Origin of the sequence: Arachidicoccus ginsenosidivorans (assembly GCF_007971385.1) — a bacterium.
GTDB lineage: Bacteria > Bacteroidota > Bacteroidia > Chitinophagales > Chitinophagaceae > Arachidicoccus > Arachidicoccus ginsenosidivorans.
Genome location: NZ_CP042434.1, coordinates 5017416 through 5075086, shown reverse-complemented (window position 1 = coordinate 5075086; position 57671 = coordinate 5017416). Strand labels below are relative to the sequence as shown.

The following is a 57671-nucleotide window of genomic DNA, read 5'->3' as shown; positions in this document are numbered from 1 at the left end:
TGCAACAGCTACCGCACTTTATGGTTCAAGGGCGGCGAATGGCGTCCTGTTAATCGCGACAAAACAAGGGAAAGCGGGAACAGTACGGATTAATTTTAGAGCAGAGAATTCAGTTTCCGCGCCCACCAGTAATGTCGAGTTTGCGGATCCTATTACATATATGAATTTGGCCAATGAGGCTGCTTTGACTAGAGATCCTTTAGCGCCGCCGCCTTATACTGAAGAAAAAATTGACAATACGATTTCGGGCGTTAATCCATATGTTTATCCAACAAATGACTGGCGAAAATTAATGTTCAAAGACCAAACCACCACGCAGCGTTTTAATTTGAGTCTGAGTGGTGGAGGCGGCGTTGCGCAGTATTATGTCTCTGGCTCATATAATAAGGATAATGGCTTGATGAAAGTGGACAAACGTAATAACTTTAATAGTAATATCAGTTTAAATAGCTATTCACTTAGATCTAATATTGATGTAAATGTCACCAAAACCACAAAACTTACCTTACGACTTAGCGGCTCTTTTGATGATTACAATGGTCCGGTAGGTGGCTCAGAAGGGGTAAGTGTAGGAACGGCTTTGTATAATGAGGTAGTGCATACCAATCCCGTATTATTTCCTGCCTATTATCCGGTGGATTCTGCGCATAGCTATGTAAAACATATCCTTTTCGGTAACTATGGCAATGGTGGTTATTTAAATCCATATGCAGATATTGTCAAGGGGTATCAACAATATTCCAGGACCCAGTTGCAATCACAACTTGAGTTTAATCAGGATTTTGATTTTTTGGTGAAAGGGCTGTCTTTTAATGCGATGCTGAATATTGGTCGTTATTCCTATTTTGATGTCAGTAGGCAGTATAACCCATTCTATTATACATTACAGGGTTATAATGTACTGGACAACTCCTATCTGTTAACGGAACTTAATCCGACTACAGGAACTGAGTACCTGAACTATTCGGAGGGTAACCGAAGCCTTTCTACTTCTTTATACCTTCAGACCAGAGTCAACTATACGCATTCTTTCAATGGAAAGCACAATATAAACGGGATGTTGGTTTATATGGTTGAAAATCGCCTGAATGCGAATGCTGGAAGCCTACAGCTTTCGTTACCTTATAGAAACCTGGGTTTATCTGGTCGGTTCACCTATGACTACGACAAGCGTTATTACCTGGAATTTAATTTTGGCTACAACGGCTCTGAAAGATTTGACCAGAACCACCGGTTCGGCTTCTTTCCCTCCGCCGGTGCCGCCTGGACCGTCTCTAATGAAGCCTTCTTTGAACCTTTAAAGGATGTTGTCACTAATTTAAAACTTAGAGCTACTTACGGGCTAATCGGAAATGATGCAATTGGGTCAGGCGATGACAGGTTCTTCTATCTCTCAAATGTAAATATGAATGACGACCAAAAAGGGGCCACATTCGGTACAGACTTAGCTCACTCCTTAAATGGTATTTCTATATCCAGATATGCGGATCCCAATATAACCTGGGAAACCTCTACCCAGAAAAACTTCGCCATGGATTTATCGCTTTTTGGCAGCGTAGATATCACTGCCGAATATTATACCCAAAAAGGAAAAATATCCTGATGAATAGAACGGTTCCCGTTGAATCTGGCTTTTCAGCACCTATCAGAGCCAATGTAGGTGAAGCAGAAGGCAGCGGCGTGGATCTCTCCCTGAACTATAAACAGAGCTTTAATAATTCCCTATGGGCATCTGTTATGGCCAATTTCACTTATGCAACCAGTAAATACACAAAATATGAAGAACCCAAATATGCGGAAGCTTACAGATCCGTCATAGGCAGGTATATCAATCAATATACCGGATATATAGCAGAAAGATTATTTGTCGACGACCAAGAAGCAGCCAATTCACCTTACCAGAATTTTGGTGTCTATGGCGGTGGGGATATAAAATACCTGGACGTCAATAGAGATGGTAAGATTACAGCAGCAGATCAGGTACCAATTGGTTATCCGACCACGCCAGAAATAATTTATGGATTTGGCTTTTCTGTGGGATATAAGGGCTTAGATATATCCGCTTTCTTCCAAGGATTGGCCCATGAATCCTTTATGATTAATGGCGGTGATACCTGGCCATTTGCAGGCAATACTTCAAATAATCAGTTATTAAAGGTCTATGCCGACAGTCACTGGTCAGAGGCAAATCAAGATGTATACGCCCTTTTCCCAAGACTCAGCACGACAGCAAATATAAATGATATTCAATCCAGCACCTGGTGGCTTAGAAATGGCGCATTTTTAAGACTTAAAAATGTGGAACTTGGATATTCCTTGCCAGATAAGCTTCAAAAAGAATACACACTTCAGGATTCAGGCTCTATGTAAACGCCAGTAATCTGTTTACATTTAGCAGTTTCGATCTGTGGGATCCGGAAATGGGGGTAATGGATTAGGGTATCCGGTTCAACGAGTCTTTAATATTGGTTTAAATATCAATTTAAATTAATCTGATTCAAATCCCAGCTTATTTATATTATATAAAAACATTATAATGAAAAATATATATTATCAGGTATTGGCGCTTATCTTTTTACTTACCATCTCATTTTCATGTAAAAAATTTTTGGATATTGTCCCCGATAATGTGGCCACCTTGGATAATGCTTTTGCCAACAGAACAGAGGCAGAGAAATTCTTATTTACCTGCTATTCTTATATGCCCCATAATGGTCAACAAGATGATGATCCAAGTATGTTTGGAACCGACGAATTGTGGCAGGAGGCAAATGCCGCTGGTTATCTCAATATTCCTATGGGATTCCAAAAAATAGTGGATCCATATGGCGATAGGTGGGGGAAGTTTTTTAATGCGATCAGGGACTGTAATATTTTTCTTGAAAATATTGAGAAAGTACCAGATATGAGTGAATCAGAGAGAAGGCAGTGGACAGCCGAGGTAAATGTGCTTAAAGCGTATTATAACTTCTACTTGGTTCGGATGTACGGCCCTATTCCGCTTATGAAAGAAAATGTGCCTATTAATGCGAATGCCTCCAACATAAAAAAGTACAGAGCCCCTGTGGATTCCTGCTTTGGTTATATTGTTCAGTTGTTGGATAATTCAATGGATAACCTGCCGCTTTCGATCAAAAACCCTCAAAATGATTTAGGGCGTATCACCCTGCCCATTGCGATGGCCTTAAAGGCAGAAGTAAGGGTTTATGCCGCCAGTCCACTATTTAATGGCAATACGCAGCAAAATACCTTAAAAGGACCAGATGGTGAATTCCTTTTTAATCAGACATTTTCTCTGGACAAGTGGGATTCTGCTGTCGTGGCCTGCAAAAGAGCCATTGACATTTGTGGCAAGGCCGGCTTCTCCATGTATCGTTTTCAACCTTCATTAACGGAGAGCAGCCTAACGGATACGATTAAAACGCAACTAACCATCAGAAACAGTGTTACACAGCGGTGGAATTCTGGAGTCATCTGGGCAAACTCGCAAGTGAATTCTGGCGCTTTGCAGGCATATGTCAGCACCTGGTGGGATCCTGAATTTCTAAATGGCAATACAGTGACAGGTCATTTGAGCCCTCCGCTTAAAATTGCCGAAATGTTTTATTCTGAACATGGTGTACCTATAACTGAAGACAAAACCTGGAATTATAATGACCGTTATCACCTGCAGGTTGCAGGTGATTCAGATCAGCTATATATCAGAAAAGGACATGTGGGTGCACACATGAATTTTGACCGGGAGCCTAGATTTTATGCAGATCTTGGCTTTGATGGCGGTGTATGGTATGGTCAGGGGGAGTATAATGACCAAGATCCACAAAGCTTATTCTACCTAGAAGGATTAGCTAAACAAAGAAATGGTTACGGGAAAATTGGTATGGGCACAGTTACCGGCTATTTCGTAAAAAAACTAGTTCACTACCAAAATGTTATTGGTGACGGCAGTAATTATTCAATAACAGGTTACCCTTTTCCATTGATTCGTGTTACTGATCTATATCTTATGTATGCCGAATCCTTAAATGAATTCAAAGGGCCAGATACTGAAGCCTTCCAGTATTTAGACTCCGTAAGGGTCAGAGCCGGTATACCTACAGTAAAACAAGCCTGGGATCAATATTCTACCAATTCCTCCGAATACACCAGTCAGGTAGGGCTTCGAAAAATTATTCACCAGGAACGTTTAATTGAGCTTGCCTTTGAAGGAAAGCGCTTTTGGGATCTGCGCAGGTGGAAAGAAGCAACAACTGAAATCAATAAGCCAATTACCTCATGGGATTTACAACAAACGGTACCAGCTGCCTATTATAGGCCTGTTACTGTCTATAATACAAAGTTTAGTTCCCGGGATTATTTCTGGCCCATTGCCGAATCCACCCTGGATCTTAATACAAATCTTCAACAAAATTTAGGCTGGTAATAAATACTGTGTATATATAAAAAATAATTGAATTAAGCTTAAAAAATATCAATGAAAAATTATAGGATATTACTTGTTTTAATCATAGCCGGCTTCGTTTATGTAGGCTGCAAAAAGGAAGGTCGATTAGATTATATTGATCCCAACTTGCCGGCACCGGCAATGGTTTCAGATATAAAAATCATTTCATCCCCGGGAGGACTGGTGTTGACCTATAAAGTACCTAATGATCCCAATTTTCATTATGCGAAAGCTGTCTGTGAGGTCAGACCGGGCGTATTTTTAGAGGCAAAATCCTCTTTTTACAACGACACGCTTGCTTTACAAGGATTTGGTGACACCATGAGCTACGACATAAAGGTCTATAGCGTAGGTAAAAATGAGAAAAGCTCTGAACCGGTCACGGTGAAAGCCAGGCCTTTAAATCCGCCGGTCAGAACTGTATATAAAACCCTGAAACTGGTGCCGACTTTTGGAGGTGTTCAGGTGGCTTTTAAAAATCCATCCATGGCCAATATTGCCATTGTGGTTATGCGTGATACGACCGGACTTAAAACCTGGAGTACCCTCGAGACCTTTTATACTGGCGCAAATAGTGGTCAGTTTTCTATTCGCGGCATGGAGTCAGTAAACCAACATTTTGCCATTTTTTTAAGGGACCGGTGGAATAACAAGTCCGATACCTTGCAAAAGGAGCTTAAACCCATTTTTGAGACCAAAATACCCAAAAACACCTGGTCGGTATTAGAATTGCCCAATGATCAGAAAGCATTAGCAACTCCTGCCTATAATTTAAACAATTTGTGGAACGGTACCTTTAGCTGGGAGGGGGCGGATTTACCTTATGCATCAGATAATAATTCAAAATTGCCGCAATCCTTTTCCATTGATTTAGGTATGAAAGTCTCCTTTAGCCGGATTGTTGAACATCAGGTACCGCACGATCACCTGTATGCAGGATCCGCTGTGAAGAAATTTGAATTATGGGCAAGCAATAATCCTGCTGCTGACGGGAGCTGGAGTAGTTGGGATTCGCTGGGTACTTTTACTTCATTTAAACCTTCTGGGCTTCCAGCAGGGCAGTTTAACGATGATGATAAGAATTATGCCTCTTTTATCGGAGAAGATTTGAATTTAATTCCGTATTACCCGCCTATCGGTATATCAGATGGAAAACGCTGGAGACATATGGTAGCAGCGGCCAGGTGGTCATCGCCGAACTGGATGTTTATGGGCAAATTGTTCCCTAGAATAAATGACCGTCTTCTATTAAAATGTTTTACCATATTATTATAAATCATTGAAATATCCTATATAAATATGAAAATCTTAAAAGGCCGCTTTTTCCTATTATTTTTTCTGCTGCTTTGCGGTATTTGCCTTAATTACAGCTGTAAAAAGATGGATGACTCTTATAAGAAATATGTTGTGGTTGGTGGGCTGACTTATCCCGGTATGGCTACCGCACCTGAAGTTTATGGCGGAAAAGGCAGGGTAAAGTTGTCCTGGCTGCGCGGTACCGATCCTTCCGTTGTCAAGGCCCGCGTATTTTGGAATAATTATCTGGATTCTGTCGAGGTTAATATTCCAAAAACAGGCGACACGATTAGTGTAATAATCAATAATCTGCAAGAACAACAATATACCTTTGATATTGTGACCTATGATAATAAAGGCAATAAATCGGTTGCTGCAGAAGTGTTGGGAGCTGCTTATGGGGATATTTATCAGGCCAGTTTACTTAGTCGGCCGATCACGAAGGTGGCCATGCATGATCAAGGCGTTGCCAATATCACCTGGGGTGCCGCTAATATTACTGGAGGCGCCTATGCAACAGAGGTCACCTATACGACGCTGTCCGGCGATCAATCCTCCAAACGATTTCTGGTAAATGAGCAAACCAGTGATATCTTTGATATAAAACCGAATATACCTTTTAAATATAGAACGATTTATCTGCCTGATTCCCTGGCCATTGACACCTTTTATACCAATTTTGTAAATGTTAATAGCCTTTTGTTTGATAAATCCAGTTGGCAAGTCATTGATTTCTCTACAGAGCACGATAATAGTGTAGACAATAGAGTTTCCAATATAATTGATGGGGATCCGGGCACTAGATGGCATACAAATGTTAACACCTCTTATTATCCTCACTTCGTTACAGTAGATATGCAAACCAGTAAAAGTATTACTGCCTTTGAAATTTACAGAATGACAGGTGATAACAGAGCCTGTGATAGATTTGAATTGGCCATAAGTCAGGATAATATAAGTTGGCAGGTCCTGGGGATTATGATTTTGACCGAAATTCAGATGCCGGGCAGATGTATCCGATCCAAGGAGAGCCCAAGGCCAGGTATTTTAAATTTACAGGGTTGTCCGGACCGCTCAGTTATATGGTAACAGGTGAAATTAATGTCTACGGTCACCAGTAATAAAAGTGTAATCGTATCACTGATATTAACCTATAGTAATTTTTCTGGACGCTAAGTTTGTTATTGGTAAACGCACAATGCGCGTAGGATGATGCCCAATATTGAATTTAGGTATTATATGCACAGCCTTAATAGCCGAATGGCTAAAAGGCTGTGCATATAATATAAATACCACCAGCAATCAGGTAGTGTCAGGTTTGTGCATTTGGAATCGTTTGTAAGGCATACAAATGTTGAGATAAGGGTAGGAGGTGTAATTGGCCTGACAGTATGGGATTTATCTGCTAATTTTACCTTCTAAATTCGCTAAAGAGCATTGCTAGGGTTTTATCTGAACTTGGTGTGAAGGTTGATTTATAAAGTTTATTATTGAATTACTAAATACGTATCATGAATTTATTTTTTTTAACTAACCTAAGAATTGCAAAACCAAAAAGTTGCAGGATCATGCTTTCCTGGGTTTTGTTAATTGTTGGTTTTTCTTTAAATGCGCAGCAGGTAAAAAGAGGTACCATTAATCGTAAGGCCTTAGTCACCCGTCACAATTTGAATTTAACGAATACCCATTTTGCTGGTCCCACGCAGGTTGGAAACGGTGATTTCGCCTACGGTTTTGATATTACAGGAATGCAAACCTTTAATGACCAGTTTACAACGATGTCTGAGTGGAGTTGGCATAGCAGCCCGCCTCCTGGTGGAAAGGATCCTAATTCCTTTAAAAAACCCTAGTCAAAACGCATGACAGGATGATAGCATATGATCTGCCAAATCCCAAACAACCGGCATTATCACAGTGGCTTGCCAGTAACCCACACCGATTTAATTTAGGTAGAATTGGCCTCATTTTAAAAAAACGAGACGGAAGTATAGCAAAAATAAGTGATCTTGGCAGCCCTTCACAGCAATTAAATTTATGGGAAGGAATCTCCGAGAGTCATTTTACCATTGATGATGAAACTGTAAAGGTGACCACTATATGTGACGGTCAAAAGGATATTCTTGGTTTTAAAATTCAGTCTGCATTGATCCCCTTAAACAGATTAAGCCTTTTTATAGAATTTCCATATGCCAGCCTGGGATATTTTAGTAATGGGTCTGACTATACTACGCCAAAATCGCATCAGACGCTCATGTCTGCCATTACTAAAAATTCGGTAATATTTGACCGCAGACTGGATAGTACGACTTATCAGGTTGGATGCGCATGGACCGGTAATGGAACCATCGAAAAAAAAGCTGCGCATCGCTATATTATGCATCCAGCAGTAAGCAATGGGATGACCAATACGGTAGAATATATCTTTGATTTTTCACCTTCAAAAATAAATGAACCGCTACCTTCCTTTGCCGCTGTAAAGACTAGTAGCATAAAGCACTGGGCTGACTTTTGGCAAAGTGGGGTGCCATAGATTTATCCGGCAGCAAAGATCCCAGGTGGTTTGAATTGGAAAGAAGGATCGTACTTTCTCAGTACCTGATGGCCATCAATGCCTCGGGAAATTATCCACCTCAGGAGACGGGGCTGGTAAATAATAGCTGGTATGGTAGGTTTCACTATGAGATGTATTGGTGGCATGCAGCTCATTACAGTTTGTGGGACCGGTGGCCGCTTTTAGAAAGTAGTTTGCATGTGTACCAGGACAATCTGGCTTCCTCCATAAAAAGAGCCAAATTACAGGGATATCAAGGGGCGCGGTGGCCAAAGTGTACCGGGACGGACGGCAGAGAGTGGCCAGATGTGACCCACGCTTTTTTAATCTGGCAGCAGCCACACCCAATCTTTTTTGCGGAATTGGATTACAGGGCTCACCCGAACCCTCAGACACTCAAAAAGTGGGCTAAAATAGTAGAACAGACGGCAGACTTTATGGCGTCCTATGCATTTTATGATCAGGGTAGAAAACAATATGTTTTAGGCCCACCTATTAAACAGTCCCTGAAAACAATGCGCCGCTGACAACTCAAAACCCTGCTTTTGAACTGTCCTATTGGCGATTTGGATTGCGAACCGCCCTGCAATGGCGAAAGCGACTGCATTTGCCACCAAAAAAAGAGTGGGCAACGGTATTAAACAAACTTGCACCTATCCCGGTTGAAGATAGCTTATATGTACAATGGGAAAATATAGACAGTATGTGGACAAAATACAATTTTGAGCATCCAGCCATGACAGGCATCTATGGAATGCTGCCAGGAGACGGGGTTAATAAAGTCATCATGCAAAAGACCTTCCAAAAAGTATTGGACGATTGGAAATTTGATACGGGTTGGGGCTGGGATTTCCCCATGCTGGCCATGTGTGCGGCTAGGCTGGATCGGCCGCTGGATGCAGTAAATATGCTGCTTAGTCCATCTAGAAAATTCAATTTTGATGTGCACGGCTTAGTGGGTGGAGGCAATCCGTATCCATATTTTCCGGCAAATGGAGGGCTTTTATATGCAGTTGCTATGATGACTGCTGGTTGGCAGGGCGACAATGGGGTTCATGAGCCGGGTTGGCCCAAAGACGGTTCATGGGTCGTTAAATGGGAAGATATTAAACAAGCATTATAAACTCCCCGGCTTAGATTGCCTGATTTACAACTTACCTCCTAAAATACCAGCTAAGCTCCGTAGAAATGCACTCGAAGCTTAGCCGGTATTTTTCAATATATATAACATTTGATGTGGTTCTGACTCATTTTAAAGAATTTAAAAGGGATAATTTTAAAAATGCGCTTAAGTCCAATAAAATATCATAAAGTATAAAAATTGATATTTTTCTGTAGGCTCAATGATGCATATTTGAAATACTTTTGTTCTCAACTATTAATATGGTCAGACTTATGGCGATACCTGTGCTTTGACATACTACTTGAAGAATTTAAATCATTTTTCAACTTTTCAAGCAATAAATCACGCATCCCACTCGGTGCATTAAAATTGAAAATATGAATACCACCTTAAGTGATTCCCAGATTGGTCAATACAGAAAGAATGGTTTTTTGGTAATTGATGATTTTTTGAGTTCTGCAGAGCTTAAATTTTGGAGAGAAGCCGTTGCAGAAGCAATCACCGATCGCCGTGGCAGAAAAATGCCCGGCAAAGAGACCAAAATAGGGGAGGATGATGGTATCAATCAGGAAAGCGATTATTTTGGGAAGGTCTTTGACCAAATGATTAATCTCTGGCAGACCAATGAAAAGATAAGACAAATCATGATAAATGCTCACCTAGGCGAAATGGTCGCACGTCTTGCGGGCTGGGAGGGAACCAGGATTTGGCATGACCAGGCGCTCATCAAGCGCCCCTGGGCTAATCCCACTTCCTGGCATCTGGATACGCCATTTTGGTCATTCAGCGACCGTCGTGCACTGTCTATTTGGGTGGCACTTGATGATGCGACTTATGAAAATGGCTGCCTCTATTTTATGCCTGGTTCCTGCCATGAAACAAGTTTTGAAAACCCAGGTATCGGGAAAAATATGGATGCTATCTTTGAAGTGTATCCCAAATTAAGCACATTTTGCTCAGTGGCCGCACCGATGAAGGCCGGGAGTTGTTCTTTTCATAACGGATTGACCATCCATGGAGCAGGTGCAAATATGACCAATGGCTTCAGAAGGGCAATGACATGTGCCTATATGCCGGATGGTGCCGTATACAATGGAATCCAAAATATCTTAAGTGATGACCAGATCAGTCATTTAAAGCCCGGCGATCTTTTAAATGATGACTATCAAAATCCACTTATTTACCCATGGAATCAATGAGCCCCTTAAAATTATATTTATTATGTCCACAGTGGGGGTTTGAAAGAATGGACATTGAATTATTCCTTCATAAGGTAAAAGAGGATGGATATGACGGCGTAGACATGGTGGTACCATTTGAAAAAAAACAGCGCAATCGACTCAGGCAGTTACTGGAAGCTTATGATTTAAAAATTGTAAGCCATCAGCATCAGGCAACTGGCCAAAACATCATTGATTTCTGTCATTCTTATAATTATTTCCTTAATCTCTCAGCCGAGGTCGCTCCGCTACTCATTAACTCCCATTCGGGGAGAGATTATTTTTCGCTGTATGAACACTTAAAAGTACTTGATACTGCGGCTGAATTTGAAAATAATACCGGTTACGAAGTAGTACATGAGACGCATCGTGGCAGAATGCTCCATTCCCCAGGTACCGCGAAAGAGTTGTTTGATCTACGTTCAGATTTTCAGATTACTGCTGATCTGTCACATTGGGTCTGTGTTACAGAGAGTTATTTAGAGAACGAGCGGTTTACGCCCATATTAAATGAGGCCATACGGCGCACCAGGCATATTCACGCCCGGGTAGGTTTTCCTGAGGGACCTCAGGTGCCAGATCCCAGGCACCCGTATTATCTGGAAGCAACGCAATATTTTATTAACTTTTGGTCAGCAATACTTGAGTATCAAAATAAATTAGGTACGGCAATACTGAGCGTTACTCCGGAATTCGGGCCGCCACCCTATATGTGGACCCGGTTGGAAGATAATGCGCCGGTTGCTTCTCAATGGGAGATTAACCTGTATATCCAGCAACTTTTTAAAAAGTTGCTTCAAGTCATCTGAGGTTCCGGTCCATGGCTAGGCAATTCGACCATTTTTAATGGTTACGGCATTGGATGAGATACAGAATTTAGAGGATGTCAATATCTACAATCAGGTACCTGCATACAACAAAAAGTTCTTTCTGTAGCTATTGGGCGATTGACCGACCTTCTTTTTAAATAGGGTGCAAAAGTATTGGATACAGTCAAACCCCGTTTGTTCAGAAATCTCCTCAATGGTCAGTAATGACGTTTCTAAGAGTTCCCGCGCCCTATCAATGCGTAATTTTAGTAGGTACTGATGCGGAGATTGACCAGTAATGGCTTTAAAGTTTTTTCGGAATGCGGAATAACCCATCGGCAACTGCCGGGCGATTGCGGGAAGATCTACCTGCAATTCCAACGATTCCTGCATTAGAAACTTAGCCTTTGTAATCGCTCTTTCCACAGGCGATTGGTTCACCTGAAGCAACTGTGCATTAGTATAAACAGCACCAAGGATTTGTAAGGTGATACCTGCAATATGTTGAGGATAACCAACAAAGGAAGCCTTTACAGCATCAGCCATTTTTTGAAAAAGTACCAGCAAATCTCTATTCATGCCAATTTCGATGCAGGGTCTGTGTACATCAAATATTTTAGATTGCATAAATTGCCGGATATATTGGCCATTAAAACCCACCCAATATTCTTGCCATCCAGAATGTATATCAGGACGATACTTATGCCAAATACCAGGAAAAAGAAAAAAACAGGTACCTTCCTCTACTGTCGTGGGCTCTGAGTGAGAAGAACAAAACATCCCCTTTCCTTTAGAGATAAAAACCATATAATAATCGCTGAGGATCCGTCCTTTAGCCCAATTTAATTGGTGACTTGCTGGATGACCACCTTTTGGATATTGATCATTAGGCGTTACACTTGAATAACCTACAGTCGTGACATATATACCACTTTCTTTTTCTGATTTGCCCACATTCAGATATTTAAAAAAATTGTGCCTCATCATTAAAAACTTTAATAGTCATTAAAATCTTAAGTTTAATTCCGTTCGGCCGCAAAGGCGGCTGAACGGAATTAAGTTAATCATAGTGATATCAGTCTAATTAGTAGCCAGCGTTCTGCTTTAAAGTCCCCAGACTCTTATCCACTTCCGCACGTGGGAAAGGAATAAGGTAATGTTTGTCTAAAAACTTGCTTACTTGTAATTGCTTGATGGTATATGTCTTGGTACCATCTGTCCCCTTAATGATATCCATTCTAAGCAACGGCTGATTTAAAACCACCTTGGCAATTTTCCACCTGCGTACATCAAAAAAACGGTGTCCTTCAAAGGAAAGTTCAACACGACGTTCATTTTGTATGCGGCTCCTTAGCGCCGGGCCAACATCCGTTACATCTGGCAAATGCACGCTGGGGCGAGATCTTACCATATTCAGATACTTCCGAGCGGTTGCTTCGTTTCCTAATTCAAATTCAGCCTCCGCATAATTCAATAAGATTTCTGCATACCTGAAAAATATCCATGGATTCGTAGGTTTCACCGTTGATCCAGACGGAGGAATCTCTTCGTTTAGAAATTTTTTGTAACCGTAAGAAGTAAGAGAAGCGTTGTAACCAGAGGCGCTTTCTGGCGAATCCATGCCACCATGATAAGTTTCGGTTACTCTTCCGGCCCACAAGGAGCCATCATGAATAATTGATGCATCAAAACGTGGATCCCTGCCAGCATATGGATGCTGAGGGTCATAGCCCGAACCGGGATTTAGTGTTAAAGATCCGTCTGTATTTACAACATAAGGCTGTTTGCCAGTTGCGGCCATTTCATAGGCATTAACGATATTTTGGGTCGGATTTTGAGACATCCAGCCATTAGAACCGTTACGACCTTGCCAAAGATTAAAATCTGTACTATTGGCTTGGGTAAAATAACGGGCAAAAATAATTTCCTTATTGTCTTGCAGGAACGTCTGTTGATAGTCTGGATTTAGTTCATATCCAACATTTAGCAACGCTGCTGCCGCATCTGCTGCAGCCTGCCATTTTGCATCATCATGATCTGGATTATTTAGTTCGCTGGCCGCATATAACAATACCCTGGATTTTAATGCCAAACAGGCATTGGCGGAAGCCCGGCCCTTTTCTCCCTCAGGCTGATCCGGGGGCAGTAGTTTTGCGGCATCATCTAACTCTTGTACAATAAACTTGACGCAGTCATTATAGGAAGACTTAGTAATCTTAAATCATCATGCAAGCCAAATACTTTTGTAATAAGAGGTACATCGCCATATCGCCAGATCAGATTCGCATATAACCAGGCTCGGATGAATTTCATCTCCCCTGTCGTACTGTTTTTAAATTTTTGATCACCTGGTGCTGCATCTATCTTGCTAAAAAAATATTGATGGTTCGTATATAGCCGTAAGCATAATCAAAGTAATCTATTTTGTTTGAGACATCCGTTACGTTATCAGCTGTTAACTCACCCTTCTGAATCAGTGCGAAGTTTCCAGGATCGTGGATGTTAAACGCGTCGTCTGAAGCGGCCGACAATAGATCCTGCTGAAATCCGTGCATCAAAGAATTATAGCATGCATTAACATAGAGCTGGATAAGTGCAGGATCATTCCAGGTATCTGTGTCTGATATTTTATCCAGTGGTGTCAAATCCAGTTTGTTGCAGGATGAAAATGCAACAACAATTATAAATAAATATTTTATAAGTTTCATTTTCTTTAAATTTAAAAGGTTAAGTCAACTCCGAAATTTATGACGCGCTGCGGTGGATAATACCAGTAGTCTGAGGTCTCAGGATCAAAACCAAGATCCTTCATATGATCATAGATTATAAACAGATTACTGCCACTGACAGATACCCTTAAATTCTGAATACCGATTCGCTTTACTGTATTTTGAGGTAAGTTATAACCAAGTTCAACATTTTTAAACCGTAGAAACCCTGCATCGAGGAGCCACTGTGTTGATTTAGAAGTGTTATTGTTGAAAAGTTCATAGCTGGCACGTGGCATAGTGGCCGCAGTATGATCCGGCGTCCACCGATCAGTAGCTCGCCACTGAAGAAAATTACCCAGTGAGTAGCTCATGACTGGAAAATAGCCTCCAAAATACTGCTTTGCATTGGCCTGTCCTTGAAGTAAAAAGGATAAGTCAAAATTATTGTAGGTAAAGTTTGCCGTAAATCCAAATGTAATCTCGGGCACATTGGTTTGGTTAATACGAATTTGATCCAGAGCGTCAATATTGCCATCCTTGTTGACGTCTTCATAGATAATATCGCCCGGTCGCGCATTCAGGTAATGCGGACTGGCATCAATTTGTGCCTTATCTTTAAAGATCCCTATGGCCTTGTAAAATAAATCAGAACCAATTGGTCGTCCTGTAGCTAACTGATAAGGCTCTGCAGCGGGTTGTTCATCGCTAAAAATAACTTTACTTCTGGCAAAGGCAACGTTCCCTGAAAAATGATACTTTAATTTGCGACGATTGTTATCATGTGTTAATATCAATTCGAAACCGCTATTGTCAACAATACCGACATTCTCGTCAGGGAGTGTGAGGCCTGTATAGCCAGGAATGACGGCTTTTCTGGTAGTGAGGATATCTGATCTTCTGGTTTTAAAATAATCAAAAGTAATACCTAGCGCCCCATCCCAAAGTTTTGCATCGAGTCCTAAATTTCCTGTTTTGGCTCTTTCCCAAGTTATGTCAGGATTAGGAACACCCGTTTGAACCAACCCCGTGACATCTTTGCCACCAATAACATAGTTACTGCCAAAACCGTAGGTGGTTACGTATTGGAAATCGGCGACTTTGTCATTGCCCATAATACCGTAAGAACCCCGGATCTTCAAATCGTTGATAAAATTGAATTTTTTCATAAACTTTTCCTCTGAGATCCTCCAGCCAGCAGAAGCACTCGGAAAGTTGCCCCATCTTCTTGTCGCTGCAAACTTTGGAGAACCATCGCGCCGCATGGTAAATTCAGCTAGGTATTTGCCCTCAAAATCATAATTAATCCTTCCGAAATAGTTTTTCCGCGCCCCTTGAGAGGCTGATCCGTCATTACTTTGTTTACTTTTATCACTGCTACCGGCAGATATCTCAGGTAATACAGTTGAAACAAAGTCACTTCGATAGGCATAATCCCAATTGCTATTGATTGTCTGTTGCTCATACCCAAGTAGCACTTTTATGTTATGCTTACCAAATTTTCTATTATAACTTAGCTTTCCTACCAGATAAAATAAAGAGCCAAGGTCATTTTGGTCACTCAAACTGGCCAGGTCTGCTCCCGTACCAGAACGTCCTTTGGTATACACACCAGTGGCCGGATCCTTGTAATATACATATGTAGGTGTCTGAAAGGTCTTGGTGAATACACTGTGCGGATCATAACTACCACTACCATCAAAGGACAATCCTTTTATCCAAGGCAATTTCCAATTAAAAAACAGCGTAGTCTGAAAAGTATTGGTGCTAACTTTCTGGTATCCGTTATTGTCATTTACCCAATTTAAAATACTTTCATTTCCCCTGTTGGGTTGTGGGAAATTGGTGCCAGGCCAGTAAGGTTGCCAGTTAGGTTGATACAAAAAGATATGGCTGTTTAGATTGTTCGCCCCTGGAAGGGAAAATGATTGTCGTCAAAACGACCCGATAGATTCATTCCTATAGAAAATTATTCGTAATCTGTACATCGATATTTGAGCGAATATTATATTGTTTTATCTTTTCAGTTCCACCTTTATATTGGCCATTTTGCAACACTTCTCCCAAAGACAGGTAATAGGTCGTCCCATTTTTGCCACCACTGACAGACAGGTTAGTTCTATGCTGAGTAGTCCAATCCTTAACGATAAAGCCATACCAATCTGTATTCGGATAATTGGGATCCGATCCGTCTTTGTATTTTTGAAGTTCGGCGTCCGTGTATCTTGGATCTCTGCCTTCGCCGACTTCTATTTCATTATAGACTTTGCCAAAGGTATAAGAATCTGCCATAATTGGATTGCGGGTCGGTTGAGTGATACCTTGGTTAAAACTCAGGTTAACGCGTGGTGCCGCGCCGGCAATACCTCGCTTGGTTGTCACCAGGATCACGCCGTTGGCTGCCCGGGCACCGTAGATGGCAGCTGAGGCGTCTTTTAATACGGAGATACTTTCAATGTCGTTGGGATTGAGCTGTCCCAGGCCGCTTCTTTCGACGCCATCTATAATAACCAGTGCTGAACCGTCACCTGTGGTGCTTCTGCCTCGAATGCTAATAGATGGATTATCGCGACCAGGTTCCCCTGATCGGCTATTGATAATAACACCCGACAAGCGACCTGCAAGCGAAGTTGCGATATTTACAGCCGGGCTTTTTACAATTTCTGAACCCTTAACTGCTACAACAGATCCCGTGAGTGTTTCCTTTTTCTGCACACCATATCCAACCACCACAAAATCGGCCAGATCATAAGAGGTTGCCCGCAACTGTACATTTATTTGCGTCCTGTCATTTAAAGCAATTCGCTGGGTTTTATAGCCGACATATGAAACAAGTAAAAACGCATCATCAGGCACATTTGTGAAAGATATATTGCCATCTTCATTGGTTTTACCGCCTAATTTGGTTCCTTCTATCTGTACACTGGCATTCTCCATGGCAGTACCTGCGGAATCCGTTACGTGCACAAGGATTTGTTTGTTGGGTATTCTCGGAGAAATAGAGACCCTGCTTAGACTGCCAGGATTTATTAATTCGGGCTTTTTCTTTATAAGGACGACTTTGCCAATAATCGAATATGTCAACCGGGGTTGATCTTTAAATAGTTGCTGCAAGACCCTGTCCAGGCTGGCATTTTTTACACTAATCGTTACTGGAGAAACGGCCAGCTTAAGGGATGACTGATCATAAAAGAAATTACAGCCGCTTGCCTTTTCTATCTTGGATACAACTTCCTCAAAGGAGTTGTTTTTTCCGAAATCGTAATTTTCTGACCCACGCTACTGGCGGAGACCTGCAGGCATACGATCGTCAAAAAAAAGGCTGTTAATTTCATTTTTAGCCAGTTTTTGTTAATTGTGACAAGCCTCGAGCCTGATTTAGGCTCGAATTTTTTGCCAAAAAGTGTGAAAAGCATACTTTTGTTGTGTTTGGGTGAAACAATGAATCTTCCTAAAAATTTATTTATTGAATAATCCAGACATGCCGAAGGTGCTTGAGCTCACTTTCGGCTTTTTATTGGATAAATTCCCTTTTTTCTACGTGGCTAAGGTGACACCACAATTTTACCAGCCAAACCTGACCCTACCTTTTCGCCCTCCACCTCGAAATGAACTCCCAACTGCTTTAATATCATTAAAACATCAGATAGGGGCGTATTGCGAGGGATTTTACCCGAAAATTCCCGAATACTTGGCTGTCCGTTATAAACCACGCTTACATTATACCATCTGCTAATCTGTTCCATGATGGTTTGTAGATTTGCACGATCAAATTGAAACAATCCATTTTTCCAGGCGGTAATTGCTTCTGTATTTACCCCATATTTTAAATGAATAAACTCGCCTACCTGGGCCTGTTGACCTGGTTTTAGTAATGCAGATCTATCTGCAAGATTAACGCGCAATGATCCACTTAATAGCGTAGTAGTGACGTCCGCTTTATAGGCATTTATATTAAAGGTCGTTCCTAAATCTTCTACAACCTGATTTTTAACCCGAACCTTGAATGGATGCTTTTTATTATGAACCACTTCAAAATAAGCTTCCCCGGTAATTTCAACAATTCTTTCTTTTCCATTGAAAGATAAGGGATAACGAATAGAACTCTCTGCATTAAGCCACACTTTGGTACCATCTGCCAAGGTGAGCGCCCATTGGCGTCCTCGATTGGTCGTAATGGTGTTATATATCAACTTATCAGAATTGCCAATGTATTCAAGCGCGCCATTTTTCTTAATCACTTTTATGTTTCCCTGTGTAGTTAAGGCGCCGTTTTGAAGACTGTCCAGTAGGATTTTATGACCGTTGGAAAGGTGCAACACGGCTCCTGTATGTCCGGGCATAATTACAGAGTGCACAATATTTTCAGCATTGCTACTTGAATATGAATGATTGGGAATAAATTTGTAAAGTGCCGCAAAAGCTAAAATCAGCGCAGCTGCCGCAGCTGGCCACCACCGTTTAAACCTGTACGTTTTTTTGTCGTAACATCTTGCTGATGAATCTGTCGCAAGATTGATTCCAGCCTGTTTTTGTCAAAATCTGTGGCAGAAATTGATTGCTGTTGCTGTAGCTGATTATATAACCACTCATTAGCGAGCTGTTCTTCCAATGGATTATTTAATCTGGAACTTAGCTCTTCTAACTCATCCTGCGTGGCCTTTTCTTCGCTGTAGCGTTGTAAAAGATACTCTATTCGCTCTTTATTACTCATGTTATCTGCCTGTTTCAACAAGTAGACAACTCAAATAAAAGGTTGAACTAGTCCGCTAGTGATTATTTTGATGGAAATAATAAAGTAGCAGTAAAATGTGCGGAATCTGACCTTGTTTTTCTATAAAGATTCGGATGGTATGCAATGCCTTCACTAAATGATTGCGAACTGTATTAGGAGAGATATTTATTCGCTGTGATATTTCCTCATAATTCAGTCCTTCTTCCCGGCTAAGGCTATAAATACGTTTTTGTTGGGGGGAAGTTGCTCAACTATAGTAGCAACCAAAGATTCACAGTCATGTAATAGTAAGAGATTATCTGCATTACTTGCTTTATTATGGCGCCATTGCATTTGGAGTTCATCCCGTATCTGGCGTTCTCTTAAACGCTTTTTAAGTTGGTTTAAAGTGAGGTTAGTAGCGATGGTAAAAATATAGGCTTCCATATTACGCACCTCTTGCAATAGATTACGTTTGGTCCAGATTCTTATAAATACCTCCTGTGTTACATCACTGGCGATACTTTGATCTTTGACCATTTTTAAGATAAATGCGTAGATCCGACTGTCATACCGAGCAAAGATCTCAGCAAAAGCACCTTCGTCGCTGCATTTAAGCAACTCAAAAAGCTGATCATTTGAATAGGACGGATATACTTGCATCGGATAATTATTACCTAATTGGTAAAGTGAAGTTAATGGAAAAATACTTACTAATTCTAAAAATATTATGCATTTGATTGCGGATAATTATCATCGATTACTCAAATAGCCCTGATTAACAGATAAGTTAGCGGATAGTATATTCGTGCGTAAAGAAAAATTATAAAAAGATTGGATTCAATTTTATTTTGAAGTGTTGTAATTTCAATCAAGGGAATAAATTCCGCAAAAGATAATTTTCTATAATAATCAAAGTTATAACAGTTAGCATTTAGTTTTGCAAGTGTGATAGCGACAACGCTTATGCACCTTGTCGACTGAATGTCTGTGACTTAAGCGTTATCAATGAAAATTTCTTTTATTATTGCCTGGTGTCAAGTTTTGGAAGTTTCTCCTGTAGCCATTCCTTTCTTAATTAATAACCACAATGTAATTCCAGCTATAATCATCCAGATAATATTCACCACAAAACTGGGATAGTCCTTCATATCTGCCGCATTGATTATCAAGCCGAGTGCCCCCAATATATTGAGTAGGTGGTAGCATTTACTGCCGGCAGTTAATTTTCCAAGGCAAAGTAACAAATAAGCCAAAATATATAAAACGGTTCCTATCCAGCCTGCCACCATACTTATTTTACTTATATTTATTGAATACTGTTCCGATTGGAGGCCAGAGGCCATAACAAACTGTGCGCAGATGGAAAGAACGAACAGTAATAAAAGTCGGCGAGCCAGGAATTTAATTTTCATAGAATGGATTTTACTTGAGCGAGTGATACTATCGTTGGAGCGTACACCTATTTAAATTTAGGTTCAAAATTTTTAATTGCTGATTGGAAAGTAAAATTACCACATTGTTTCATGATGGAATACTTCGTTTTTGTTGAATTTTGACGCTCGAAGTTAAAACTTGGGAAATGCGCTATTCTCGCTGTATTTACTAAAAAGTATTTGTAGGTATAATAGGAAATTACCATTTCAAATACCTTTTTTGGAGCCTTGACATTGTAAAATATCCCCTGAAGTGAGCATTTTTAATTATAATGATCACTTTCAGGGGATATTTTCGGGACTTATTAGGCGTGCCATCTAAACTGGCCAGATAAAGATAAACATTTACCCTTATGATCCTTCAATAATGCCACCCATAAACGGATCTGTCATGGAAGGTTTGCCGGTTTCAACATGCCCCGCATATCTTCTAAGATAAAGTTCTTCATTTTTAATGAACACCGAAAAGTCATACCAACCGTATTGCTTTTTCAGGGAGATACCGACTTTCTTCTCTGACCCAGCCGCAAGTGTCAGTTCGTAATCTTTTGTTTTATAGGCATTGTCCTTTAAGCGGATTTCTAGCGCTTTATTACTAGCGTTGCGCAGAACCAGTTCTATATCTCCTGTAAATCCTTTTGATTTTTTCTCGTACAGACACTGAACTTCCAAATGAGGGTCATTTGCACCCCCTGCTAGGCCTCTGTAAAATCCATTGGGACCGTCGATATGCAGGTCATACTGCTGATCTTCAAATCTATTGATGTCAATTTCATCTTCCACAGTCATGTCTGCTCCAGTAGCGTAATGCCAGGTTTTCCCTTTTTCTTTATTGAAGACGCCAGTAGTATACATTTTAAAGGCGCCACCTTTAGTATGTTCATTTGGGGTTCCTGGTAAGCTTTCAACCCCTAACTTGAGCTGAATAACCTTGTCATTGGGCTTAAAATTCCCTTCCACTATGTATTGATGGGGCAAAGCGCAGGCTGGCCGAATGCCTTTTTCCTGTGTGGGCATAAATGCTGCACATTTGGGATCAAAGCTGGGTAGACGATTAATCAGTTCAATCTCCTTATCTGTAAGCGGATCAGGTATCAACTGCTTGGGTTTATTGCGGGCATTTTGTATCCGGATTATGGAAGCGTCTTTATCCAGAAAATCTGGCAGCGGTATTTTCTCTCCCCGGTAAGGACGGAAAGCTGAACTCAGATCACTGCATACTGCTCTTCGCCATGTACTGACATGTGGACTCTTTATTTGTTTTCCTGTTTTTCTATGTAAAAAGTTCTCCAAAAACATCAAAATGGACGTATGATCTGAAATTTGAGAATTGACAAATCCGCCCTTACTCCAGGGGGAGGCGATGATCATAGGAACACGGTAGCCTAATCCTATGGGCAGGTCGTCTTTTTTATGATAATCCGCCCAAGTATCGATACCTGGACTGACTTTGCCAGCTAATGGATCACCTGGTCTGGGTACGACAAAGGGTGGAAGATGGTCATAATAACCATCATTTTCATCATAATTCAGAATAAAGATGGTTTTCTTCCAGACTTCTGGATTCTGCGTCAGAATATCCAGTACCTGCGACACATACCAAGTGCCATAGAGGGGTGTACTGGTATGATCAGAAAAGCTTTGCGGTGCTACCAGCCAGGAAACGGTAGGTAGCTCGCCGGTTTGAACATCCTGCCTGAATTGTTTAAATATATCGTTTTTCGGGATTTCTATGGTCCATTTCTTTCCTTTATCATCCGTATAGGTAAAATCGGTTAGTTTGAGGTAATCGCCTTTCTCGTCAATATTGGTGGTAAAAGCTTTATTTACCAGATTTTTACCCTTGGCAGACAATTTATTAAATTTGGACACTACTTCAGCGGCACTCAGGGCTGGTTTTACCGTATGGTCTCCATTCTTTCTAAAATAAGCGGATAGCTTGACATTATGACGTTTAACGTATTCAATGGCATTATCTCCATAATTGCCCAACCAGTAATCCCGTTTATCAGGTTGTAGATTAACCGTCCAGAGCTCATTTTGATAGATTTTCCAGCTGACCTGACTGTCTTCCAATAATTCAGGAAATGTACTCCAATCGACGTAGGCATTGTCCCTGGATTCGGCAAAATAATTCTCCACCGCTGGTACTGAACTATCAGAAAGATCAGGGCGTATATTACCTGTCCAAAAAAACAAGCGGTTGGGCGTTGTTCCTGTTAGCGACGAACAAAAATTATGATCGCAAAGTGTAAAGGCATCCGCCATGGCATAATAAAAAGGTACATCCTCTCTTTGGTAATGCCCCATTGTCATGGCTGATTTCTGGGGGATCCACTGGTCATATTTTCCATCATTTCTAGCCAAGGACTGGTCCTTCCAGCTATGTGCCAGGCCTCCTTGCCAGGTAACTTTGGTTTTCTGAATATCGATATGGAAAGGTGGGAATGCCCTCCCGTCCTTATCCCGCTGAATCCAGACTTTGTCACCAGATGGCAGACGTTTAGCTCTGGGGTCATTAAATCCCCGTACGCCTTTCATGGAGCCGAATATATGATCAAAAGACCTATTTTCCTGCATGAGTAAAACAATATGCTCTGCGTCATAAAATGTCGTGTTTTTATCCGCATTGATGGCCATGGCTTTTTGTATTGAAAAAGGCAACACACTTGTTAGACCAGCTGCTCCAGAGAGGATGGCTGCATTTTTTAAAAATTCTCTTCTGGTTGTGGTGGTTGCCGTATGTGAGCATTGATCGAAGGGTTTATTTTCAATATCTTCGGCCTGGTAATTACTTCTGTTATTACTATTACTATTACTTTTATTGTTAGGGTTTTTGTCTTTATTATTGCCAGCGGCATTGTTGTTACGCATCTTAATATGATTTACTTAGTTAATTGGTTTTGCTGGACCTTTATCAGAAACATTCAGCATAATTCTTTAATTTACTGAATCCTCAAGGGTGCAATATTTCTGCTATAATATCACTTATTTTTTGAATCCGGTGCCCTGCATTGTATCAGATTTGTCCGGTCAAAAAAAGTACGGTTGTAGCCCAAAGTTTAAATATAATTTTTTTTAGGGTTATTAGGGTAATATTGGCCGCTATTTATGGTTATTTTTTTATTTTATTAACCACATTTGCCCATTGATATTATCTCCTTCAGGATATTGCCTTTTGATGGCAGCCTCCAGGTTGTCAGCATTATTCGTATATTCATCTGACGGATAATTCCAGCGCAACGCAACGGCAGGCTGACCATTAATCCTATTCGTGACACCGCCTCCGCTGACATCAAACACAGGATAGCCTGTGCGTCGTTGTTCATAAAATGAAAGCCAGCCGCATTGCATAAACAAACTGATATACTTTTGTGTAAGAATCTGGGCGATTTCCTGACCAGGCTTTAGCACAATCGCAGGTGAATTAAGGTAATTCTGGATGTCTGCTTCACTATATGTGGCCCCACTGATATTGGCATGCGTGTAATGGGAAAATTCTAATGCTGCCTGAATCCCTTGTTTATAATAGGTGTTTGGATCCGCCTGGATCCATTTTCTGGCGGCGGCTTCTGCCAGGATAAATTCAAGCTCAGGATAACCCATTAACAGGCTTGGCTCATTAATGCTATCATAAGCATAACGATTATTGATCTGCGAGGCAGTTCCTTTGCCACGTTTGCTGGTATTATAATCCAGGGTGGCACTACCTCTTAAGCCTCCATAAGCCGTAAAATCGGTCGGATCCAGATCAGCTGCCACGGCATTGGGTGTCGGCTTAGCGTAAACAAAGAGTCTGGGGTCTTTTAACTGCTGCAACATATGCACAAAGGTACTGTCCAGATAATAATCCGTTTTCATGCTGTTATCGTTAAAATACGGATAGCGATTACCAGCAAGGGCATAATACTGCAATTGCCCGTTATCGTCATTAGAGGTAAATACAGGATATTTATCCGGATTGTCTACAATGGATTTAAATTGACCTTTGATATTTAGCGTGGCATCATCCTGGTGATGTGACAGGCTGATTAATAGCCGGAGTCTATAGGAATTGATCAGCTTTTTCCATTGGTTGATATTGCCACTATAGATGATATCGCCATTAATGCTGCCCAAATCTTCAGAAAGTGAATCTGCGGCTATTTTGAGATCAGCCAATATGCCAGCATAAATATCCTTTTGGGCATCATATGCCGGTTTTGTGGCCGCAGGATCAAAATTATTATTTTCAATGGATTGCATCATCTCTGAATAGGGGACGTCTCCAAAGGCTAGTGTCATATTGATAATATAATAGGCACGAAAGAATTTCCCCAGATATCTGTAATTTGTTTTACCGGTTCTGCTGGCTTCCTGTTCCATTTTGACCACCTGGGTGATACCTCCATAACTAAATCCACTTCTGGTCCAACTATAATATTGGGAAGAGGCTTTGGACTGTGTGTATACCAAATATCTGCTTGCCAAGTCGGCGTCAGCAGAAATATTGGCAAAAACAGCAACTTCGATATTGGGTAATAAGGAAGAAGGGTCGGCTACCGTAGGTAGGTTCGGGTTTTGCTGAAAATCACTAAACTTTTTGCAAGAGCTGATCGCAAGGCTCAGGCAAAGTAAGCTAATTATAAGTATATTTTTCATTATCTTGATTTTAAAAGCGTTAATTCGATTACCTGGAATTAGAATTAGAATTTGATATTGAGATTCACGCCCATAGATCGAATGGATGGGCTTTGTAGATTATCTGATTCCGCATCTGGATCCACATTCGGGATTTTAGACAGCAAAAAGAGATTATTACCAATAAGGGAGACGGATGCTTGTTTGCAGATCCCTTTGATCCATTTTTCAGGGAAAGTATAGGTCAGGGATACTTCCCTGAGTTTCAGATAAGTTCCACTGTAATAAAAATAATTATTAGACATCCCACCCGAAGTGGATTGCATAAAACTGATATAGTTGACTGGGGTTGTATTGGGCGCATATGTACGCGTATCTTTTAATATATTTCCGTGATCGTCATAAGTAACACTGCCTTCTGTAATCACGACGCCTGGTCCGACATACGTATTCTTGCCCTCAATGGCGTCGTCACGGTACTTAGTTACAGTTCCAAGAGCTGTACCGCCCCACCACATTTTCTGGTTAGTAGAGGAGTAAATCAGCCCCCCCAGGCGTCCATCCAGGGAGAAACTGAGTTGAAAATTGTGGTAGGTAAAATTATTCTGAAATCCATAGATCCAATCTGGATCTGCATAGCCTAATTTATATCCATAAATTCCCGCATCCAGTGTACCGCTGGTACTGGCAGGATAACCATCGCTACCATAAATGGCCTGCCCATCCGGCGTCAGATAATCTCCCGTAATAATTTGATCGGTTCGGCCCCCTTCTTTTAAATAGGTGCCGATATAACCATTACCAGATAGTGTAGCCTTTTTAAGCCACTCATGGTTATTGCTGAAATTCAGTGTCGTCTCCCATTTAAAATCAGCTGTTTTTACGGGTATGCCACTAAGGACAAACTCCCAGCCTTTTTTAAGGTAAATATCCGCATTTTGAAGGACGCTGGTATAGCCACTGGCTTGGCTCTGTGGTACCTGAACATAGTTATTGGAATTGACATTTCTAAAGTAGGTGGCGTCTATATTAATACGGTTATCCAACAGGCCCAGGGTCAGGCCATATTCGCCTGACTTGGTTGTTTGTGGAATAAGGATTGGATTGATCACGGAGGTGGGCCAATAAAGACTAGGGACGCTATTCCATTTACTCCCATTTTCATAGGTCAGAATATGAGAATATGGATCGCTGCTATTTATGATACCTGTATTCACCTTTGCCCAGGAAGCCCGTAGCTTTAAAAAAGAGATAATTTTAGGTAACTTTAATGCATCGGACAAAACGGCTGACAAGCCAGCAGAAGGGTAGAAGTAGGCGTTGTTTTCAACCGGCAAAGTAGAGGTCTGATCTCTTCTACCTGTAAAGGAAAAATAAAGAAACTTAAGTGCTTCAATATCAGCAGTTCCATAGAGGCTGGCTGTCCTTCTTTCTTCAAGTGAACTGGAGGCACTTACGGGATTAATGGAGTTGCTTAGCGTATATAGCTCTGGAACGGTAAGGCCATCAGTTGCTCCATAGAGATATTTACTGTTGCGGTATGCATTGGAAGCTCCAGCGCTCAGATTGATATTCAACTGATCACTAAAGGTGTGCTTATAAGTCAGTATCAGATCTGAGGTAATGTCAAAATAGTTGGTTTTCGCATCTGAATAGTTGCCCAGGGATTTATCACCATAGCCAATATAGCTCTTGGGTACTTTGGTGGTGGTATTCTCTGCATAGGCATTAAACCCATTTCTGAAGACCAAGGAGAAATCCTTATTGAATTGATAGGTCATTGTCGCCTGGCCAAAAGTATTGTCCTTTACATATCCATTTAGGTATTCATAAGCCTGGAAATAGGGATTATTGTACCAGGATAAGTTGTAATTTCTTTGCTGGATCCCTTCCTGGTCCTTAGCCCAGTAATTTCTTAAATCCCGAATATCTACATCTGGACCAATCCATAGGATGAGATTATACAGAATGTTTTGCGGGCTGTATCCAGTGGTGGGATAATTATCAGAATACTCTCTGTTATAGGTCAATTTAGCATCCAGATTGAGTTTAGCGGTCAGCGCATAGTTACCGCCAATGGAAAAAGTAGAATTGTTGACTGATGTGTTAGGCACCAGCCCTTTTTGATAAGTATGGGCCGCAGAGACCCTAAAGGAGCCTTTGTCACTGCCCACGGAAGCGGCTATGCTATTGGTGGATAAGATACCAGGCTGGAAAAAGTTTTTAATATTATCACTACCTCTGGAAACCCATGGTAGCGGTTTATAATGCCCACTATAAGTTGAACCATCCGCATAGGTTACACTATAGGTCTTGTCTGGGTCATAAGGACTATTATATTGAGGAAGTTCCACAAAGCCACTTTCCGTATTAGCATCCTTTTGATCTAGCTTAGGCCCCCAGATCCAGCCGCCGCCTTCCAGCCCTCCACCGCTGCCATCAATATAGGCATATTTTCCCTGGTCACCACCACCATAAGTGTGCTGTACCTTGGGGATTCTGGTATAACCAGCCTGAAACATGGTGGAAGAATTTAATGTAACACTGAGCTGGCCACGGGCACCTTTCTTTGTAGTGTATAAAATTGCCCCGTGGATGCCAATGGCGCCATACAGGGCACCAGCGGCAGTTCCCTTCAAAACAGTTATGTTTTCAATATCATCGGCATTGATTTTATAGGGATCCGCATTGGGGTCTGGAATGCCATCAATGACAATCAGCGGTGATTCTCCTCTAAGGGATATGCCGGGATTGCGAAAAAGATCGGTGGTGTTTTTAATATTAAGGCCAGCTACTTTTCCAACAAGCGCTCCAACAGCAGTAGAAGACTTGACTTTTTCAAGTGTGGCGCCATTAACTTGTTGTACTGAATAGCCCAATGCTTTTTGTTCTTTTTTGATGCCAAGCGCTGTAGTGACAGCCACATCTCCTAATTGATTTTCAGCAGCGGGTTGCAACAATACATCTATTTTTTTCTGATCTCGAACAATAACTTCCTTTGAGATAAAACCAATATAAGAAAACACTAACGTGGCATCTGGTGGTGCATAAATGACGTAACCGCCAGTAGTATTGGTGATGGAACCACCTGTTTTTCCTTTAATGACGACGGAAGCCCCTTGTAAAACACTACTATCGGTAGCAGAACGGAGCGTACCTTGAATTTTAATGGTTTGTGCATGGATACTAGTGGCTGTAACCATACAGCAAAACAAAACCATAACGACGATTACAATAAGTTTTCGCATTTTGCATTTAATTTGTGGGATCAATTAATTGGATTTTTAATTTGAGGGTTTATCTGGTTGATTTTCATAGTCCTAGTCAGAATTTGGCAAATTACCACCCCGGCTCTAGCATCCTGTTTCTTGGGTTGAGAATCATGGTGTGAAGTGAATAATATTATGTATCGTAACTAAGTTGAAACCAAAACAAGCCGATATAATTAATCGTATTGTTGACGGGATGTGTCAATTTAAGGGTAATAAGTTGCGTCATAAGGATATCTGTAATATTTTTATTGTTTGTGTTGCCTAGAAAATATTTTGCTTCCCGGCTGTTAGCCCTACTTATTTCTATTACCTCACCCTCCACTTAAGTTCACTTGGTCGTTCAAATTATCACTGACTATATAGCACCCTACGTTTCTACTGTGCTATGCGATAAAAACAAATCAAAATTGCGATAAATCCACATTATCCACACCAATATCGTATGATCAAATCGTTAAATGGTTTTATTTATTGATTGAACGTTCAATAAAAGTAAAAGGATTGAGATGTTAAAAAAAGATTTTTCATTACATTAACTTTATATTCACACATTAAATAAATTTTAAAGTTGTAATTTGTTCGCTCATTCAGTTGATTCATCTAAAATTTTCAAATGGGAAGAAAAAGTCTTAAGGAACCACGTCAGAAAGAAATTATTATTGCCTTTTATGAATTGGCAAAAAAAGAAGGGCTGGAAAATGCTTCTATTGCAAAAACGGCGCAGGAAATTGATATGCAGCCTAGCCTGATTATGCACTATTTTAAAACCAAAGAAGCTTTAATCTATGGCTTGGTAGAATATATTCTGGACAAATACTTGCTGATTTTTGAAATTAAGGGCAAGCAAAAATTAAGTTCTATACAAGTATTGACCCAGGTAATTGAACGCTTGTTTTCCCACAAATGGAACGCGCTTTTTGATGACAGCGTTTCCTACAGTTGTTATTCATTGACTTTTAGAGACCGAGTAATCCAGGAAAAATACAGAAATGTCTTAAATGCACTTCGTGAACAACTGGAGATTTTAATCGCTAACTGTAAAGCTAATAAAGAAATTAATGTGGCGGATCCGGCCACTACTGCAGATTTAATATTTGTATTGGTAGATGGCGCTTATTATTATTTAAGTCTGATCAGTGATAAAAAGGAATACAAAAGACATCTTAAGATTTACAAGGAGCAGGCAATTAAACTTTTGAATATTAAATAAGGATCCGTTCTGTCCTTAATGAGTGAATTAGGATATTTAATAATAAGCTTACAATGCTTATCATTAATTGATTAGTCAAAATTAGAGTAGTTTCATTAATAATTAGTTACAGGTATATTTTATTAAATATAATATTTATAAAGTTTTTTTGATTTTTGCAATAAAAGATTTTATTTCGATAGAATAATGGCTGCAGATTATTTATCAATTAAATTTCAAGAACGATCGTTCGGGTACAAAAAATAATGCAGATATTTATAATGTGTACGATTATTATATTGATCAGTCAGGCTAAAAATTCAGCCAGTGAACCACATTTGAAGTAAAACTTAAATCTAAAACGAATAGAATGGGCAATAAGGAGCGTAATATTGAAGTTGAAAAGTTGGAGGCAAAGGATTCACATTTGGATTTGGATAACCAAATAGATACAAAGTTAGAAAACGAAACAAGACAAGTACAAGCGCACAAGATTTCCCGTAAAGAAGCCTTCAAGAAGATGGGTAGTCTCGCCCTTTTTCCCTTAGCTGCCAGTAAATTAGGTAATTTTAAAACTGATTGGGATGACAATCCAGTTACAGCATCTTTCAGAAAGCCTGGCCTTGGCACAGAAAACCTGAATATTCTGATGATCATGGATGATCAACATAGAGGAGATTTTCTAGGTTGTACTGGTGCCAGCTGGTTACAAACACCTAATATTGATGCACTAGCCAAAGAAGGTGCCTTATTTTATAATTTTTATTGTGCACTACCATCCTGCACACCTGCCAGAACCAGTCTACTGACTGGGCTCACCCCCTGGCATCATGGTATGCTGGGATACATGGATAATATTGCCCAGTATTATAAGCTGACATTGCCGCAGTTTTTCTCGCAAAACTGCTATGATACAATTGTCACAGGAAAAAACCATTTTGGACCTCCTAGAAATACGCAAGGCTATAAAACGATTAATCTGGAAGAAGGCTGGTACACAAAAATCCCAACGGGTTTATCTGTGATTATGAGGCGTGGTTTAATAAGATGGCGCCTGGTAAAGATATAAATGCTACGGGTCTGAGCTATAATGATGCACGCGGGGGGCGTCCATTTCCTTTTGCAGATAAGTTACATGCCACTCATTGGACAGCGGACAGAGCCATTGACTTTATCCAAAATAACCATATGGATAGCCCTTGGTTTTTGAAATTATCTTTCCAACGGCCCCATCCACCTTATGATCCTCCTAAACGTTGGATGGACTATTACACCCAGATGGATCTGCCGCAGCCCGAAGTAGGCGAATGGGCCAAAGATAAATATAAAGGCAAAGAGTCTACCATGGACAAGACACCTGAAGCCTCCAGTGCGATATTTCCAGAGGCAGAAATTAAGTCTTCAAGGGCAGCCTATGCTGGTTCAATCTCTTTTATGGATGAACAGCTGGGAAGAGTCATAAAAGCACTTAAAGCATCTGGTCAATATGAAAACACCTTTATTTTGTTCTTCTCTGATCATGGGGAAATGCTAGGTGATCAACATATGTATCGCAAATGCCGCCCTTATGACCCTCTGCCAAGATTCCACTCATTATGCGGTGGCCTACTAAAGCAGGTAATTTTACGTTTCCGCGTGGCCAACAAAGAGAAGAATTGGTGGAACTTCGGGATATACTTCCCACACTGGCGGATGTAGCAGGGTTACAATTGCCAAGTAAGGTAGATGGAGAAAGCGTTCTCAAAATTTTAAGAGGGGAGACTGGTTGGCGCAAGACGCTCTGTCTGGAACACAGTAAGTGTTATGAACCGGACAATGCCTGGATAGCCATCAGAGATAAACGCTATAAACTTATTTTCTTTACACTGACTGGACAGCAACAATTGTTTGATTTGCAAAAAGATCCCCATGAACTCCATAATTTGATTGGCAGCTCCCAAATTCAACAAGTATATAAGGCGTTATATAGTGCCCTTGCTGAGGAAATGAAAGAAAGAGGTGAAATTTGGGTGCAAAATGGCCGATTGCAGGTGCAAAAGACATCTATGATCGCCAGTCCGAATTACCCGAAGTATAGCTTCAATACAGGCTTTCAATATCACGCAGTCGATCACTCCGCAGTTTGATATCGCCTTGCGTTAACTGTAGGGCAACCCAAAAGCAAACCATTATTATTAAAATTTAGTATAAGTCCATAAATAACTTAAATAAAATTATAATATTAACTTAGGCTTCTATCCAACTCAAAATTTGGGCTATTCACAGCCAATTTTGAGTAAACCATTAATAGACAGGATCTTTATTATTATAAACAAATGTAATTTGAAAAAATCAATTGGCGCTACCAGCCAATACCATAATCCTCTCCGTTATTACTACTTCCTCCCAAAGACTTCCATGTTCATTATCAATAAATATTGCATTGAGCGGACCACTGGTACGCGTACCTAATGAAGGGGTATAACCCATTTTTTTTAAGGCTTCTATATCCGTTACTGGAGTGGATTTATCTAAGAGAATATGGCCAGTCCTGGGTTTACGGTCAGTAAGCTGCGTGCCTCCAAGCGATAACCACAGTTGATTGCTATTAATATTGGGCGCTTCTGTTGCCTCCTGCACGCTCATGCCGAACGTTACCATATTTAGAAAAAACTGTAGCTGATTTTGTTCCTGTGTGTCTCCGCCCTGCACAGCGAAAGAAAGATAAGGCCGGTTGTTTTCAAGGCCATTGTGGGCGTAAGCGTCACTCTTGGGCGTTTGCCTGGTGCAACTACATTGAAAGGATCGATTAGGCTATCCAGTACAAAACTTTGCATTCGCTGGCTCATACCCACACCAGTATGCCCGGCAATTACGCCTGGTATCCAACCTCCGCTGGGCGTGACAGAAACGACCCACCCTTCCTTGTCCGCCGCCTCAATACTCGTGGTTCCTCGCCAGAGCCTGTCCATGTACAGGCTATCATCTATAGAGGCTCTTTTTTGATGACTATAGGAAATGGCATCATGTGCCGGCACAAAACCGTCTGGACCTTTTAACTGATTAGAAGAACTGTCAAATGTCCGTTTTCTTCTCTTCAATAATTCTAGGAATGGATTTTTCTCGTTTTGAAAAGGGTAGGGATCTCCCGGGCCAGCGTGCGCATCGTTATAATTTGGGTTAATTCTCGCAGCCTGGGTCTTTGCATAGGCCTTACTGAGCAGCCCTTTGATGGGTACACTTGGCTGGAACCTAGGATCCCCATAGTAGAAGTCCCTGTCTGCAAATGCAAGGTTCATGGCTTGATATATCGTATGAATATATTGGACTGAGTTATATCCCATGCCTTTAAGGTCGAAATTTTCTAAAATATTAAGGCATTCCAATAAAGAAGGCCCTTGAGACCAGGGTTGAAGTTTATACACATCGATGCCTTTATAGTTCGTATGCAGCGGTTCTTCCTCTACCGGTTTCCAGTTCGCCAGATCCTCCATCGTAATCAGCCCGCCTTGCTGCTGCGCACCACGCACAAATTCTTTGGCAATATCACCCTTGTAAAACCGGTCATAGGCAGCCATAATGGCTGCCTCTCTTGATTTACCCGCTGCGAGCGCCTTGGTTTCAGCCTCCACCATCTTTTTTAAGGTAGCCAGCAGGTCTTTTTGAACAAAAATCTCACCAGGGGCTGGTCCTTCTCTTTTTTGTCCAGGATGTGTTATAAACACCGCCTTGCTATAGGGCCAGGTTTTGAGGCGTTTTTTGTTGCGTTCTATACTGCGGGAAGTCTCAGCGTCCATCGCATAACCAGCGGCCATTTCCATGGCGGGCGCCAAAACCTGCTTTAGGCTGAAAGTGCCGTATTTAGCTAGCATGTAACATAAACCGCCCGGCGTTCCAGGTGTCACGGCAGCTAAGGGGCCGTATTCAGGGGGAAATTATAGCCTTTGCTTTTAAAGAAAGCTGGTGTCGCCCCCGTAGGCGCAACACCCATGGCATTAATAGCAATTACTTTTTTGTATGAGGATTATAGATAAGTGCCTGAGTTTCCCCGCCCCAGCTCAGTACATCCCACATCGTACAGCCGGCTGCAAGCATAGCACAGGCTGCGTCCACCGCATTCCCGCCCTGGCCGAAAATAATGGCGCCAGCCTCTGCTGATAATGGCTTTCCCGTAATGGCCATCCAGTGTTTGCCATATAGACCAGGTTTCTCCGTTCTAAAATGAACAGGCCTTTGTGCGCCTGCTCCAAGTGCAAATAACATCAAGACATTTGTGAAAAAGAATGCCCAACTGTTCAATAGTAGTATTGACCTGCCAAATGGGTATTTAGCACATCTGCACTTGAGCAAAAGATCAGAATTATTGCCAGTAATTTTTTGCTTCATAATAAAATGGTGATATTTCGTGTGGGATAATTTGAATAGCCTTATTATCCTATAAAGTTACAATTATTATTGGTTGCAATTGTAAATACCGGAATAACTTTCGCATAGAATTGCGGAGGTCGTCAGCAATTATGTATACGCAAAAAACGCGTATAAGGTACATTCAATTGCCTTCATTTAAAGTCAGGTAAGAAGCAATCTTTGATTTCCAGAAATTTAACTAAGGGCAATAATTTTATTACAAAATTCGAGACGATCACTTTTAACTGCAACATACAACATAATAGTCTTCAAATAACTAAATATAACCCACTTTACAAGGTACAACCTATTGCGTCGTTACGACGGCCAGCGGCAGAACTATCATAATTTTGATTCATCAACCTCAAACTCGAAGCTGTTTTGTCAGAAATCGGACGTAATAAATTAATGCTAAACGACAAGACTAGACTATCGCCCTGCTTCATTTCAAAAATTCTCAGGGTGGCATGCCGCTTCTGTTTTTAAAAACTATTTTTTGCCCAGAACTATTCGCTTCATTAATGGTCCAGCCACACAATTCCAGCCTGTTTTTATAAAAATCATGCAAATTTCGCCTATTTTCAATATTCGTATAATACCGCAAATAAATATCCTCAACGTCATTTATTTTAAGATAATTTATGTAACTACGTTTACTGGGTTTAAATATCGGCAAATCGGGGTTCAATACTGGCCTATAATTCGTGTTAGTCATATTCATAGCGTGATGGTGCTTTTTGCCTTTCATTGCCCGATTTTATCATTGTCATTATTTGCGCAATTACTGAAAAGCATACAAAGCAGCAAACAAACGCTAAATAACCGACTCATATTAAAAATATTTAACCACATAATGCTCAAATTAATTTTTATTTAATATTAAAGGATAACAATCCATTTCTATAATGGCTCTTATTACCTTTACCACTAAGTCATCACAATGTTCAGCCCCGTAATCAAATAGACTTTCAAGATCAGAAATATCTGACAACATTTCTCGAAGTAAAGTCTTAGCTCGATGCAATCGAACCTTTATATTGGTTTTACTTAAACCAAGAATTTCAGAAACACATGCGGCAGTTAACCGCTCAACTTCAATCAAGATAAAAACCAAGCGCAATTTTTCAGGTAACGTGTCAATTGCATGTTGTATTTTGGTTTTAGACTCAAGCTGGATCATTTTTAATTCAGGGTGCATCCTTTCTGGAAAATTTAGCGTTTGTTCATATTCATCTATTATGAAGGCCGTCACCGATTTTTTTGCTCTCCTGAGATACATTAAAGACTCATTAATTCCGATTCTCACCAACCATGTCGAAAATGCAGAAGTTCCCTTAAATTCCCTTAATTTCAAATATGCCAATATATAAACATCTTGCATAATATCTTTAATTGTTTCATCCTCTTTTATATAGCTTCTGATAACTCGATACAACAATTGGTTGCATCTTCTCATGAGTATTTCATAATAATCCTTTTCACCATTTAAAATTCGTTTTATAACGTCCTGGTCGGAGATGTGCCTCCTTTCAATAATATCATTATTGCCCATTGAGTAATCCTTATAGTTATGCTTATATTGATTAGAGTACAAAACAGAAGTAGAGTTACAATAATAATTGATTTTATTCAATTTAGAACTGACCATCTTATTATTTCCGCAGCTGATCGTCTTACAAGGATGCATATTTTTATATACAGGATGCGGCATATTTTAACCTTACTACTGTCCAAAGCGGTCGCCAATAAAATAAAACTTCAATTTTTGTAACCAAATGTTGAATTCTGCATCCAACGTAGTATTACAAATAATCTTTTTATCAATTAAACCCTTATGTAATGAAAATGTATAAAAATGTAAATTCAACTTTGAATGTGGCTACAAAGTTTAAAATGGGCGTTATAGCCATTGGTTTGGCTCTAGTTGCCTGCTTTTCTGTTCAGGGTTGTAGCAAGGATGTGGCTGATAAGGATGCTGCTGCCAACAGCCAAGAGCTTAGAGTGGAGATGCGGCAGTTATGGGCTGAACATATGGAATGGACGTATGCGACTGTAGATGCGTTTTTTCATGATCAGGCTGGATTAGGCCCTAAATTAAATCGACTGTTACAAAATCAACAAGATATCGGTAATTCAATAAAACCTTATTTTGGAGATGCGGCAGGGGAGAAATTAGCCAAATTATTAACAGACCACATACAGCTGGCGGTTCCTGTATTATCAGCAGCGCAAAATGCAGATAATGCAGCCTTAGAGGAAGCGCTTGATAACTGGTATGCAAACGCTCAAGAAATCGGTGATGATTATGCGAATCTTAATCCAAAAGCCTGGGATCAGGAAGCACTTAGAGATATATGGAAAACACATATTACCCAAACAGTAGGCTACAGTGTTGCCTTATTGCAAAATAATTTGGACGACGCTATCGTGCAATATCAACAGGCCTATGATCACATGATGGAGATGGCAGACGAAATGACTGAAGGTCTCCAAAATAAATAATCAATTTTTCTATTTAAAGAGCAATCGTGTATGGTGTCACAGTTTAGATATCCATCGGGTTTATTATAAAATTCATCCAAGGTGTTTCAATAGGAAAATTAGAGCGCAATAAAAAATCCCGCTATCTTGATTGGCTGATCAGCCACAAGACAGCGGGATAGTTGACAGTTGTTTTAAGGATGTTAATTACATCGTTATGGCATGATCCATATTTTATTTGTATTCAGATCACTGCCATTGGTTGCGGCCCTCCAGTTTTGGGTATTATAGCTTTGCTCATCATCAGGATAAACAAAACGAACCTTTCCAGCAAAATTCGTATTATAATAATTTGTATTTGAAGAGGACATAGGTGTTTTGTTGCCCGTCCTGCGCTGTAAGGTCCAGGCGTCCCATGGTTGTCTGTATTGGTCGATCCAAAGCTGTGCGTATATCTTTTTCAGAGAACCGGATACATCGCTGGGGTCATATTTGACCTTAGCATTGGCGAGCAATGCAGACAATACTGTTCCAGATACTGTTGCTGCACCTGGTTTGCCTTCCTCCCAAATGGGAGAATTATAGGCAATGGATGTCCACATATTTACCGAGGCTTTAATACCGGCCTCATATTCAGCTTTCGCTGTACTTTGATTGGCGGTGACACCTAATCCACGATTAAACACCTCTGCCTTTAACAAATGTACCTGTGCTGCAGTAAGCATAAGCTCAGGTACATTTTCTATATCCTGTTCAAAATAAAGATTGACTGGGGAATAGATACAGCCGGCTCCTTTGTTATCCCAATCAGTAAATCTTTTAGTATCATACGGCGCACCACCTTCAGCGGGTGTTCCTGTTGGAGGATTCTGGGGGTAAGCGGCCCATTTGCCTGCATTGTTAGGCTCATAGAAGATTTTACATCTGGGATCAAATATATCTGAGCCATCGGTCGCATTGCCGTCAGACATGAGATTCCACATCGTACTGCCCATACGTAAGTAACAGTTAGCAGAAAAAGACCATTGACGCCAATCAAACTTTAAGCCATTTATCTTTTGGGGCCATAGCCCAATATCTTCCCCATCTGACAATAAGGGTTTGTCCAAAGCAGCCTTTATTTCGGGACCAGCGGTAGTGGCATCTTTATCATACATGGTGACGGCCACTTCCAGCCGCAGACTATTGGCAAATTTTATCCAAGTGGCAATATCGCCATCCAAAAAGGTCTCGTAAGCGCCCACTGAATATTGATTGCCAGAAGTCGTAAAATGAGCGATTGCCCAATCCAGATCCGTAAGGATAGAAGTATAAATATCCTTTTGTGATTCATAAGGTACTTTATAGCTGGAAGCGCCCTTTAAAGGAGCATATCCAGCACCTTCTAGGGGCATATCTCCATAATAATTACTCGTCTTGTAGGTCTTGTAAGCCATGATCGTTTTTAACATAGCATACAAGTTATCAAAGCGATCGCTGGCTGAATCGGCAATTCTTTGCTCCAATAGTCGGTAATTGGCCAACGTCTGGTAATAATTGGACCATACAGCACTTTTTGCATTGTCATAAGGATAGGCACCTGAAGTAACAATGGCCTGTTGAGTAATTGGATAGATCCAGGAATTAAAAACGGATTGCTCTCCTCCGGTCAGCGGCAGAGAACTGACCACCAGATTATATAATTCAGGTGTAGTTGCGTTTGTGGCATCCTTGTGTGGTGTGTTGATCTTTTCAAAATTCTTTGTACAAGCTGTAACAAAGAGCAATCCCAGGATCACCACCAGGCAACTTTTGCTATATTTTAATATGTTATTCATAATAGTAAATTTGAACGGGTGATTTAAATTAAAACTGAACCTTTATGGAGAAACCATAATCCCTGGTCCAGGGATATTCAGCCCATTGAACGCCTTGTCCATTTCCGATGCCATTGATTGCCTCTGGATTCAGATGATCTGGCAGTGAGGTATAAAGGTAGAAAAGGTTTCTTCCAACTAGAGAAATGTCCAAACCCTGGATGACTTTTGTACGTTGTATCCATTTTTGTGGCACATGATAACTTAAAGTTACTTCACGGAGTTTAATCCAGGTGTTGGTAAAAATCGCATTGCTTCTAGGCATAGGTATATTAGACCACGCTTCATATTGACCTGCGTACTTCCATAAATAATTAACAACATCAGTATTGGGTGTACCATCGGCAAATACACCATCCAAAATCACACCGCTGTTAGCTGTTGTGCCATCAGGAAAAGTATAGGGTAATCCGCCGCCATCTCTTTCTTTTAGCGTTTCGGGGGATAAACCAGTGCCCATTGCCGCAGAATAATCGCCAGACCAGATTTGACCACCTAGTTTAAAATCAGTCAGAAAATAGAGGCTAAAGTTTTTATAGCGAAAGGTATTGCTCAACCCACCAGTTAATTTAGGAGTGGCATTACCAATTGGTACTAAATCCTGGGTGGTTACATATTGCGTACCCACAACTTTTGTTGGATCTGATTTATCATAAACAGGCTTGACTACCTTTTTGCCATCTAAATAAGTATAATCATATCCATAGATGGTACCGTAATTTTCTCCCTCTTTTACATACATTTCAACGCCACTTACGCCCCACAGGTCCTGAATCGGGTATTTGTCAATACCTTCTGCCAGCGAAATCACCTTATTTTGGTTATGAGCTCCATTAAGTACCAGATCCCATCCAAAGTTTTTAGAACGAATGGCACTAGCCCGAACAATAAATTCAAAGCCCTGGTTGGACAATTCCCCGGTATTAAAAGTGACTTTTTGAGCACCCGATGACCAGGCTAGATTACCTTGTAATATCTGACTTGTCGCCTTGGTTTTATAATAGGTAAAATCAAAATTAAGTCTGTTTTTTAAAATGGAGGCTTCCAAACCAACTTCATATGAAGAGTTGCGTTGAGGCACTAAAAACCCTGCTGGTGGCAGAACACTTTGATAACCACGAACAGGAACACCGCCAAAAGCTGTGGGTGCTGTCCCATTCAAATAATTAGAGATCACATTGGAACTATACGTATAAGTTGATAGGTACGGATCGGTTCCATTAGCAGATCCGGATGCGGATACGCGAAGTTTGCCATAATCCAGCCATGAAAGGTTTTTCATGGATTTGATAGATTGCGTAAACACCCAGCTCAAACTAGCTGAAGGGAAGAAATAAGAAGAAGTTTCAACAGGCAGGGTAGAGGACCAGTCATTACGTCCACTAACCTGTAAGAATAGATAGTCGTTATAAGATAAATTCAATATTCCAAATAAGGAATTGATATTATAATCATTCCAGACTTCCGTAGGTGCACTTAGGCCTGCTGCGGTTGTATTAGAAAGAAAATACTTATAAGGGACAGACCAGGGATTGGTACTTGCTTGACCATATGTCGCCCCAGGTTCCCCGCTGTTCCATGCACTGTTGTCATAGCTGCGACTTTTCAAGGCACTATTCCCAACCATCAAGCTGGCATTCAGGCCACTGGTTAGAAAGTTATCCTTATGTATTGTGGTAAATAATTCCAGATTGACATCCTTGTTTTGAATACTTTCCATGCCATACTGGCCTTCCACACCTGCTGCATCGATGGGCGTGTATTTACTCTCAATATCCGTGGTCGCATAATTAATAGAACTGCGTCCGGTGATGTTTAGCCAAGGTAGCAAATCGGCTGACAATTTAAGAGAGCCAAGTAACTGATTGCGACTCAGACTTTGATTTTGCTCAAAGACATGCCAGAAAAGATCCTGTGCCCAGTTATTATTATAGGGATAAAAACCAAAGGCAGAACTACTGGTGAAAATATTTTTGCTGCCGTCTGGATTTTTATAACTATCAAATTCCAAAGGTTTATAGTCTCTGGACATATTGTAAATTGTAAATTGACTCCAGCCATTGTCATTAGCAATATCAGGTACGTTCAATCGGTGATAGTTGGTATATGTACCAGTCACCTCAGCAGTTAATTTATTGGAGATCTTGAAATTACCACCAAAGTTGAATGTATTCTGATTATAATCACTATTTTGTATTATAGCCGAATTGTCTTGTCTTGTGTAAGCCACCCTAAAACTGCCCCAATCGCCAGCATTACTGAAGGACACATTATGTGAAGTGGTATGCCCGGTTCTGTAAAAAGCACTCCTATTGTCCGGCTGAGGATCCCATTTGCGTTTTACGCCATCCCACCAAATAATTTCAGTTCCATCTAATTTATGTCCCCAGGAAGCTGCAGGACCGTACCAGCTAAAAACATCCCAGGAAGAATAACCTCCAGGAATAGGGCCGCCTATTTCATAGGCATCGCCAGCAGGGGTGCCGTCCCAGGGATAATTACCAGGATAACGTAATTGACCATCAGCTGTTTTGGGAAAATCCAGATTGGCTGACCACATCGCATTAGCACCTCCATATCCGTATTTGTTTTGTACATCCTGATACTGATAAGGATCTGTCGCATAAGTGGAGAAATTATAATCCAGTCCAAGTCCGGGTCTCGTTTTCCCTTTTTTAGTCGTAATCAGAATGACGCCATTGGAGCCTCTGGCGCCATAAAGGGCGGCGGCAGAAGCGCCTTTAAGTACTGTAATGTCTTCAATATCGTCACTATTCAAAGAGTTAAGAAATGACCCCCAGTCCTTAGGGCTAACCAGATCGGTGCTATTGGTCGTAGCTGATTGTCCGCCAATAGGATTATTTTGCACCTGGATGCCATCTACGACAATTAAAGGCTGATTGCTTCCCAATATGCTATTATTTCCTCTAATAACAATTCTGGACGAGTTTCCCTGTACGCCATTAGATTGCGTGATATTCAAACCCGCCGATTTCCCCATTAGGCCACTGGCAAGATCAGGTGCGCTTGCTTTAGTTATATCATCGCCAGTAACTTTTTGAACGGAGTAGCCAATGGATTTGGCTTCTCTTTTAATCCCGAGTGCCGTTACTATGACGTCAGTTCCTGCTGAAGCATCAGCACTGCTTTGCATCATTACCTGTAATGTGGATGAAGTGACGGCTATCGTTAAAGGTATTAATCCAATATGGGTAATCATAAGTGAATCACCGATGGCGGCCTGAATCTCGAAACGACCATCATCTTTGGAGATTGCGTAATGACTACTACCTTTAACTTTGATGGTCGCATTCGTAACAGGACTCCCTTGATCTGATTGGATCACACCGTGAATTGTCTGATTTTGTGCAATAGCCCCTTGCCAGGCAAAGGACATCAACAGCAGTAACAGCATAATTCTGCTGGCGAGGCACCTGCTCCTTGTGTTATTTTTTTTCATGGACAGATTTTTTTTGGTAAATAAATAGAAATTGAAATTCAATGAAGTGATGCTAGGAAATTGGGTTGTAATTGTGGTTAAATGAATGTATTATTATTGAGATTTGATTTTTTTATTGGGCACGCCCTGGATGGCGTTTTTCTGATAATATGCTCTTCAATTAAAAAAATAAATTTTATTTTGGTTTGTTATGTTTGAAAGACGGCAGACCTTGGCTTAAAATAGGAGCTAGCTCCTCAGCGGATGTTTGATCCATAACCAGAATGGCTGCTCCGAAAAGTCCAGCATCTTTATGCATTTCTGATACTTCAATTTTTGTACTTTGTATTAAAGTAGGAATGCAAAAGGTATTCAATGCCTGCCAAATAGGCGGAAGCCAAAGCTGCCCTATTTCTGCGCACCTTCCACTAAGTATTATTTTGGCAGGATTAAGCAAATGAATGATGATGGCTATGCCTCTTCCTATATTATAACCAGATTCAGAAATGATTTCCATAATCAGCGAGTCACCCTTGGCTGCTGCCTTTAGGAATGCCTGACTTTTTAGCTGATGATCCTCTGACTCTATGATACTACGTGAAATAGAGCAGGCATGACCCGCGGCCATTTTTGAGGCCGCCTGATCTATCATATAAGTCAACGAGGATTCAGTTTCCAAACAACCAGTTTTACCGCAACTGCATAGTTTGCCATTTGCGAAAAGCGCAATATGACTAAATTCACCCGCAAACCCACTCTGGCCTCTGAATAATTGCCCCTGAATAATCATTCCTAGCCCAATACCCCAACTTAAATTGACCACCATGGCATTACCTACATTTGCTGCCTTACCTATCGTCTGTTCTGCAAGTGCAATAATTGAAGAGTCGTTTTCTATATATACAGGAATATTGGTCGCCTTTTGGATGACAGCGCAAATGTTGGCACCAAGAAATGTATAATTTATCCCCTTTGCAGGGTTGATAAATCCAGGCATACCGATACCAATGCCAATAATCCGATTGGAAGGAATATACTTTTTGTCAATAACTGCTAAAATTCTATCTGTCAGAAATTGTAGTGGATCAGGATGAGTATTTAAATTCAGTTCAAAATAAATAGTGGGACAAACTGGAGAATTAGCTGCATTCAGTAAGGAAATTTTGGTTACAAACTGATCCATGGCAATGGCCATGATATAAAAAGTATCCGCTTTTAACTCATATAAGACAGGTCGTCGTCCGCCACTTGAAGGTGCAAGTCCTTTTTCTACAACGATATTTTCTTGTGTGAGCTCTGATAACATTTTTACAACGAGCGTAAAACTTCTGCCGATTTTTATGACTAAATCTGCTGCAGATTGTGGCCCGTTTATAAAAAGCGCCCGTAGGATATCCCTCTTGTAAAAATGCGATTTTTGCATAATACCAGGCTTTATTGTTAACAAATTAATTAATAATGGTAGGTTAAAGTTAATGGTTTCTTTTTATAAAAAATAAAAAGAATTTTAAAAATGTTGAAAATAAATATAAATAATGAACATTTTGGGCAAATAATTATTATATTTCAAGCATTTATAATTATATTTAAATAAAATTTTACTTAATGATTATAAAATAATGTTAAGGAATAACAACCCAAACAGCCTAAATTTTGAATGTTTTATTCTTCATTATTGGCTCAATTAATTTGAGATTTTAAATTTTGATGATAAATAATCAGTACAATTAAACTTTGTTCTGGAACTCCATTTCATTAAATAAACGACCAAAAATTACCCCCTAGCTAATAAATTATCCATATTTTTGTACCAACAATCAATTTTATTGCTGGCCATGATTAAAAATTTCCTGGATTTGGAATGCGATTGCGCTTAAATAAATGTCCGCTCAGAAAATTGATAAAATAAAAATTATCAACCTTTCTGACTTAACCTTTTAGGGGAGTATTAGTTTAATTTAAATATGTTTCAAATATGACACTTATTTCAAAAAGACAATATGGCTTAGGCTGCTGCATAAAATATGCCTGGGAAATCAAAAAAGATATGATCTCCTTTTTGCTAGGGACCCTTAATACTGGCCGTTTCATAACTTTCCAGTATACCATGATGAGGAAATTAAATGGCTTTACAATGAGTTGCCTTGTATGTATATGGGCAGCAGGAATATTAATTGTTCACAACTTTGTTAGCCTAAAAAATAAAAAACCATTTTATGAAAATGCTAAATAACAATATTGAAGAAGATTATGTCAGTTTTAAACTGGCCCAGAAACTTGTAAGAAAGGGATTTACTCAAATACCGGCAGTGGGTACCTTCGCTATCCTGTATAACGAAAATGGAGATCCGGTTACCTATGAAAACTATGCGCTTAAAAATTCAGGATTAGAGGATGGCTTTATTCCAAGACCTACATTGCAAATGGCGATTAAATGGATATGGATAAATTTTCATTACCATATTGAAATACCCCATATTATTGGAGTGTATTACTGGGAGATAAACCAGACAAACATAAAAAATTACATACCTATGGAGGCTAACGACAATTTCAAAACCCCTGTCGAGGCTATGGAAGATGCCATAAATTATGCACTCACAAAATTGATTAAATGATTATAACCCATATAAGTGATCTTCACGGCAAACAGGATGAATTACAAATTCCAGCATCTGACCTCCTAATTGCTACAGGAGACTATGGGCCAGGCAGGACGAACCTGGCAGATATGATTCGGTTTATTGAATGGCTACATAAGCAGCCGGCAAGGAAAAAAGTATTTATTGCTGGCAACCATGACATTCCATTATCCAGGACACTTCCTCCTGAATTCAATACGGACAGCGTAGCAAGAGAACTGCATCGCGACAAATGGCATGCAGTTATGGCTAATATTAATCAATACCCGGACATTAAATATCTTGAAGATGAAACCTACGTTTGGGAAGGACTCACGATTCATGGCATGCCTTGGAGTCCGAAGTTCCATCCTGAAAGATGGGCTTTCAATGCAAATGAGCAACAAATGACCAAGCATTTAGCGAAAATACCCTCTGCGGTAGAAATACTCCTGTCTCATGGCCCAGCTTATGGTTATATGGATCTCATCCCTCAAGAGTATGCCCAGCCAAAGGAAGATCTGCACCGAGGTTGTAAAAAAACACTGGAAGTTATGCAAAAAAGGCTTAAAAAGCTAAAATTATTTGCTTTCGGACATATACATGAAAGTGTCACAGCCAACAGAACCGGATGCGATAATTATGGTATTAGAATGGTTAGAATTACCAATACAAGGAGCGTTCTTTTCAGTAATGGTGCCGCCGTGGACAATGAATATAAAGTTGTCAACCGTAAACCCTTATCCATAAATTTATAAGAATACAAAACCTGAATATAGTTAGAAACAATCAAAGGGAATGCTTGAAAGATTAGCAGGTTTCTTTAATTGAGGCAATAGGGATTACCTAGTAATAAGGTCCCAGGCCATAACTTAAGCTTTTATAAAAGGATTTGCTGCCATGGCAGGGGAGACCCCCAAACTAGAACTAAGAAAAAAAACTTGACCAGCACAGTACAGGATGGTTAAACAAACGGACAATAGTAAATTTGAAAAGGAAAACATTTTTGACTCGAGGCATGTATTATTACAAGAGCGTGTGCACTACCGGCTAGCAATAGGCCAATATAAGGCATTTTGATTTGGCAGTATAGGTACAGTGGGTGGTAGGAGCCTGGAGCCATACCGCAATGGCCAAAGCTTTGTGAAAGTATTAAAAAGACACCTTCCCTTATTTGTAAGGGATAGTAATAGAAATAATATTTGGTTTGAAACACAAAAGGTATATAAGCTTACAAACATCAAATTATTTTCATGAAAACAAAACAGATTTTACTACTGGGCTGCCTTTCGCTCTTTCAGGGTTTTACGCTATTGCAAGCACAACCTGTGCTTGAAACTGGAAAAGGAAAAATGCCGGACGCATGGATTGATAAAGCCACCGGTCATCTGGTAAGGCGATTAATAAATACGCCAGGCAATCACCGCAGTTTTTATTTTCATAATAATCCATTTGTGGATGGCAAAATGGTGTATTATGGCAGTGATATTATTCCTAGGGATACCAGTTTTGGAGCAGATGGTTATGTATATCATCCAAAGCAAAATCCATACAATAATCAAATTTATACCTATGACCTTAAAACGGGAAAATCTCGCCAACTAACGCATAAAGCCAATAGTATGGCAGGAGAAATCGTCAGCAGGCTCAATCATGAAGCTTATTTTCAGATAAAAGACAGCGTTTTTGGGGTAAATGTCAATACGGGCAAACTAAAACTGGTTTTTGTTTTTCCGGATGATTTTAAGGCAAATATTACCACCGTGAATGCAAATGGTAAATTACTGGCCGGTGCGTATGCCACACCCGCAGAGAAAGAAATTTCTAGAAAATATCCACAAAAAGGATCGTATTTTAACCGGATATATGAGGCCAGATTACCTAGGACATTATTTACGATAAATATCCAAACCGGTAAACTCAGCAAAATATTTACAGATAGCGCCTGGCTGAACCATGTGCAGTTTTCTCCAACCGATCCCGATTTACTCATGTTTTGCCATGAAGGTCCTTGGCACAAGGTGGATAGGATCTGGACGATAAATGTCATTAAAAGAGATACGCCTCGTCTAATCCATAAACGTACCATGGATATGGAAATTGCAGGACATGAATGGTTTAGTTCAGATGGTAAATATATCTGGTATGATTTACAATTGCCCAGAGGCAAAGATTTTTATGTGGATGGAACCGAACTGGCAACAGGAAAGGAAGTTAAGTATCATCTCACCAGAAATGAGTGGTCTGTGCACTACACCAGTAGTTGGGATCAAACTCATTTTGCAGGGGATGGCGGTGCCCGGCGTTCGGTGGCAAATGCCCCTGACGGCAAATGGCTCTATTATTTTACACCTGAAGGCGATCACTTTTCATCAGAAAAACTCGTGGATCTAAACGAACATGATTATAAGTTAGAACCGAATGTTCATTTTTCACCTGATGGCAAATGGATTATATTCAGGGCAAATTTTGAAGGACACACCGATATGTATGAAGTCAAAATAGCCAAATAGAAAATACAACTCTTTTAACGTGGGCGATTGATTGAACCACTATCTTCTTTAGCAAGATTTCGATATGGAAATATGTAGTACCTGAATACATCAAAATCGCTAATAACCGGTATTACCGGGTCAAGGTGGAGTCTGACAAATACTTGTAGTCCTGACCACCGTGATATGGCGTAGCTTTAATGCCAATAAATCCAACTTTGCTAATTTTAAATAGGCTGATAATAAAAGTAATCCCTGAATAATTTAGATTATTAAGGGATCACTTAATTTAAAATTATAGCTGTTTTTCCATGCTTGGCATGGATTGCTGGATTGCAAGATTTTTGAAATGCAGGCCAGGTCAAGGTCAATCACTTCAGCAAAAAATGCCACAGTCTATTCTTTACCTTTATTTAAAAACCAAATTTTAATCTTTACACGCTTCTTCTAATCATTGTTTCATATCCGTTATGCATCCTTCTCGGCATTACGACACCACATTAACCTCACTACGTGTTTATATTTTTCTGGAGTGGAGGGTTAATCCTCCAAAGCAAAATCCGATAACACGGTGGAATATCCACGGGACTACATAAAACATCAAAATATGGATATGCAGAAACTTATTCTTAGAATTCAATAATTACACCCTGACCAAAGCAATTTTTTAAACCAGATCCAAATTCGCATTTTGGACTTCCCTGTTATTAACCCATTGATTGATTTGTCTTTATTTAAGATTTGAAGCCATAACCTTGTTAATGAATGTCAAATAAACAACAAATACTTGTTTAATCAAGGGCGAAAAAGCCAAAAGACTGTCAAAAGCATATTAAATTGTAATCTCAAATTAACAAAACGACACCACCTATGGAATTCAAATCCTGCTACAGGTTTTCTTATGACATAGTGTGGAACCGTTCAATCTAAATAAAAATGAAAGCTTTTACTTACATAACCTAAGTAGAAACCTTTTAAATTAACTAAAAGGAGGTATAATTGATTTTAGAACACCTGAATTTTTTATAAAACGGCTGACACTTAACCGTATTTTTAAAACCTATTAATGCAAACGATTACGCTATAAATTCATTATTAGATTTAAATTACTGACATATAATAAGATGCAAGTCTGGTAAACCTGCCGCAAAACCTCATGTTTGTTTTGCAAATCTTTTGTAAGGAATGTAATTGGATTGGTGATGAATCCTAAACACTTATAAAATAAACATCTACTCACTACACTAGAATTAGAGGCACAAACCTTTGTTTGCTCTTCTTTCCTAAATGCCATACTGGTAGCAGAAGCCCTGCCACCAGGCAGAAATTTTATGGACGTACTTAAACCAGCATAGAACTGGTTTTCCCACGCTTAAAAACGCAAACGATTGCGTTAAGGCAGGGTAAGGGACGGTTTGTCTTATTTCTGCCAAAAAATCAAAATAATTGAATTTAAATCATGGATAAAATGCATAGAAGTGCTGAGCTAATTCTAGGCAAAGGCTCCTGGTTGATGTTTATGCCAACCAGCGGTGCGATAAAATTACTTCGAGGAATTTTAAACAGCATCTTAGATGATGGATAATAAAATCATTCAGCGCTGCTGTGTAGACTATTACGAATCGCTTAAAGATTCTTCTGCAAGATGAATCTTTTGGACATTAGCCAATTTAGCTAATGTATCAGGTTCGTTCCCTTTAACCGGGAACAACCTACTGATCAATCAACTGTAGCAGCAATTGAATGCACCTATCAACTTCAACAACACTATTAACTATCCTAAAATTATTTTTATGAATGCGAAGAATGCGCAAAAAAGGGACGATGCCTGGAGGTACCAAAAAACCTGGTCTGACAATGACTCCCCCTCACTTAGGAATACGGCAACCTGGACAAACGCCGGTTGTATGCAAAATAAAATAACTTTTATAAACCGGGTTTTCAAACCCAAAAATATGCTGCCTTTATTGGCCAGTTTAATTCTTGTCTTTAGCCTCACTGGTTCATTGTTTGCACAGGACAATAACACAACTGGTGTGCAAAGCAGTGAACTCCACGATTACCATGGCCACGTTTATAATACTTTAGGCAAACCCATGGAAGGTGTTTCACTCAAACCTACAGGTGGTGTAGCTGGCACTTTGACCGGTGCGGATGGATCATTTAATCTAAGGGCCAAATCCGGAGATACATTATATGTTTCCTACGTCGGTTATATTGAACAAAGACTGGCATTAGGCGCTACCCAGAATCTGGAAATCCAGTTGATAGAATCAGCTGACAGCAGCCTAAACGATGTCATTGTGATCGGCTACGGGAATAAGAAAAAATCGGATGTCACCTCTGCCATTGCCACCGTCAACAGCAAGGATCTTGAAAACACCCATAACGGATCCACGGTGAGCGCCATGCTTGCAGGTAAACTGCCAGGCGTCTCGTTTAGGATGTCAGACAGCCGTCCGGGTGCGAGTGCCAGCGTTTCTATCAGAAACATGGGTTCTGCCTTATTTATTATCGACGGGATTCCGCAGGATGAAGGCCAGTTCAATAATATCTCTCCCAATGACATTGAGAGCATCTCCGTATTGAAAGACGCTTCTGCTGCCATCTATGGAGTAGAAGCGGCAAACGGGGTTGTTTTGGTCACCACCAAGCGGGGTAAGCTAGGAGGCGCCAACAGAATCAATCTGAACGCCTACACCGGTTGGCAAAACTGGACACGCTTTCCCAAAACGGTTAATAACTATGATTGGCAAAAAAGCAAAGTAGAAGCAGATGTTAACCAGGGTAAAACACCGATTTCTCAAGAAGAACTGGATAAATACCAACAGGGGACTGAAGACGGTTATAAAAACTTTGACTGGTATGACTTTATAGTCCAGCCGAACTCACCTTTGAATAATGTCAATTTGAATTTTACTGGCGGCTCAGACAAAATCAATTATTATGTATCTGCCAGTAATTTGTTTCAGAACTCTGTTTTAGGTAGAGAATACAAGTTCAACAGAACCAATATTCAGAGTAATATTGATGCCCAGGTGACCAAGCGTCTCAAAATCGGCGCTTCCATCAACGGTCGTATTGAAGACAGGCAAAATCCAGGCGTTCCTGGAACGGACGATTATTGGGAAGCCCGTTTTGCCATTTTACGCAATACACCCTGGGAAAGGCCATTTGCCAATGACAATCCGGATTACCTCAATGATATTGGGCACAACACTGAAAACTGGGGCTTATTAAATACAAAGCTGTCCGGTAAATATCAGGACACGTGGCGTATACTGCAGACCAATCTGAATGCAGAATATAAAACACCCATAGAAGGGCTGGTATTAAAAGGTTTATTCGGTTATTATTATGCCAATGAACTTCTCAATAACCATGAGTATACCTATGATGCCTATACTTTTGATCCAAAGGACAGTACCTATAACGTAACAGGGGGAGTTCCAATCCCTGGCGGGAACGCAGGCAAAGAATGATCACTTCTACGGATGTGCAATTGCAGGCGGACTATGCCCATACTTTTGGTAAACACTCTATCGGCGTCACCTTCGTAACAGAGAGAAACAAGCGTCGTGATCTGAATAACTGGGTTCACGCCGTACCCACGACCAATGTATTGCCCCTGATCTATTTTTCCACCATGGATACCTATGATGACGGGGATATTACGACCTCTAAAATTGGATATGTTGGCCGTATTAGTTACAATTACAATAATAAATATTATCTGGAGGTCGCTGGCAGAAGAGACGCTTCTTATATACTCTCTCCTGAGCATAAATGGGGTACATTCCCATTCGCCTCAGGTGGATGGCGTATTACCCAGGAGCCTTTCTTTCAAAGACTGATCAGTCCAGATATCTTAAATGAACTAAAATTAAGAGGTTCCTACGGATTGACTGGTGATGACAGAAATCTACCCATCGATGAGTTCTCCTATCTGGAAGCCTATGATTATAATGACGGAAATCCCGCCATCCTGGATGGCAATGCCGTTATTAGTTCCAAATACAGAGGACTTCCCGTTACCACCATTACCTGGATCAAAAGTCATATGTTGGATTTAGGACTGGATTTTGGCCTGTTTCACAATAAACTGACCGGTTCCTTTGACTATTTTAAACGCGTCAGATCAGATATTCCCGGAACAAAATATGATGTATTGTTGCCCAGTGAGTTAGGTTATACCTTACCGGAAGAAAATCTTCCGGATAATAAAGATAAAGTAGAAGGACTTGAGGGTGCCATTAACTATCATGGTCAGGCAGGGAAAGTCAATTTCTCCATTGGCGCTAATTTATCCTATGCAAGAACCTATACCGTTTCAACCTATAAGCCCAGGTTCTTCAACTCCCTGGATCAGTACTATAATAGCCAGGAAGGCCGTCCGCAAAATCTGGATTGGGGTTATACCGTTATTGGTCAGTTTACCTCACAGGATCAGATCAATAACTATCCGGTCAATATCGACGGTCAGGGCAATTCAACGCTTTTGCCAGGTGATTTGATCTATAAAGATTTTAATAACGATGGGGTGATCAATAAAGAAGATACCCGACCACTGGGTTGGGGTGGGGGCCGTAATCCGATTTTCAATGGCGGTTTGAATCTGGCCGCCAGCTGGAACGGCTTTGATTTCCATATGGATTTCTCCATGGGGGCCGGATATTCCTTTGTCCGTGATTATGAAATGCGCTGGCCTTATCAAAATGGAGGAGCCTTACAGGAAGTCTTCTATGATAGCCATTGGCATCATGAGGACATCTATGATGTCAACAGCCCATGGGTAGCCGGAGATTACCCTGCCATGCGTTTTAATGAAAGTGGGCAGAGCAATTATAATAAGCCCTCTAGCTTCTGGCTAACCAATATCAAATACATCCGCTGCAGAACACTGGAACTGGGCTATTCCCTTCCAAGTGAGCTGCTGGAAAGACTAAAAATCAGCAAAGCCCGGTTCTATGTCAATGCAAACAACCTGTTCTCCATAGACAATGTGCATCAGTATGGAATCGATGCAGAAATCTATGACAATAACGGGCTGACCTATCCCCAGAGTAAATATTTAAATGTTGGGATCAACCTGAGCTTTTAATTTAAAAACAATAACGTTATGAAAAAGATATATATAATAGCTATTGCAGCCGCTACCGGAATAGGGATGCTGGCTGGTGGCTGTAGCAAAGATTTTCTGACCAATGACCCGACCTCTATTTTGACGACGGATCAGGTTTTTGGTTCCAAGGAGCTGGCTTTCTCAGCTTTGGCCGATCTTTATAAAGGGTATGTAGATCAGCAAACCATCACCAATTGGGTAGAATTTACCAATTTTGATGAAGCCTTTCCTTCAGAGGCAGGCAATTACTGGCGCGCACAGCAAACGGATTTTCCTTATGACTGGTGGAATCTCTGGAATTATGATTATATCCGTAATATCAATATCTATATTGCACGCTGCAGTGGTGCCACGGCCCTGGATGACGCCGATAAACAACGATTCGTGGCTGAGGCCAGGTTTTTAAGGGCCGCCGATTATTTTGAGATGGCCAAAAGAATGGGCGGGGTGCCCATTGTGACAGAGGCCAAAACCTACGATTATAACGGGGATCCTTCCTATCTACAGCAACCTAGAAACAAAGAAGCCGAAGTCTACGACTTTGTGCTCGCTGAGTTGGATACAGTTATGCAGTATCTGCCAGATGATGCCACTGTACAGGACCGTGCCACCAAAGGACTTTGTCTGGCCATGCAATCAAGAGCTGCATTATATGCTGCCTCTATTGCAAAATATGGTGTTAACACACCAGGGGTGACTTTGCCTGGCGGTGAGATCGGTATACCCGCTTCTCAGGCCGATAAATACTATCAGATATCCAGAAACGCGTCCTTAGCACTGGTAAAAAGTGGCAAATACAGCTTATACATGAAAAAGCCAGATGATCTGGCAGACAACTTTGCTTCTCTTTTTTATGACAAGAGCAATAATCCAGAGGTAATTTTCGCACAGAACTTCAAATTAAAAAGCGGAACAGTGGAAGGCTGGACACTTAATAATCAACCCAGGGCCATTGCCGAGGAAGCGCAAGGTGGCCGGATTAATCCCACGCTTAACCTGGCGCTTAAATATGAGACACTAGATAATAAATACACGCCTTTCAAAGTACAAAGTGGAGCTGGTTATGCTTATTATGATAAGGAGTCTGATATATTCAATAACAGAGATGCGCGTCTGGCTGGTACTTTTATATTACCCGGTAGTCAATTTAAAGGCAAAGATGTCGATATCTGGGCAGGTTATTATGTGCCAGCTAGTGGAAAGATTATTACCTCCACGACCTTTGGTGGCCAGGCACAGTTACCAGGTAGGGATTACAAAGAACAGGTAGTTGGCTTCTCCGGTCCGATTGACGGTTTAGAATTTTCTGCGCAGACGGGATTTTACGTGCGCAAATTTATGGATCCGGCAACTGGTTCCGGTCAGATTGGCACCCAGAGTGAAGTCTGGTGGGTCAGATACCGTTATGGGGAAGTGTTACTAAACCTGGCGGAAGCAGAGTTTGAGTTAGGCAAAAAAGACTCAGCAGCCATCTTTATTAATCAAATCAGGCGCCGTGCAGGCTTTACCAAAGATTTGACACCCACTGAGATTACATTTGACCGAATCGTTCATGAAAGACGCGTAGAGCTGGCCTTTGAAGGACATGAGCTGTTTGATAACAAACGCTGGCGCATAGCAGATAAAGTATGGAACGGTCAGAAAATTACTGCAGCAGAGTTGGAAGCAGGTGTCGGCAAAGCCACTGCACCCAATACCATGGCTTACGGGCTTTGGCCTTATAAAGTCTATGACCCGGGTGCCACCAACGATGGTAAATGGATCTATAAGATCGTTAAACCCGATGAGGTGACGGCAGCCCATAGATTCCAGCTAGGGAATTATTATTCGACTATTAATCAGGATATTATCAGCAATAATCCGAAGATCGTCAAAAACCCGAATCAGTAGCCATTCGCAAGGCAAATGATAGGAAGACCAGCCGTTGCCTACAATATTATAAACCGCACGCCCTAAGAAGATTATATTGGTTTATAACAACCATACGCAGCAGGGAGGCGAGATGTAGATATCTGCAGCAAGGCCGGTTATTTAATAAGTATTAAATTTTAAATTATGAAAAAGTATAGTTTTTTAAATTATCTGTCCTTATTACTACTGCTTGGTTTTATGGGAAGTATAAGTAGTTGCCAAAAGGATAATTATGACGCACCGAAAACGAAGTTTACGGGGCATCTGGTGTATAAGGGTACGCCCATTCAGATTAAAAATAATGGGTTGGATGTAAATAAGGAAGGGTTCAGTGCCGTCTATTTTGAATTATGGCAGGACGGTTTTGGCAAGAGCGCCCCCATTGATGTCTATCTGAACCAGGACGGTTCATTTTCTGCCTTACTATTTAACGGCGAATACAAACTGATCATACCACCCGGACAGGGTCCATTTCTAAGCATAGCCAATACGGAGACAGGAAGTGATACCATACCACTAAGTCTCAACGGTAATAAAGAGATGGATATTGAGGTCTTGCCTTATTATATGGTGGATAAGGCAGATTTTACCGTCGGCACCGATTCCGTTGTATCGGCAGCCGCCAGCGTCTCTAAGATTATTACGGATAATCGGGCAAAGGATATTGAGTATGTCGGTCTGTACGTCAATAGAACTTCCTTTGTAGATGAGGATAATAATATAGCCTTTAAAACAATTCAGGGAGCAGACATCGCAGATTTATCCAATATCACCCTGAGCGCCAAGATTCCAAAAGACATCTCGGGCGGTAATATCGGCATCGCTGACCAGAATTACTTTTTTGCCAGAGTAGGAGTGAAGATTGCTGGTGTGGATGATATGATCTTCTCTGATATCGTAAAAGTCGAGCTTAAGTAATACTGGATAGGCGTTGAGGCGTTTAGATTTTTGTCTCAACCGTGCAGTGTAGTGTTTGTTGTAAAATGGGCTGGTCGGCAAAACCCCAGGTAATGAATTCCCGGGGATAGCCGATCAGCCCTTATTTTTTATTGATTCCTATTAATTTATATTATTTGTGGCTTTTTCCACAGCTATCCTCCGACAATTTCACCGCCATTGGGGTGAAGTACTTGCCCTGTCATATAACTGGACTGATCAGTGGCCAAAAATAGATAACAAGGAGCAACTTCCTGGGGTTGACCCGCTCTACCCATGGGTACATCTGTCCCAAACTTACTGACTTTCTCCTTGGAAAAGGAAGCTACAATAAGCGGCGTCCAAATAGGACCAGGCGCCACCGCGTTTACCCTGATTTGGCGTTTAATCAATGCTGAGGAAAGCGACCTTGTAAAGGCAACCAATGCCCCTTTAGTAGCAGCATAATCTACCAACGACTTACTACCTCTGTAGGCTGTAACGGAGGTGGTATTAATGATACAGCTACCCTTTTTTAAATAAGGTAAGGCGGCCGTTACAAAATAGAATGCTGCAAATACATTGGTACTAAAAGTTTTGATCAGTTGCTCACTGGTTATGTCCTCTGGATTATCCTTTGGATACTGTACGCCGGCATTGTTGATCAAAATATCGATGCCACTGAAATGACTAAGCGCCTGTTCTACGGCTGATTTACAAAAAGATTGATCCGTAATATCACCCGACAAAAACAAGGATTTAGCGCCCAAGTCTTCAATTTGTTGCTGGGTTTTTGCAGCATCGGTGTTTTCGTTTAAATACACGACACAGATATTGGCTCCATGACTGGCAAAAAGCAGCGCAACGGCTTTACCTATACCGCTATCCCCGCCAGTAATTATGACTGTTTTGCCTTCCAGGAGTCTGGCGGGTGCTGCTATAGGAGTACTGAGCGGCTCAGGTTCCATCTCATCCTCTGACCCAGGCTGCTTTTTTTGATGTTGGGCAGGAAAACCTGGTGATTTTTCCTTTTTTTTTTGATCTGCTTTTTTTTCAGCTTCCTGCTCTACCTTATGGGACACCTTCGGTGATTTTGTCTGTTGCTGCTCGGTTTGAAAACGATCTTTCTTTGGCTTTGGGATGACTTTAGAGGTATTTTTTTTAAGGTCTTTAGGCATAATTGATAAATTTAAATTGATTAATAATTCCTAATGCAATTAAGTTCCAGGAAGTGTCGTCTGATCTTTCAGTTGACGCAGAAGATTTTCACTCAGGCAGTATTCAAAATAATTAAAATTAGAGCTGGGTACCCAGACATGGATGACAATGGTGTAACCATCTGGCTCTAAGGTTAAAACGCCAATTTTCCTTTCAAAGGCATGTTTCTCTATATTGTCAGCAGACACAAGCGTCGCTGCCTGCTTTTTAGGTAGATGATCAATGACCGAATTTATAGAGGTTTTGAGCGTCGGCCAATCGGTCGTATACTTAAATTTGAGTTTAATCTCTAATTTTCTCAGGTTGCATCCTGTAGTATTTACAATAATTTCATTGGATAATTTGCTGTTAGGAATAATGGTCATTCTATTGTCTTCACCGATCATAACCGTGTAAAACATTTGAATGGAGGAAATAATGCCCTCTTTGCCCTGGGCAATGATTTTATCGCCCACATGAAAGGGCTTAAGTAAAAGAATCAAGGCGCCACTGGCAAAATTTTGCAAAGTGCCAGATAAGGCAAGACCAGCTGCTACACCCAGTGAACCTAATAAAACCGTAAAAATAGTTAGTTTGAAACCTGCCATTTGAAGCGCTGTTAAAACCAGGATCAACCGAAGTACGATTGTAATCAGGCTCAGAAAAAATGGCCTAATGGATGGATCTACATGCGGATCGCTAATTCTGCCAGAAATATAATGGTGAATAAATTTTATAATCCACCAACCTATAATGAGTATAAAAAGCGCTAACAGGATGAAAGGCATTCTGGCTATAAAAAGGTGCTCAATTTTTACCCATAGTTTTTCCAGGTCCATGCTGTTAATGTTTTCTAAGAAAATATTTAATGGGGCCAATAATATTATTGATCTCGACTATTGGGTTTATTGATGCATTTGATAAATAATAACAAAACTCATCTGTCGATATCTCCATACTGATAAAAACCAGTATGCTTAATTAAATTCAATAGTTATGCCATCCGTACATTGAAAATATAACTAATATTAAGCGTTGTAATATTACCTGTTAAAAAGAAGGTATGTCACTGTAACGATGCACATATGCGTTGTTTGAGTAGCTTCATTCCAAAACTTTTTACATTTTAATAAGGCGTAAATCGCTCTAGGAGCAACACTTAATTTTCCTAACTTAGTTAAAGTGATTACAGAATGGATCAAAATGTGGAAATAATTTCCATATGGTTTGTGGCTTATTAACCCCGTGGCCTATAGTACAGCTTAGATAAATTTGCCAATAATACGATTCGTACTTAATGATCCGGCATTTAGGACGCTATTGTTGAAAATTATAACCTAAGGACATAAACAGCTACAGATTGCCAATAAAAAATGATGTACCAATTAAGTAATAATCATTTCCCTGTCTAATTTCAAAGGTTTTTTACATGGATTAGCGTTGTCACTTTCCATGCTTGAATGTTTGATCTACATTATTGGGCGCAAATATTGTTTAGCATATTCCAAACCCGAATAGGGCCAGGAGCCCGATTGAACCATTATTTAAAAATTATGACCAAATTACATAAACAAGGTAATTGTTTAATTGGCACATCCGGGTGGCAATATAAACACTGGAAAAATATATTTTATCCTGAAGGGCTAAATTCAAAGGATTGGCTGAATTATTATGTCGGACAATTTGAGGCAGTCGAATTAAATAGTTCTTTTTATCATCAGCCATCAAAGAAAGTATTTGCAGGTTGGGATAAAGCCGTTTCAGACTCATTTATTTTCGCTGTTAAAGCGCCTAGATTTTTTACCCACCTGAAAAAGCTGAATGTTTCAAAGGAGCAGCTGGATACTTTTATTGACGCTGCCAGGGGAT

General features: G+C 40.5%; 44 protein-coding genes and 1 pseudogene (2 of these 45 cut by a window edge). 24 read left to right on the top strand and 21 right to left on the bottom strand.

The window, feature by feature from the left end; genetic code table 11:
* The 11 genes from FSB73_RS20355 to FSB73_RS20310 all read left to right on the top strand — a co-directional run.
* Nucleotides 1-1603 carry the 3' portion of a SusC/RagA family TonB-linked outer membrane protein gene (locus FSB73_RS20355; protein WP_225974216.1) on the top strand. 596 nt of this gene lie to the left of the window's left edge, so 1603 of the gene's 2199 nt are visible here — the last part of the coding sequence; the start codon falls outside the window, past its left edge; it ends in the stop codon at nt 1601-1603.
* The gene (locus tag FSB73_RS25740; RefSeq protein WP_225974215.1) at nt 1603-2370 is read left to right on the top strand and encodes a SusC/RagA family TonB-linked outer membrane protein; all 768 of its coding nucleotides are present in this window, start codon (nt 1603-1605) and stop codon (nt 2368-2370) included. Before FSB73_RS20355 ends, FSB73_RS25740 begins: the two co-directional genes overlap by 1 nt.
* A gap of 166 nt (nt 2371-2536) precedes the next feature.
* Nucleotides 2537-4423: a RagB/SusD family nutrient uptake outer membrane protein gene (locus FSB73_RS20350; RefSeq protein WP_146786503.1), complete on the top strand. Its 1887-nt coding sequence runs from the start codon at nt 2537-2539 to the stop codon at nt 4421-4423.
* A gap of 51 nt (nt 4424-4474) precedes the next feature.
* The gene (locus tag FSB73_RS20345) at nt 4475-5719 is read left to right on the top strand and encodes a DUF5126 domain-containing protein (RefSeq protein ID WP_146786500.1); all 1245 of its coding nucleotides are present in this window, start codon (nt 4475-4477) and stop codon (nt 5717-5719) included.
* A gap of 105 nt (nt 5720-5824) precedes the next feature.
* Nucleotides 5825-6829, top strand: a complete 1005-nt coding sequence (locus FSB73_RS20340; RefSeq protein WP_158639635.1) for a DUF4998 domain-containing protein — start codon at nt 5825-5827, stop codon at nt 6827-6829.
* Nucleotides 6830-7251: 422 nt separating this feature from the next.
* Nucleotides 7252-7590: a hypothetical protein gene (locus tag FSB73_RS20335; protein ID WP_158639634.1), complete on the top strand. Its 339-nt coding sequence runs from the start codon at nt 7252-7254 to the stop codon at nt 7588-7590.
* A gap of 17 nt (nt 7591-7607) precedes the next feature.
* On the top strand, nt 7608-8270 hold the full coding sequence (locus FSB73_RS20330; protein WP_146786492.1) for a hypothetical protein: 663 nt from the start codon (nt 7608-7610) through the stop codon (nt 8268-8270).
* Nucleotides 8249-8818, top strand: coding sequence for a hypothetical protein (locus tag FSB73_RS20325; RefSeq protein ID WP_146786489.1), 570 nt, complete (start codon nt 8249-8251; stop codon nt 8816-8818). The genes FSB73_RS20330 and FSB73_RS20325 overlap by 22 nt, the downstream gene beginning before the upstream one ends.
* A gap of 80 nt (nt 8819-8898) precedes the next feature.
* The gene (locus tag FSB73_RS20320) at nt 8899-9414 is read left to right on the top strand and encodes a hypothetical protein (RefSeq protein WP_146786487.1); all 516 of its coding nucleotides are present in this window, start codon (nt 8899-8901) and stop codon (nt 9412-9414) included.
* A 377-nt stretch (nt 9415-9791) separates the two neighbouring features.
* Nucleotides 9792-10613 (top strand): phytanoyl-CoA dioxygenase family protein, encoded by an 822-nt coding sequence (locus FSB73_RS20315; RefSeq protein WP_146786484.1) that lies wholly within the window; start codon nt 9792-9794, stop codon nt 10611-10613.
* Entirely contained in the window at nt 10601-11443 is an 843-nt protein-coding gene (locus FSB73_RS20310; protein ID WP_146786481.1) for a sugar phosphate isomerase/epimerase family protein, read from the top strand. Before FSB73_RS20315 ends, FSB73_RS20310 begins: the two co-directional genes overlap by 13 nt.
* Before the next feature lie 90 nt (nt 11444-11533).
* Here the strand turns inward: FSB73_RS20310 and FSB73_RS20305 are convergent, their stop codons facing one another.
* The 13 genes from FSB73_RS20305 to FSB73_RS20250 all read right to left on the bottom strand — a co-directional run bounded on the left by FSB73_RS20305 (nt 11534) and on the right by FSB73_RS20250 (nt 28169).
* A complete protein-coding gene (locus FSB73_RS20305; RefSeq protein ID WP_225974214.1) occupies nt 11534-12397 on the bottom strand; it encodes a helix-turn-helix domain-containing protein in 864 nt (287 codons plus the stop codon).
* A 130-nt stretch (nt 12398-12527) separates the two neighbouring features.
* On the bottom strand, nt 12528-13514 hold the full coding sequence (locus FSB73_RS25735; protein WP_225974213.1) for a RagB/SusD family nutrient uptake outer membrane protein: 987 nt from the start codon (nt 13512-13514) through the stop codon (nt 12528-12530).
* Between the two features lie 289 nt (nt 13515-13803).
* Complete coding sequence (locus FSB73_RS25730; RefSeq protein WP_225974212.1) at nt 13804-14151, bottom strand: RagB/SusD family nutrient uptake outer membrane protein; 348 nt, start codon at nt 14149-14151, stop codon at nt 13804-13806.
* Between the two features lie 11 nt (nt 14152-14162).
* Complete coding sequence (locus FSB73_RS20295) at nt 14163-16034, bottom strand: SusC/RagA family TonB-linked outer membrane protein (RefSeq protein WP_158639633.1); 1872 nt, start codon at nt 16032-16034, stop codon at nt 14163-14165.
* A 76-nt stretch (nt 16035-16110) separates the two neighbouring features.
* Complete coding sequence (locus FSB73_RS20290) at nt 16111-17235, bottom strand: TonB-dependent receptor plug domain-containing protein (protein WP_146786475.1); 1125 nt, start codon at nt 17233-17235, stop codon at nt 16111-16113.
* 461 nt (nt 17236-17696) lie between these two features.
* Nucleotides 17697-18509: a FecR family protein gene (locus FSB73_RS20285; protein WP_146786472.1), complete on the bottom strand. Its 813-nt coding sequence runs from the start codon at nt 18507-18509 to the stop codon at nt 17697-17699.
* A gap of 71 nt (nt 18510-18580) precedes the next feature.
* A complete protein-coding gene (locus FSB73_RS20280; protein WP_146786470.1) occupies nt 18581-18865 on the bottom strand; it encodes a hypothetical protein in 285 nt (94 codons plus the stop codon).
* A 55-nt stretch (nt 18866-18920) separates the two neighbouring features.
* A complete protein-coding gene (locus tag FSB73_RS27795; protein ID WP_225974876.1) occupies nt 18921-19082 on the bottom strand; it encodes an RNA polymerase sigma factor in 162 nt (53 codons plus the stop codon).
* Nucleotides 19079-19528 (bottom strand): RNA polymerase sigma factor, encoded by a 450-nt coding sequence (locus FSB73_RS20270; RefSeq protein WP_146786467.1) that lies wholly within the window; start codon nt 19526-19528, stop codon nt 19079-19081. Before FSB73_RS20270 ends, FSB73_RS27795 begins: the two co-directional genes overlap by 4 nt.
* Nucleotides 19529-19902: 374 nt before the next feature.
* A complete protein-coding gene (locus FSB73_RS23530; RefSeq protein ID WP_192904078.1) occupies nt 19903-20280 on the bottom strand; it encodes a CBU_0592 family membrane protein in 378 nt (125 codons plus the stop codon).
* 372 nt (nt 20281-20652) lie between these two features.
* On the bottom strand, nt 20653-23175 hold the full coding sequence (locus FSB73_RS20260; RefSeq protein WP_146786464.1) for a phosphocholine-specific phospholipase C: 2523 nt from the start codon (nt 23173-23175) through the stop codon (nt 20653-20655).
* Between the two features lie 249 nt (nt 23176-23424).
* Nucleotides 23425-24942, bottom strand: a complete 1518-nt coding sequence (locus FSB73_RS20255; protein WP_146786461.1) for a SusD/RagB family nutrient-binding outer membrane lipoprotein — start codon at nt 24940-24942, stop codon at nt 23425-23427.
* 44 nt (nt 24943-24986) lie between these two features.
* A complete protein-coding gene (locus FSB73_RS20250) occupies nt 24987-28169 on the bottom strand; it encodes a SusC/RagA family TonB-linked outer membrane protein (protein ID WP_146786458.1) in 3183 nt (1060 codons plus the stop codon).
* A 637-nt stretch (nt 28170-28806) separates the two neighbouring features.
* Here FSB73_RS20250 and FSB73_RS20245 point away from each other — a divergent pair.
* From FSB73_RS20245 to FSB73_RS20230, 4 genes are all read left to right on the top strand, one after another.
* A complete protein-coding gene (locus tag FSB73_RS20245) occupies nt 28807-29403 on the top strand; it encodes a TetR family transcriptional regulator (RefSeq protein WP_146786455.1) in 597 nt (198 codons plus the stop codon).
* Between the two features lie 349 nt (nt 29404-29752).
* Nucleotides 29753-30451 carry a sulfatase-like hydrolase/transferase gene (locus FSB73_RS27040; RefSeq protein WP_146786452.1) on the top strand — a complete coding sequence of 233 codons (699 nt, stop codon included), beginning with the start codon at nt 29753-29755 and terminating at the stop codon, nt 30449-30451.
* Nucleotides 30430-31080 (top strand): sulfatase-like hydrolase/transferase, encoded by a 651-nt coding sequence (locus FSB73_RS27035; protein ID WP_146786449.1) that lies wholly within the window; start codon nt 30430-30432, stop codon nt 31078-31080. Before FSB73_RS27040 ends, FSB73_RS27035 begins: the two co-directional genes overlap by 22 nt.
* Complete coding sequence (locus FSB73_RS20230) at nt 30978-31508, top strand: sulfatase/phosphatase domain-containing protein (protein ID WP_146786447.1); 531 nt, start codon at nt 30978-30980, stop codon at nt 31506-31508. Before FSB73_RS27035 ends, FSB73_RS20230 begins: the two co-directional genes overlap by 103 nt.
* Nucleotides 31509-31713: 205 nt before the next feature.
* On the opposite strand, the pseudogene FSB73_RS20225 reads toward FSB73_RS20230, so the two are convergent.
* The 3 genes and pseudogenes from FSB73_RS20225 to FSB73_RS20220 all read right to left on the bottom strand — a co-directional run bounded on the left by FSB73_RS20225 (nt 31714) and on the right by FSB73_RS20220 (nt 35320).
* Nucleotides 31714-33233, bottom strand: a pseudogene (locus FSB73_RS20225) (gamma-glutamyltransferase family protein).
* A 133-nt stretch (nt 33234-33366) separates the two neighbouring features.
* Nucleotides 33367-33747, bottom strand: coding sequence for a hypothetical protein (locus FSB73_RS25720; RefSeq protein WP_225974211.1), 381 nt, complete (start codon nt 33745-33747; stop codon nt 33367-33369).
* A gap of 883 nt (nt 33748-34630) precedes the next feature.
* Entirely contained in the window at nt 34631-35320 is a 690-nt protein-coding gene (locus FSB73_RS20220) for a sigma-70 family RNA polymerase sigma factor (protein ID WP_158639631.1), read from the bottom strand.
* A gap of 287 nt (nt 35321-35607) precedes the next feature.
* Here FSB73_RS20220 and FSB73_RS20215 point away from each other — a divergent pair, with 287 nt between their 5' ends.
* Complete coding sequence (locus FSB73_RS20215; RefSeq protein WP_146786442.1) at nt 35608-36270, top strand: hypothetical protein; 663 nt, start codon at nt 35608-35610, stop codon at nt 36268-36270.
* A 194-nt stretch (nt 36271-36464) separates the two neighbouring features.
* Here FSB73_RS20215 and FSB73_RS20210 read toward each other — a convergent pair whose 3' ends face one another.
* From FSB73_RS20210 to FSB73_RS20200, 3 genes are all read right to left on the bottom strand, one after another.
* Nucleotides 36465-38066 (bottom strand): SusD/RagB family nutrient-binding outer membrane lipoprotein, encoded by a 1602-nt coding sequence (locus FSB73_RS20210; RefSeq protein ID WP_146786439.1) that lies wholly within the window; start codon nt 38064-38066, stop codon nt 36465-36467.
* A 28-nt stretch (nt 38067-38094) separates the two neighbouring features.
* Nucleotides 38095-41565 carry a SusC/RagA family TonB-linked outer membrane protein gene (locus tag FSB73_RS20205; RefSeq protein ID WP_146786436.1) on the bottom strand — a complete coding sequence of 1157 codons (3471 nt, stop codon included), beginning with the start codon at nt 41563-41565 and terminating at the stop codon, nt 38095-38097.
* A 175-nt stretch (nt 41566-41740) separates the two neighbouring features.
* Nucleotides 41741-42967: an ROK family protein gene (locus FSB73_RS20200; RefSeq protein ID WP_146786433.1), complete on the bottom strand. Its 1227-nt coding sequence runs from the start codon at nt 42965-42967 to the stop codon at nt 41741-41743.
* A gap of 793 nt (nt 42968-43760) precedes the next feature.
* Between FSB73_RS20200 and FSB73_RS20195 the strand changes: the two genes are divergently transcribed.
* The 7 genes from FSB73_RS20195 (at nt 43761) to FSB73_RS20170 (ending at nt 54608) form a co-directional block, all read left to right on the top strand.
* The gene (locus tag FSB73_RS20195) at nt 43761-44162 is read left to right on the top strand and encodes a hypothetical protein (RefSeq protein WP_146786430.1); all 402 of its coding nucleotides are present in this window, start codon (nt 43761-43763) and stop codon (nt 44160-44162) included.
* Nucleotides 44159-44923: a metallophosphoesterase family protein gene (locus FSB73_RS20190; protein WP_146786427.1), complete on the top strand. Its 765-nt coding sequence runs from the start codon at nt 44159-44161 to the stop codon at nt 44921-44923. Before FSB73_RS20195 ends, FSB73_RS20190 begins: the two co-directional genes overlap by 4 nt.
* A 495-nt stretch (nt 44924-45418) precedes the next feature.
* Entirely contained in the window at nt 45419-46678 is a 1260-nt protein-coding gene (locus tag FSB73_RS20185; protein WP_146786424.1) for an oligogalacturonate lyase family protein, read from the top strand.
* Between the two features lie 1772 nt (nt 46679-48450).
* A complete protein-coding gene (locus FSB73_RS25715) occupies nt 48451-50139 on the top strand; it encodes a SusC/RagA family TonB-linked outer membrane protein (protein ID WP_225974210.1) in 1689 nt (562 codons plus the stop codon).
* The gene (locus FSB73_RS25710; protein ID WP_225974209.1) at nt 50136-51758 is read left to right on the top strand and encodes a SusC/RagA family TonB-linked outer membrane protein; all 1623 of its coding nucleotides are present in this window, start codon (nt 50136-50138) and stop codon (nt 51756-51758) included. Before FSB73_RS25715 ends, FSB73_RS25710 begins: the two co-directional genes overlap by 4 nt.
* Before the next feature lie 18 nt (nt 51759-51776).
* A complete protein-coding gene (locus tag FSB73_RS20175) occupies nt 51777-53669 on the top strand; it encodes a RagB/SusD family nutrient uptake outer membrane protein (protein ID WP_146786421.1) in 1893 nt (630 codons plus the stop codon).
* Between the two features lie 165 nt (nt 53670-53834).
* Nucleotides 53835-54608, top strand: a complete 774-nt coding sequence (locus tag FSB73_RS20170; RefSeq protein WP_225974208.1) for a DUF3823 domain-containing protein — start codon at nt 53835-53837, stop codon at nt 54606-54608.
* A 173-nt stretch (nt 54609-54781) separates the two neighbouring features.
* On the opposite strand, the gene FSB73_RS20165 is transcribed toward FSB73_RS20170, so the two are convergent.
* Together FSB73_RS20165 and FSB73_RS20160 are read right to left on the bottom strand one after the other, a co-directional pair.
* Entirely contained in the window at nt 54782-55783 is a 1002-nt protein-coding gene (locus FSB73_RS20165) for an SDR family oxidoreductase (protein WP_146786415.1), read from the bottom strand.
* 39 nt (nt 55784-55822) lie between these two features.
* Nucleotides 55823-56641 carry a mechanosensitive ion channel family protein gene (locus FSB73_RS20160; RefSeq protein WP_146786412.1) on the bottom strand — a complete coding sequence of 273 codons (819 nt, stop codon included), beginning with the start codon at nt 56639-56641 and terminating at the stop codon, nt 55823-55825.
* A gap of 714 nt (nt 56642-57355) precedes the next feature.
* Here FSB73_RS20160 and FSB73_RS20155 point away from each other — a divergent pair.
* Nucleotides 57356-57671, top strand: partial view of a DUF72 domain-containing protein gene (locus FSB73_RS20155; RefSeq protein ID WP_146786410.1) — the 5' portion only. The gene runs 428 nt beyond the window's last position; 316 of the gene's 744 nt are visible here — the first part of the coding sequence; its start codon is at nt 57356-57358; its stop codon lies off the right edge, out of view.

Coding starts and splice junctions, on each gene's coding strand:
- FSB73_RS20160 (WP_146786412.1), bottom strand. CDS start 56,641: ATGGACCTGGAAAAACTATGGGTAAAAATTGAGCACCTTTTTATAGCC.
- FSB73_RS20220 (WP_158639631.1), bottom strand. CDS start 35,320: ATGGGCAATAATGATATTATTGAAAGGAGGCACATCTCCGACCAGGAC.
- FSB73_RS20205 (WP_146786436.1), bottom strand. CDS start 41,565: ATGAAAAAAAATAACACAAGGAGCAGGTGCCTCGCCAGCAGAATTATG.
- FSB73_RS25740 (WP_225974215.1), top strand. CDS start 1,603: ATGAATAGAACGGTTCCCGTTGAATCTGGCTTTTCAGCACCTATCAGA.
- FSB73_RS25720 (WP_225974211.1), bottom strand. CDS start 33,747: ATGAAGCAAAAAATTACTGGCAATAATTCTGATCTTTTGCTCAAGTGC.
- FSB73_RS25710 (WP_225974209.1), top strand. CDS start 50,136: ATGATCACTTCTACGGATGTGCAATTGCAGGCGGACTATGCCCATACT.
- FSB73_RS20195 (WP_146786430.1), top strand. CDS start 43,761: ATGAAAATGCTAAATAACAATATTGAAGAAGATTATGTCAGTTTTAAA.
- FSB73_RS20280 (WP_146786470.1), bottom strand. CDS start 18,865: ATGAGTAATAAAGAGCGAATAGAGTATCTTTTACAACGCTACAGCGAA.
- FSB73_RS27035 (WP_146786449.1), top strand. CDS start 30,430: ATGGCGCCTGGTAAAGATATAAATGCTACGGGTCTGAGCTATAATGAT.
- FSB73_RS20245 (WP_146786455.1), top strand. CDS start 28,807: ATGGGAAGAAAAAGTCTTAAGGAACCACGTCAGAAAGAAATTATTATT.
- FSB73_RS20165 (WP_146786415.1), bottom strand. CDS start 55,783: ATGCCTAAAGACCTTAAAAAAAATACCTCTAAAGTCATCCCAAAGCCA.
- FSB73_RS20260 (WP_146786464.1), bottom strand. CDS start 23,175: ATGCGTAACAACAATGCCGCTGGCAATAATAAAGACAAAAACCCTAAC.
- FSB73_RS25715 (WP_225974210.1), top strand. CDS start 48,451: ATGAATGCGAAGAATGCGCAAAAAAGGGACGATGCCTGGAGGTACCAA.
- FSB73_RS23530 (WP_192904078.1), bottom strand. CDS start 20,280: ATGAAAATTAAATTCCTGGCTCGCCGACTTTTATTACTGTTCGTTCTT.
- FSB73_RS20340 (WP_158639635.1), top strand. CDS start 5,825: ATGGATGACTCTTATAAGAAATATGTTGTGGTTGGTGGGCTGACTTAT.
- FSB73_RS20255 (WP_146786461.1), bottom strand. CDS start 24,942: ATGAAAAATATACTTATAATTAGCTTACTTTGCCTGAGCCTTGCGATC.
- FSB73_RS20270 (WP_146786467.1), bottom strand. CDS start 19,528: ATGCAAGTATATCCGTCCTATTCAAATGATCAGCTTTTTGAGTTGCTT.
- FSB73_RS20170 (WP_225974208.1), top strand. CDS start 53,835: ATGAAAAAGTATAGTTTTTTAAATTATCTGTCCTTATTACTACTGCTT.
- FSB73_RS20330 (WP_146786492.1), top strand. CDS start 7,608: ATGATAGCATATGATCTGCCAAATCCCAAACAACCGGCATTATCACAG.
- FSB73_RS20175 (WP_146786421.1), top strand. CDS start 51,777: ATGAAAAAGATATATATAATAGCTATTGCAGCCGCTACCGGAATAGGG.
- FSB73_RS20345 (WP_146786500.1), top strand. CDS start 4,475: ATGAAAAATTATAGGATATTACTTGTTTTAATCATAGCCGGCTTCGTT.
- FSB73_RS27040 (WP_146786452.1), top strand. CDS start 29,753: ATGGGCAATAAGGAGCGTAATATTGAAGTTGAAAAGTTGGAGGCAAAG.
- FSB73_RS25730 (WP_225974212.1), bottom strand. CDS start 14,151: ATGAAACTTATAAAATATTTATTTATAATTGTTGTTGCATTTTCATCC.
- FSB73_RS20185 (WP_146786424.1), top strand. CDS start 45,419: ATGAAAACAAAACAGATTTTACTACTGGGCTGCCTTTCGCTCTTTCAG.
- FSB73_RS20200 (WP_146786433.1), bottom strand. CDS start 42,967: ATGCAAAAATCGCATTTTTACAAGAGGGATATCCTACGGGCGCTTTTT.
- FSB73_RS20310 (WP_146786481.1), top strand. CDS start 10,601: ATGGAATCAATGAGCCCCTTAAAATTATATTTATTATGTCCACAGTGG.
- FSB73_RS20215 (WP_146786442.1), top strand. CDS start 35,608: ATGAAAATGTATAAAAATGTAAATTCAACTTTGAATGTGGCTACAAAG.
- FSB73_RS20350 (WP_146786503.1), top strand. CDS start 2,537: ATGAAAAATATATATTATCAGGTATTGGCGCTTATCTTTTTACTTACC.
- FSB73_RS20230 (WP_146786447.1), top strand. CDS start 30,978: ATGCGGTGGCCTACTAAAGCAGGTAATTTTACGTTTCCGCGTGGCCAA.
- FSB73_RS20315 (WP_146786484.1), top strand. CDS start 9,792: ATGAATACCACCTTAAGTGATTCCCAGATTGGTCAATACAGAAAGAAT.
- FSB73_RS20210 (WP_146786439.1), bottom strand. CDS start 38,066: ATGAATAACATATTAAAATATAGCAAAAGTTGCCTGGTGGTGATCCTG.
- FSB73_RS20250 (WP_146786458.1), bottom strand. CDS start 28,169: ATGCGAAAACTTATTGTAATCGTCGTTATGGTTTTGTTTTGCTGTATG.
- FSB73_RS20335 (WP_158639634.1), top strand. CDS start 7,252: ATGAATTTATTTTTTTTAACTAACCTAAGAATTGCAAAACCAAAAAGT.
- FSB73_RS20190 (WP_146786427.1), top strand. CDS start 44,159: ATGATTATAACCCATATAAGTGATCTTCACGGCAAACAGGATGAATTA.